Source organism: Streptomyces sp. NPDC020780, assembly GCF_044334475.1.
GTDB lineage: Bacteria > Actinomycetota > Actinomycetes > Streptomycetales > Streptomycetaceae > Streptomyces.
Genome location: NZ_JBIRTB010000011.1, coordinates 1 through 55,736, shown reverse-complemented (window position 1 = coordinate 55,736; position 55,736 = coordinate 1). Strand labels below are relative to the sequence as shown.

The following is a 55,736-nucleotide window of genomic DNA, read 5'->3' as shown; positions in this document are numbered from 1 at the left end:
CGCCGACCGGCGTCTCGTCCGCGCCGCTCGCGGTCACCGCGGAGCCCGGCACCCCGCTCGCCCTGGTCCGCGAGAAGGTGACCCGCACGGCCGAGGACCTGGGTGTCGGGCGGCTGCGCCTGCTGGTCGGCAAGCCGGGCCTGGACGGGCACTCCAACGGCGCCGAGCAGATCGCCGTACGCGCCAGGGACGCCGGCTTCGAGGTGGTCTACCAGGGGATCAGGCTGACGCCCACGGAGATCACCGACGCGGCACTGGCCGAGGACGTGCACTGCGTGGGCCTGTCGGTGCTCTCCGGCTCGCACGCCGAGCTCGTGCCGGACGTCCTGAACCGCCTGCGCGAGGCCGGGGCAGCGGACATCCCGGTGATCGCCGGCGGCATCATCCCCCCGGCTGACGCGGCCGCCCTCATCGCAGCCGGCGTCGCCGCCGTCTTCACCCCGAAGGACTTCGGAATCACCGGAATCATCGGCCGTATCGTCGACGAGATCCGCAAAGCGAACAAGCTCGACCCCCTGGAGGTCTCCGCATGACCAGCCCGTCGCCTGCCGCACCCGTCAACCGGCTGCGCCCGCGCCGCTCCTGCCTGGCGGTGCCCGGCTCCAACCCGAGGTTCCTGGAGAAAGCCCAGGGACTCCCGGCCGACCAGGTCTTCCTCGACCTGGAGGACGCCTGCGCGCCCCTGGCCAAGGAAGGCGCCCGGCACCACATCGTCGACGCGCTCAACAACGGTGACTGGACGGGCAAGACCCGCGTCGTGCGCGTGAACGACTGGACGACGCACTGGACGTACCGTGACGTCATCACGGTCGTCGAGGGCGCGGGCCCGAACCTCGACTGCATCATGCTGCCGAAGGTCCAGGACGCGCAGCAGGTCGTGGCGCTGGACCTGCTGCTGACCCAGATCGAGAAGACGATGGGCTTCGAGGCCGGCCGGATCGGCATCGAGGCGCAGATCGAGAACGCCAGGGGCCTGGTGAACATCGACGACATCGCCGCCGCCTCGCCCCGCCTGGAGACGCTGATCTTCGGCCCGGCCGACTTCATGGCCTCCATCAACATGAAGACGCTGGTCGTGGGCCAGCAGCCGCCCGGCTACCCGGCGGACGCGTACCACTACATCCTGATGCGCATCCTGATGGCCGCCCGCGCGCACGACCTGCAGGCCATTGACGGACCGTTCCTGCAGATCCGCGACGTGGACGCGTACCGCGAGGTCGCGGGCCGTGCCGCCGCGCTGGGCTTCGACGGCAAGTGGGTACTGCACCCCGGTCAGGTGGACGCCGCCAACGAGGTGTTCTCGCCCTCCCAGGACGACTACGACCACGCCGAGATGATCCTCGACGCGTACGACTGGTGCACCTCGGAAGAGGGCGGCAAGAAGGGCTCCGCGATGCTCGGCGACGAGATGATCGACGAGGCCAGCCGCAAGATGGCGCTCGTCATCGCGGGCAAGGGCCGCGCGGCCGGCATGCGGCGCACCTCCACGTTCGAAGCTCCGGAGGCCTGATCATGCAGTTCGGCCGCACCTATGAGGAGTTCGAGGTCGGTGCCGTCTACAAGCACTGGCCGGGAAAAACGGTCACGGAGTACGACGACCACCTCTTCTGCCTGCTGACCATGAATCACCATCCGCTGCACATGGACAGCAACTACGCCGAGCGGACGACCGATTTCGGGAAGAACGTCGTCGTCGGCAACTACGTCTATTCGCTGCTGCTCGGTATGTCCGTGCCGGACGTCTCCGGAAAGGCGATCGCCAACCTGGAGGTGGAGTCGCTGAAGCACGTGGCACCGACCTTCCACGGCGACACGATCTACGGCGAGACGACCGTGCTCGACAAGACGCCGTCGAGGTCCAAGAGCGACCGCGGCATCGTGTACGTCGAGACGAAGGGCTACAAACAGGACGGCACGCTCGTCTGCGTGTTCCGCCGCAAGGTGATGGTCCCCACCGAGACGTACATCCAGGAGCGCGGCGGGGAGCAGCCCGGCCGCCCGGAACCGAAGCAGCCGTCACCGAAGAATTCGGAGAAGCAGCCGTGAGCCGACTCGCCCGGACCGCCGGTCTGACCGATATCCAGCAGGAGATCCTCTCCACCGTCCGGGATTTCGTCGACAAGGAGATCATTCCCGTCGCGACCGGGCTGGAGCACCGCGACGAGTACCCGACACAGATCGTCGAAGGACTCAAGGAACTCGGTCTGTTCGGGCTGATGATTCCCGAGGAGTACGGCGGTCTGGGTGAGTCGCTCCTCACGTACGCGCTGTGCGTGGAGGAGATCGCCCGCGGCTGGATGAGCGTCTCGGGCATCATCAACACGCACTTCATCGTGGCCTACATGCTCAAGCAGCACGGCACGCAGGAGCAGAAGGACACGTTCCTTCCGCGGATGGCACTGGGCGAGGTCCGCGGGGCCTTCTCGATGTCGGAGCCGGGGCTCGGCTCCGACGTCTCCGCGATCACGTCCAAGGGCGTGAAGGACGGCGACGAGTACGTCCTGGACGGCCAGAAGATGTGGCTGACGAACGGGGGCACGTCCACGCTCGTCGCCGTTCTGTGCCGGAGTGACGAAGGACACCCGGAAGGTACGGCCCCGCACAAGTCGATGACGACCTTCCTGGTGGAGAAGGAGGTGGGATTCGGTGAGGTCCGGCCGGGTCTCACCATTCCGGGGAAGATCGACAAGATGGGCTACAAGGGCGTCGACACGACCGAGCTCATCATGGATGGACTGCGCATTCCGGCCAATCGCGTGCTCGGCGGCACCACGGGCCGGGGTTTTTACCAAATGATGGACGGCGTCGAGGTCGGACGCGTGAATGTCGCAGCGCGTGGCTGCGGGGTCGCGCAGCGTGCCTTCGAATTGGGTGTTTCGTACGCCCAGCAGCGCCACACCTTCGGAAAGGCGATCGCCCAGCACCAGGCGATCCAGTTCAAACTGGCCGAAATGGCCACCAAGGTCGAAGCGGCTCATGCGATGATGGTGAATGCGGCACGCAAGAAGGACTCCGGCGAACGGAACGACCTGGAGGCAGGGATGGCGAAGTACCTCGCCTCCGAGTACTGCAAGGAAGTCGTCGAGGACGCCTTCCGTATCCACGGCGGTTACGGCTTCTCCAAGGAGTACGAGATCGAGCGCCTCTACCGCGAGGCCCCGATGCTGCTGATCGGTGAAGGTACCGCCGAGATCCAGAAAATGATCATCGGTCGCCGGCTCCTCGAGGAGTACCGGCTCCCAGGCTGATTGTCCCTTTCGAGGAGGTTTGGTGGCGAAGAAGATCACACCGAGTCACCCTCGTCGGGAGCCCGTCAGCTGTCCGACTCGGCTGCTGGCTTGCCCAGTTGCCGCTCGCACCCGATAGCATCGCCGGAAAGCCGCCGTCCCCCCGTTGCCAGCGCGGCATCATCCGCTACGAAGGTCATCCATGCCCGACAGCCAAACCTCCGCACCCCGCGGCGGGGTCCGCCTTGCGCGCGGAGCATCGCCGTGGCTCCTGCCGACCGTCGCCACCGCGGCCCTCAGCCTCGCCCGGTCCCGCCGGTCCGGGCGCTGGGCCGCCGTGGCCGTGCCCACCACCGCGCTCGCGGCGGGCATGCTGTGGTTCTTCCGCGACCCCGAGCGCGAGATCACTCAGGGCCGGGTCATCTCGCCGGCCGACGGCGTGGTGCAGAGCATCATGCCGTGGAAGGACGGACGCACCCGCGTCGCGATCTTCATGAGCCCCCTCAATGTCCACGTCAACCGGGCACCGCTGGCCGGCACCGTGACATCGGTGGAGCACATCCCGGGTGGGTTCGTCCCCGCGTTCAACAAGGAGAGCGAGAACAACGAGCGCGTTGTCTGGCACTTCGACACCGAGCTCGGCGACATCGAGATGGTGCAGATCGCGGGAGCGGTCGCCCGTCGTATCGTGCCCTACCTCCCGCAGGGCACCAAGGTGGAGCAGGGCGAACGCATCGGTCTGATCCGCTTCGGCTCGCGCGTCGACATCTACCTTCCGGAAGGTGTCGAGGTCGCGGTCGAGGTCGGACAGGCCACCACCGCGGGGGTGACTCGAATTGACCGTGATTGATCCGGATACACAGGCCGGCTGGGTTCCGGAGGCCGCGGAGGACGAGGACGCCGACGGTACGCAGGACATGCCCCTGTCGATGAGGCTGTCGATAGCGGACACCCTCACCCTGGGCAACGCCACCTGCGGCTTCATGGCGGTGTACTTCACCACCACGGGGATCCTCATCCCGCACCTCACCGGCAGCGACGAGTCGGGCATGGCCCGGCACTCCGCCGCCACCGCGGTGATCCTCATGCTCATGGCGGCCGTGTTCGACCTCTTCGACGGGCTCGTGGCGCGCAAGCTGCGGTCCTCGCCGATGGGGGCGGAGCTGGACAACCTCTCCGACCTGATCAGCTTCGGGCTCGCCCCGGCGTACTTCGTCCTTGTCTACGGCATGGTCGCGGACGACGCGCACCAGAGGGTGTCGGCGCTCGCGGCGATCGTGGTGCTGCTGGCGGTGGTGCTCAGGCTCGCCAGATTCTCCTGCGTGACCTTGAAGGACGGCATGTTCCAGGGCATGCCGAGCCCGTTCGGGGCGCTCACCGTCGTCTCCATCGTGCTCCTGGAGCTGCCCTTCGTGCCGACGCTGCTCGCGATCATCGGAGTGGCGTGGCTCATGGTCAGCAGGGTCGAGTACCCGAAACCGCGCGGCGTCCTGGCGGTGGCGATGCTCAGCTGGATCGTGGCCGCGATGGGGCTGCTGGCCGCCTGGGCGTTCGACGCCCCCGGTGGTCAGCTGCTCCTGCAGACCGGCTGCGCGCTGCAGGTCGTGCTGGGTGCGGTCATCCCGCTCTTCGCCACGGCGCGGCGGGTGAACACCTTCCGCGACAACCGGCGTGAGGCTCGGGCAGCCCAGCTTCCCTAGGTCTTCGGTCCGGATCAGGCCCGGTCAGCCGGCCCGGCCTGATCCGGACGACAGGCCCAGGACCCGACGGAACACACCACGCGAGGGCCCGGATGCTCCCCAGCATCCGGGCCCTCGTGCGTCTCCACGGATTGCTGTGTCCTGAGTAGGCTGGGGGCGTATGGTCCGGTATATGCCGTATTCCGTAGCGGATACCCAGCCGCCCGCCGTCGGGAAGGGTTGAGAGCGTGCAGGACCGAGCCGCCTCCGCCGCCGCCCAGGGTTCCGGCACCGAGTTCCTGGACAGCGCCGTCGCCCATGTCCTGCGGGAGACCGGTGCCTCGGTGGCCATGGTGTACCTGCTGCCGGGGAACGACAGCTCGCTGCAGCTGACCGTGCTGTCCGGAGTCCCCGCCCAGCTGGCCACTCCCTGGACGCGGGTCCCGCTCGCCTCCCCGATGCCGGTGGCTGACGCCGTACGCCACCGGACGTTGATCTGGCTCGGCAGCCAGGAGGAACTGGCCCGCCGCTACCCACGTGCCGCACTCGTGCTGCCCTACCAGTTCGCACTGGGCGCCGCCCCGATCCGTACCGGCGCGACCGACCGGGGCGGGCTCGTCCTGCTGTGGCCCGGCTCGCACCCCGACGAGCTGGCGCCCGAGGAGCGGCAGGCCGTGGTCAACGGCTGCCACGGCATCGGCATGCTCCTGCAGCAGGCGGAGAGCAGCGGATACCCGGTACACCCGGGGAGCCGGCCCCGGGTGCTGTCGCCGCCGGCCCCGCCGGCTCCCGGACCTGTGGAGAGCGCTGCGGCCATGGAATTCGTCCAGCGGCTTCCCGGCGGGAGCTGCGCGCTGGCCCTGGACGGCACCCTCACGTTCATCAACGACGCCGCGGCCGCTCTCCTGGGGGCTCCCGCCACCGAGCTGCTGGGCGAGCTGCCGTGGGTGTCGCTGCCCTGGCTGGACGACCCGGCCGTCGAGGACCACTACCGCGCCGCGATCATCAGCCGCCAGCAGACGTCTTTCACCGCCCTGCGGCCCCCGGACCGGTGGCTGGACTTCCACCTCTTCCCGAACGCCACCGGCATCAGCGTCCGCGTCCTGCCCGCCAGAAGACCGGACTCGGCCGGCGAACCGCCACCGTCGCTGCCGACGCCCTCACCCGCGCCGAACCGGGCGACCGCTCTGTACCACCTGATGCACCTGGCGGCCACGCTCACCGAGGCGGTCAGCACCCAGGACGTGATCGAGCTGACCGGCGACCAGCTCCTGCCGGCCTTCCGCATCCAGTCCCTCGTCGTGCTGACCTCGACGCAGGGGCGGCTGCAGATCGAAGGCCGCAGGGGCAGCCAGCCCGGGCTGATGGACCGCTTCGACGGCGCCCCACTGACCATGGACAACCCGGCCGCGCACGTGCTCACGACCGGCGTCCCCGGCTTCTTCTCCGACTTCACGGAACTGGCGCGCGCCTACCCCGCCGCGCACCTCCGCGACGCCGTCGCCGCGTGCGCGTTCCTCCCGCTGATCGTCTCCGGGCGTCCGGTGGGTTCGCTGGTGCTCGCCTACGACCGGCCCCACACCTTCGAGCCCGAGGAACGCGCCCTGCTGTCCTCGATCGCGGGTCTGCTCGCCCAGGCCCTCGACCGTGCCCGCCTGTACGACACCAAGAACCAGCTCGCGCACAGCCTCCAGGCCCACCTGCTGCCGCACACCCTGCCTCGGATCCCCGGCCTCGATGTCGCCGCCCGCTACGTCCCGGCCACCAGGGGGGTGGGTATCGGCGGGGACTTCTACGACCTGATCCGGCTGGACGAGACGACGGCGGCGGCGACCATCGGGGACGTACAGGGCCACAACGTGAACGCCGCGGCGCTGATGGGGCAGGTCCGTACCGCGGTGCACGCCTCGGCCGGTGCGCCGCCCGACGAGGTGCTCGCGCGGACCAACCGGCTGCTCACCGATCTCGATCCGGGTCTGTTCACCAGCTGCCTGTACGTCCACCTGGACCTGTCGGCGCACACCGCCTACCTGGCGACCGCGGGCCACCCCGCACCGCTGCTGCGGCACCCCGACGGGGGCACCGAGTCACTTTCGCTGCCTCCGGGGCTCCTGCTCGGCATCGATCCGGCGTCCCGGTATCCGACGGCCGAGATCCCGCTGCCGCCCGGTGCGGCGCTCGCCCTGTTCACCGACGGACTGGTGGAGGCCCCGGGGATCGATTTCGACGACGCGACCGCCTCACTGGCGGAGCACTTCGCCCTGGCGCTGGACCGGACCATGGACGAGGTCGCCGACACGCTCGTGCGGTACGCCGAGCGCTTCACGCCCGGCAGCGACGACATCGCCCTGCTGCTCATCAACGCGCTGCGGACGGAGGGCTGACGACCGGACCGGGCAGACGTTCGTCCTGTGTGGAGTCCCGGGGCGCCGAGGCGGTGGGATTCATCGGCCCCCCAGGACAGCCCTTGCGGCGGAACCAGCCCTGGGATCAGCCGCCGTACAGGTCGGTGAGGCTGAGGCCCGTGGTGCTCGCCGCGCCGCCGAGCCTGACCTGGTGGTCGAGGCCGACGAACTTGCCGCCCGACTGCCAGAGGGCGGGCTTGAGCATCGCGTACTTCGCCTCGTCCCACGTCGCCCAGTCGTAGCCCAGCAGCCCGCCGGTGTCACCGGAGTTGGGGTTGACGCACCAGAAGGTCTGGTGGATCCCGTTCTCCACGATCAGATCGCGCAGCGCCGTCATCCACTTCTGGTTCGGGCCGTTGTCGAGGTGTCCGCCCCACTCGCCGATGAGCAGCGGTGCGGTGCCGTTCTTGTGCAGGAACAGCCAGTTCGGGTCCCAGACGTCACGCTCCAGCGTGGTGCGGTCCCACGTGCCCTGGAACCAGGGCTGCTGGTAGACGAGGGGGCCGTAGTCGTGGGGGGAGTAGACCAGCTGGTCCTGCTGCGCGCCGAGGTCCACCGGGTGGTCCCTGGCTCCCCGCAGGTTTCCGCCCCACCACATGCCGTGGTAGTCCGCGGCCGCGGTGGAGGACCAGTTCGCGCCGTCCTTGGGGTAGATCTCGATGCCTTCGCACAGGACGAGGACGTCCGGGTTGACGGCGAGGATCCGCCGGCCGGCGGTCTGGCAGGTGTACTTGAAGTTGTCCTGGTCGGTGGAGCCGTCCCACTTGGCCCGCGGGCTCTCGGACTGCGTGCCGTGCGGCTCGTTCTTGATGTCCATCGCGACGAGCGTGTCGTCGGTCCGGTACCGGGCGGTGACCCACTCCCAGGCGGAGTAGAACTGCTCGGTGGTGATCGCACCCTTCCACCACACGGGATACACATGGCCGGAGTTGTCGGCCTCCGCGCTGTGGACGTCGAGCATGACCTTGATGCCGTACTTCTCGGCCACGTCGAGGAAGGCGTCGAACACCCCCAGGGTGGTCAGGTCCTTGAGCTCGGGATTGGCCCAGGTGTTGACCGCACTGGAGACTGCCGCCTGCCCGTTCTTCCACTCCAGCAGGAGCTGGGTGGAGATCGGTACGCGCAGGATGTTGATGCCCCGCTCCGCCATCTGCCGCGTGATCGTGTCCAGGTTGGCGGACCACAGGCCGTGGAAGACCCGCTCGCCCGTGTTGAAGCCGAACCAGTTGGCGCCGGTGAGCCAGACCCGGTTGCCCTGCTTGTCGACGATGCGGTTGCCCTCCGTGTGGAGCCAGTCGTCGCCCGCCGCCGCCGCGGGGGCGGCGCGGGGGCGGCGGCCGGAACGGATGCAGGCACCGCTGCCGCCGCCTGCGCGCCCGTCGGGCCCGACAGCGCCATCAGCACCGCGGTCGCCGTCACGGCGGCGGCGAGGGCCGCGCCCAGCCGCTTTCTCATGGGTGACTTCATCCGTCGTCGCCTCTCGTGGGGTAAGGCAGGCAGAGGGTCTTGGGAGCGCTCCCATTCGTTGTTCACATGAAGCCAGGGGGACGGAGGGACTGTCAATGGGCATGTCAAACTTCACCGGCGAAGCGAGGGTCGGTGCGCAGGCGGGCCGGACGGGCCCTCGCAGAGGCGTACGCACCGCGGTGGTCATTCCCGTGTCCCCCAGTGGGCCTGGACGTCGGCCGGATCGTGCTCGACCCTGGCGGGCGTCCCACCGGCGATGCCTCGCCCGAAGTCGACTACGGTCACCGCGTCCGCGAGCCGGCGGGCGGCCCCGGCGGATGCCGGAACGGACCTCCGGCAGCGCGCCACCACGAGCCGGAGGAAGAATCCGCGCAAGGGCGCGGGAGCGAGGCGACGGGGGCTGCGGGAGGACCTTGGGGCATCGCCGCAGGGGTGCACCGCTGGACGTGGACGGTCCGGCCCCGGGTGCCGGGGCTGGCACCCGGGGCCGGACCGGTGTCAGGACAGGAAGTCGCGGGCGATCGACTCGGCCACGCGTTCCAGCAGAGGACCCGCCTGGGCCATGGAGACCGCCGGGTCGGGTTCCAGCTCCGCCAGGGCGTACGCCCGGCGGATGCCGGCCCTGCCCAGGGCCTCTGCCGGCAGGGCGAGGCGCCCGCACACGGCGACTACCTCGACGCCCGCCGCGCGGGCCGCGGCGGCCACACCGGCCGGGGCCTTGCCGTGCAGGGTCTGCTCGTCGAGCGAGCCCTCACCCGTGACGACGAGGGTGGCCCGGGCGAGCGCCGGGGCGAAGCCCAGGACGTCGAGCATGACCTCGATGCCGGGCCGGAAGCATGCGCCCAGAGCGACCAGGGCGCCGTAGCCGATGCCCCCGGCGGCGCCGGCTCCGGGACGCGCGGCGTGCTCCGGCCCCAGCACGGAGGCGTAGCGGGTGAGTGCCGCGTCCAGGACGGCGATGTCGTCCTCGGTGGCGCCCTTCTGCCGCCCGTAGACCTCGGGCGCGCCCTTCGGCCCGGTCAGCGGGTTGTCCACGTCGCTGGCCAGGATCAGGTCGATGTCCGCCAGCCGGGGGTCCAGGCCCGACAGGTCAGCCTCGGCCAGCTCCGCGAGCCCTCCGCCGCCGGGGCCGACGGGCTTGCCGTCCGCATCCAGGAAGCGGGCCCCGAGCGCGGTGAGCATGCCCGCGCCGCCGTCCGTCGTGGCGCTGCCGCCGACACCGAACACGATCGTGGTGGCGCCCGCGTCGAGCGCGGCCGCCAGCAGTTCGCCCGAGCCGTACGTGGTCGCCGTGAGCGGGGCGAACTCCCCTGCGGGCAGGTGCTGGAGGCCGGAGGCCTCCGCCATCTCCACGACGGCCGTGGTGCCGCGTACCGCGTACGCGGCGGTCACGGGGGTGCCCAGCGGCCCGGTCACCCGCGCCTCCCGGCACTCGAATCCGGCGGCCACCGCCGCCGCGACCGTGCCGTCGCCGCCGTCCGCGACAGGCAGCGTCTCGACCCGTAGGCCGGGCACGACGCGCCGCAGTCCGGCCTTCACCCGCTCCGCGACCTGTACGGCTGTGAGCGAGCCCTTGAACTTGTCCGCCGCGACGAGCACGCGTGCGGTCTTCACTGCTCCGTCCGTCACCTTGCATCCCTTGCTTTCGAACAGGCAGTCGCGCCGCCCCGACCCTATCCGCCCCACCCCCGGTCTGCCCATGGCTGTCCGAAACCGCGCCGCCCCCGCTGAGCTGCCCCTACGCCGCCCCAGGTGCGGAGGGCGACGGGTCACCGCAAAGTCGTCGGACTCCACGGCACGGCAGGCGAGGTGGCCGGTACCCGGTGCCACGCCAGGGCTCCGGCGGGGCACGCCCTGGCCCGGGTGGAGGCCGAATGAGAGCGGTCCGCCGTGCACGGTCTGCGGCGGGGGTCCTGAAGGCGTGCACAATCCGCGGCGGGGTCCTGAAAGCGGCGACGGTCATGTTCGGCGAGCGCCTCGACCCGCGGGACCGGCCGGAGCGAGCGTGATCATCAAGGGGAGCCAGGTGCCCATCGCGGTGGGGACGGCCTCGCAGACGCAGCCCACCGCCTCGCCGGCCACATCGCGGTGGAGCACGGGGCCGGCTCCTCGCCGTGAACGCGGAGCCGACCCCGTACGACGACCTGCCAGGGAGAGACGCGCGCACCCATCGAAACGGCCGCTCCCGGCCCTGCTGGAGCGGCCGGCCGCCGAGGGCTGGGCCGGGCCCGCACGGGTCAGTGATCCAGTTCCGCCTGTACGCGGCGCGAGGGGCGGAAGACGTAGAGGTCGAGGATGTCCGGCGGGTCCGCTGCCCCGGGTCCGCCCTCCCGCGCCCAGGTGACGATGTCGTCGACGGCGTGGGGGTCGTTGACCAGCCCCAGCCACACCGGGCGGCCACCGGCCCGGCGGCCCTCCGCCGACGGCTGTACGACGATGACGTTGCCCCGTTCGCAGGCGTCGAGGCACTCCACGGCGCGCACGGTGGCGCTTCCCTCGAGGGACCGCCGCAGTTGCGCCAGCTGCCCGGAGTGGTCCACCCCCGGGATCTTCGGGGTACCGCAGCAGCAGCCACGGCAGACGCTGACGGTGGGCCGGGGCGGCCCCGGTTCGGCGGCGGTCCGGCGCGGGCGGCGGCTCATGCGGGGGCACTCCCGGTGGTGGCGGCGGTGATCACGGCAAGGGTACCGAGCGCGCCCCGGATGCCCGGTGGGGTAGTGTTGACGGCTGCGAAGGGGAGTAGCCCCGCAAACCGGTCGTCGACATACTGGAGCCTCCGGGTTCCCGGTGGCCGGGCTCGTATGCGTTACGGGCGGGCGAGACCTTCGGTCAGGTATGACACGCCCGCGCCCTGCGGGCGCTGCGGTCATGCCGGGCCGAGTGGTCCTCCGAGAGCCCGAGTGGCGCTTCGCGGAAGGCCCGGGGCCCGGCTCTCACAGAAAGCCACCCGGAATGCATCTCGACCCCCTGGCGGTCCTCACCGCCTTCGGGCTGATCTTCCTCGCGGAGCTCCCCGACAAGACCATGTTCGCCTCGCTGGCCATGGGCACCCGAATGCGCCCGCTCTACGTCTGGTTCGGCACGTCGTCCGCGTTCGTCGTGCACGTCGCCATCGCGGTCGGGGCCGGCGGACTGATCGGCCTGCTCCCCGACTGGACCGTCAAGCTGGTCTCGGCCGCCCTCTTCGCCTTCGGCGCGTTCATGCTGCTGCGCAGCGGTGGCGGTGACGAGGAGGACGAGGACGAGATCCGGACCGTGATCGGCTTCTGGCCCGTCTACTCGACGGCGTTCATGGCGGTCTTCATCAGCGAGTGGGGCGATCTGACGCAGATCACCACCGCCAACCTCGCCGCGAGCAACGGCACCTGGTCGACGGCCGTCGGGGCGGCCGCAGCCCTGATGTCGGTGTCCGCGCTGGCGCTGCTGGCCGGCCGTTTCATCGCCAAGCGGGTGCCGCTGAAGACCGTTCAGCGCATCGGCGGCCTGTGCATGCTCGCCCTCGCGATCTGGTCGGTCGTCGAGATCTTCACCGGCTGACCCGAGGGGCGGGGCGGGGCCCTGAGCGGCGGGCTCCCGCCCGGGCCCGCCCACCCGTCGGCCCCGCAGCGGGGGCGGCGGGGACTCAGAACAAGGCCGGGGTCTCGCCGTCCGTCCCCCGCTCGAAGGCGAGCAGTCGTCGCTTCCGCTCCAGTCCGCCGCCGTATCCTGTGAGGCTTCCCGACGCCCCGATGACGCGGTGGCAGGGGACGATGATCCCGACCGGGTTCTTGCCGTTGGCCAGGCCCACCGCGCGCGAGGCGCCGGGCTTGCCGAGGTCCGCGGCCAGTTCGCCGTACGACCGCGTCCCGCCGTACGGGATGCGCCGCAGCCCGGCCCAGACCTCACGCTGGAAGGCCGTGCCGTGGAGGTGGAGCGGCAGGTCGAACTCCGTCAGCTCACCCGCGAAGTAGGCGTCGAGCTGGCGGACGGTCTCGGTGAAGGGCCGGTCGTCCGGGTCGCCGAAGGTCTCCTCCGGCGGGCGGTGCCGCTGTCCGGTCATGTAGAGCCCGGACAGCACACCGCCGGTGGCGACCAGGGTGAGCGCCCCGTACGGGCTGTCGACGACGGTGTGCTGCCTGGTCGTCGTGGAGGGGGTGGTCATGGTGCGTCCTCACTCCGCCAGGCGGGCAGGTGGTTGATCGGGTGGTCGTCGACGGTCCACAGGTACTGCACGGCGTAGGCGCGCCAGGGGCGCCACCGCGCGGCGCGCGCGGTGAGGGCTGCCGGGGTCGCGGGCAGTCCGAGCCGCTCGGCCCCCCGGCGGATGCCCAGGTCGGTGGGGAGGAATGCGTCCGGGTCCCCGAGGCCGCGCATCGCGATCACCTCCGTCGTCCACGGCCCGAACCCCGGCAGCGCGCTCAGCTCGCGCCTCGCCCGCTCCCAGTCGGTGCCCTCCCCCAGGTGCAGGGACCCGTCGGCGAGGGCGGCCACCAGGGTGGTGAGGGTGGTACGGCGGCTGCGCGGCAGGGCGAGCGCCTCGGGGTCGAGTCCGGCCAGTTCCTCGGGGGCGGGGAAGAGGTGGGTCAGCCCGCCCTCGGGGTCCTCGACCGGTGTGCCGTGCGCGGTGACCAGACGGGCCGCGTGAGTGCGGGCGGCGGCGGTGGAGACCTGCTGGCCGAGCACGGCGCGTACGGCGAACTCCGCCGCGTCGACCGTGCGCGGTACCCGGCGCCCGGGGCCCGCCTCGACCAGCGGGGCGAGCAGGGGGTCGGAGCGGAGCTGGTCGTCGACGGCGACCGGGTCGGCGTCCAGGTCGAGCAGCCGGCGGCACCGGCTGATGGCTCGGGTCAGGTCGCGGGGGTCGCTGAGGGAGAGCCGGCAGGCGATGTGGCCGGGCTGCGGAGACAGCGCCACGATGCCGGGTCCGTGCGGGAGGGAGAGCGTGCGGCGGTACGCACCGGCGCGCCATTCCTCGACGCCGGGGACGGCGGTCGCGGCGAGGTGGCCGAAGAGGTTGCCCGGGTTGAGCGGGGCGCGGTAGGGCAGCCGCAGGGCGATGACCCCGGGGGTGCCGGGAACCTCGGCGCCCCGTGTCGCCCTGGTGCGCAGTTCCCCCGGGGACAGGGCGTAGACCTCGCGGACCGTGTCGTTGAAGGCGCGGATGGAGGCGAACCCGGCCGCGAACGCCACTTCGGCCATCGGCAGGCCGGTGGTCTCGATGAGTACCCGTGCGGTCCGGGCCCGCTGGGAGCGCGCCAGCGCGAGGGGTCCGGCCCCGAGTTCGGCGAGGAGCTGGCGCTCGATCTGCCGTGCGGAGTAGCCGAGCCGCGCGGCGAGCCCGGGTACGCCCTCGCGGTCCACGACGCCGTCCTGGATGAGGCGCATGGCCCGCGCCACGGTGTCGGCGCGGGCGTTCCACTCCGGGGAGCCGGGGCTGGTGTCGGGGCGGCACCGCTTGCAGGCCCGGAACCCGGCCTGCTGGCAGGCGGCGGCGCTCGGGTAGAACGTCATGTTCCGGGCCTTGGGCGGCACGACGGGGCAGCTGGGCCGGCAGTAGATCCGGGTGGTCAGGACGGCGGTGAAGAACCAGCCGTCGAAGCGGGCGTCCTTCGACCGGACGGCACGGACGCAGCGCTCGGTGTCGGTGTGCATGAGTCCAGCATCCGGCAGTCGCTGCGGTCACGGCTGGCGGAAATCCGACATGAGCCTCGCGCTGCCAGGGCTTGCCCGGCCGTCGGCGCGGGGGGAGGAGGCGGGCCTGGCCGGGGCTTCGCGGTCGGCTGTTTCCTTCGCCGCTCTCCCACCCGGGTGTCAGGTACGACCCGGGGCCAGGTCCTCCCGCCCGGCGGGAATCCTTGCCCGCGCACGGGCGAGCAGGGCGGCCGGGTCCGCGTCGGCCTGGAGGGACTTGAGCATCAGCAGCCACCACTGGTCCAGCCGCTCGCTCCAGGCTTGTCCGCCCGGCGCCTCGTCGGTCAAGGTGCAGTGCCCGAAGAAGGCGCAGACCAGTGTCACGGCCGTGGCCGAGGGTTCGACCCCCTCCGCGAGTTCGCCTCTTCTGCGGGCCTGGGCGAGAAGCCGGGTGGCAGCCAGCGCCCAGACACCGAACGGCGTGGGCACCGTGGCCTCGATGCCGCGGCGCTCCGCCCACAGCCGGACGCCGGCCCGGGCCACGACGTCCTCGCTGAGGGACCTGGCGACGCCGAAGCTGAGGGCGATCAGCTTCTCCAGCGGAGGAACGCCCGGCGCGGCGTAGGGAGCGGCGAGCTGCGGCCAGGAGGCGAACCGCTCGCGGACCACGGCCAGTGCCAGCTTCTCCTTGCTGGAGTAATGGAAATAGATCGCTCCACTGGTTTTTCCAGAGTGATCACTTATGTCATTGACACTCGTTCCCGCATATCCCCGTTCGACAAATAGATGTGCTGCCGATTCCAGCAATACTCTGCGGGTTGCACGCGCCCTGTCCTGCACTTCAGTTCCACCTTCGCTCATACGTACTACCACGACGACGGGAAAGTCGGGCCCTCCCGGCGGAGGACGCAGTCGCATCGCGCGAAGATCTTATTATTTCCTCGTCCGGCCGCACGCGTGGCCACCTTTGTGCAATCCGGCTCCCTGCCGTGAAGAATCGTTTCACCGACCGGGGAAACCAGGCCGGAACCGAGGAACCGACGAAGCTGAACCGCCTCTCACCAGGCATGTCACCCGCGCCTCGGGCATCCAGGCTTCCCCTCCCGGACCGCACACCGATGCCGGCCGCCTTCATCCGGGCGCTTTCTTCCCACTCGAATTGGTGATTGCGCACATCGAAGCGCCCTAATTAACGTAACCGCCACGATGTTTCGCATCGACCGGAACTGACGGCCCACGTCAGGACGGCGCACCTACGGCGCGCTCAGCCATGTCCACGGGGTCAGCAGTCGTGGAGCATCGCTCGTTTCCGCTTCTTCCCGCGAGTGGATCACCCCTCCCGGCACCTGCCTGCGCCTGTGCACGAACCGGTCGGCGCAGCCTCCGAGAACGGCAGCAACATGACAGCTCATCGCATCCTTTCCTGGTCCCCGTCCGCCATCGTCTTCGACTGCGACGGGACCCTGATGGACACCGAAAGGCACTGGCAGGAAGCCCGGAACATCACCTTCCGAGTCTTCGGGCTGACTCCACCCGCCGGCTTCGCCGACCGCGCCAAGGGCGTGCACTACACCGAGTGCGGCGCGCTCATGGCCGAGGAGACCGGCAAGCCGGACCTCGTCGACGGCCTCACCGAGACGCTCCTCAGCACCTTCACCTCACTGGTCGACGAGGACCCCGTCACGATGCCGGGCGCCGCCGCGCTGGTCCGGCAGACCGCTCGCCACCGCCCGCTCGCCGTGGCGAGCAACTGCCCCCAGGAGATGGTGGAAGGGTGCCTCGGCAGGGCCGGCCTCCTGAGCCACTTCGCCCACGTGGTGGTCCCGGGCGGGGAGGTACGGCCCAAGCCGGAGCCCGATGTCTACGCACTGGCCGCGCGGCTCTGCGGCGTACCGCCCGAGGAGGCTCTGGCCGTGGAGGACTCCCTCACCGGGATGGAGTCGGCCCGCCGGGCGGGGCTGCGGGTCATCGGCATCGGACCACGCCCGCCGGGGGCGGACGCGGAGCGGGCGGACCTGTGGGTCGCGAGCCTCACGGACCCCGAGCTGCTCTCGTGGGCCCGCAGCCGGATCGGCGAGTAGAGCCGGGCCCGCCCCGGCACGCGGCCGTCCGGCCCGGGAGCCACGCGGCTCCCGGGCCGGGCCCGCTCGTCACCCGGAGGTCAGATGGGGGGCGAGGGCCCGCACTTCTTCGCCTGCGGAGGCGAAGAACAGCGCGATGCCCACCGCTCCGGGGTCCGGGATGCCCGTCGCCCGTTCACCCAGGTAACTCGCCCGCCCCATGCGTGCCGTCAACACCGCAGTGTCCCGCACTCCCCGCCACGCTCCGGCCGCCGCTGTGGCCAGAGCTGCCGCGGGCGGCGCGTCCGCCGCCGCCCGCAGCGCGTCGACGGCCGGGGACAACGCGTCGACCAGGGTCTTGTCCCCCGGCGAGGCATCACCCACACGGCGGATGGCCGCCAGTCCCTCGGCGGCGCCTTCGGCGAGCACGGCCGTCGTCAGGTCGGGCCCGGACCGGGCGGCGGCCCGGCTCAGCGCCTGGAACAGCAGACCGAACAGGGGGCCGCTGGTACCCCCGATCTCGTCGAGGAAGGCGGTGGCCATGGCGCCCATGACCTCCGCCGGGCCGGACCCCGCCCCCGCCCGCTCGAGCAGCGGGCCTGCGGCCCGGACCCCGGCGGCGAGATTGGTCCCGAAGTCACCGTCACCCGCCTGCTGGTCGAGCGCGGTCAGTTCGTCCTCGGTGGCGTACACCGATTCGGCGAAGCGATGTGTCCAGTCACGGGTCTGCGCGGCGTCGAAAGCGGGGATCGTCATCGTGCCCTCCTCGTGCTCCTGCCCACCGGTTGCCGGGAACCCGGCCCGCCGGGTGCTCACCAGCGCAGTGCCGGGGTGTGGACCGGCGCGTCGTAGAACGTCAGCGTGACCGGGTCGGCGACCATGAGGGTGAGCGAGAAGCCCCGCATGTCGAGTGCCGTGACGTGGTCGCCGACGAGGTGCCGGGCGAGCCGCACCCGACGGGCGTCCAGCACCCGGCCCAGTTCGCCGAAGATGCCGTACAGCTCGAGCGAGGTGACCGAGCCCAGGCCGTTGACCAGGGCGACGACGGGCTCGTCGGGCCCGGGCCGCAGGGCGTCCAGCAGTGCGCCCGTCATGTCCTCCACCAGTGGGCCCACCTGACCCTGGCTCCGGGTGCGATCGGCGCGTTCGCCGTGGATCCCGACGCCGTACTCCAGTTCGCCGAGCGGCAGCGCGAAGGCCGGCTCGCCGGTGGCCGGCGCGTGGTGGGCGGCGGACGCGGCGGCGAGCGTACGGCACCGGCCTGCCAGGGCGGTGCCGAGTTCCACCAGTTCCGTATGTCCCATCCCGGTGTCCGCGGCGCCGCCCAGCACCTTCTCCAGCAGCACCGTGGCACCCGTGCCACGGCGCCCGGCGGCGACCCCGTCGGAGTCGGAGGCAAGGTCGTCGTCGACGAGGACGCGCGAGCAGGCGATGCCCGCGTCGGCGAGCCGCTCCGCGGCGATACCGAAGTTGATCCGGTCCCCGGTGTAGTTCTTGACGAGGTGCAGCACACCTTCCGGCCCCGCCACGGCCAGGGAGGCCCGGAAGATCTGCCGGTTGTGCGGGGAGGCGAAGATCCTGCCGGGGCAGGCGGCGTCCAGCATCCCCGCACCGACGTACCCGGTGTGCATGGGCTCGTGCCCCGAACCACCGCCGGACAGGAGGCCCACCCGCCTGGCCGGCGAAGGGTGCCGGGCGGTGACGTATCCGTCGACGGAGTCGTACTCCACGAGGTCCGCATGAGCGCGGGCGAAGCCGGACAGGGCGTCGGGGACCAGTTCACCGGCGCCGTTCTCGAAGTACCTGGCCATACGCGGCACCCCTTCCGTCCCCAGCCGCGAGGCCGGGCGAGTCGGCGTCCGGACGAGAATTCCATGGTGCGGGTGACGATGCGCATACGGCAACTCGCGCAGCGTATCGACCGGCTGCGGTAAGACTACCCGACCAACGGCAGCCAGTCTCTAGCGCCGGAGCACCTTGCGCGAAGGCAGGCAAACGGATGAATTTGCATGGCGTGCATTTTTGCATAGCATGCATCTTTGTGACCCTTCCGGAAGACCCACCCCTCGGTCTGCGCGAACGCAAGAAGCGCGCGACCCGCGACGCCCTCGCCGACACCGCGCTGCGCATGGCGGCCGAACGCGGCCTCGAGGAGGTGACGGTGGAGGCGGTCACCGCGGAGGTCGGCGTCTCGGTGCGGACGTTCTTCAACTACTTCGGCCATCTGGACGACGCGATCCTCGTCGCCGACCCCGACGGCCCCGAACGCATCCGCCGGGCGATCACCGAGGCCCCCGCGGGAGGCACCACCCTCTCGGTGCTGCGCGAGGCGCTCTCCGCCGAATTGACCCACATCGAGGTCAGTCACGAGCGCTGGGAACTCCAGTGCACGGTGCTGGAGCACACCCCGTCGCTCTTCCCCCGGTTCCTCGCGGCGCACGGCGCCGACCAGCAGGTACTCATCGCCGCGGTGGCCGAGCGGCTGGGCGTGGGGGTCGACACGGATCTGCGGCCACGCCTCCTGGTGCACACCACCCTGGCCGCGGTGAGGTCCGCCGTCGAACTGTGGACCGCCACCGGACGCGGACGGCCCCTCAAGGCCTTCTACGACGAGGCGTTCACCGAACTCACCGCCGCGCTGCGCGGCTGACGGCGCCCCGGCTCTGTCGGCCGGCGCCACCACCCGGGACGGCCCCGCCCTCCACTCCCGAAGCAACCGCCCCTCAGAGAACCGAGGTACGCCACCGATGTCCGCTGCCGTGACGCCCGCCCCCGAGGCGCCTCCCCCCATGACGAGACGTCAGATAATCCAGGCCATGTCCGGCCTGATGGCCGGGATGTTCGTCGCCATCCTCGCGTCCACCGTCGTCGCCAACGCCCTGCCCCGCATCATCACCGACCTGCGCGGCAGCCAGTCGTCGTACACCTGGGTGGTCACGGCGGAGCTGCTCGCCATGACCGCCACGGTGCCCATCTGGGGCAAGCTCTCCGACCTCTACGACAAGAAGCTGCTCATCCAGCTGTCGCTGGGGATGTTCGTCGTCGGCTCGCTCGTCGCCGGATTCTCGGACAGCGTCACGGTCCTCATCATCAGCCGTGTCGTCCAGGGTATCGGCGCCGGCGGTCTCACCGCGCTCGCCCAGGTCGTGATGGCCTCGATCATCCCGCCACGTGAACTCGGGCGCTATTCAGGCATATTCGGCGCCGTGTTCGCCGTCGGCACCGTCGCCGGCCCGCTGATCGGCGGCGTGCTGGTCGACACCTCGTGGCTGGGCTGGCGCTGGTGCTTCTTCATCGGCGTGCCGTTCGCGCTGCTCGCGATCGTGCTGCTCCAGCTCACGCTCGACCTGCCCGTCGTCCGCCGCAAGGTGAAGATCGACTATCTCGGCGCGTTCCTCATCATGGCCGGTGTGAGCGCCCTGCTGCTGTGGATCACGCTGGCGGGCAGCCAGTTCGACTGGTGGTCATGGCAGACCGGGGCCCTCGTCACGGCCGGTGTCGTGCTGATCGTCCTGGCCGTCCTGGTGGAGTCCCGGGTCGAGGAGCCGATGATCCCCCTGGACATCTTCCGTAACCGGACCGTCGCTCTGACCACCGTGGCGAGCCTCCTCGTCGGTGTGGCCATGTTCGGCGGAACGGTCTTCCTCTCGCAGTACTTCCAGATCTCGCTCGGCAAGTCGCCGACCGCCGCCGGACTGATGAGCCTGCCGATGATCCTCGGTCTGATGGTCTCCACGACGGTGGCCGGCCAGATCATCACCAGGACGGGGAAGTGGAAGGGCTTCCTGATCGCCGGCGGCGTCATCATGACCGCGGGCATGAGCCTGCTGGCCACGATCGGCACGGACACCCCCTTCTGGCTCCTGGCCCTGTACATGGCGGTGCTCGGCATCGGGGTCGGCATGCTGATGCAGAACCTCGTGCTCGCCGCGCAGAACGACGTGCCGGCGGCCGAACTGGGCGCCGCCACCTCCGTCCTGTCCTTCTTCCGCAGCCTCGGCGGCGCCATCGGCACCAGCGCGCTCGGTGCCGTCCTGGCCCACCAGGTGACGAAGGAGCTGGAGAAGGGTCTCGGCGGTGCGGCGGCCGCGGGGGGCGGCGGCAGCCACGCCATCCCCGACCTCACGACCCTGCCCGCTCAGGCGCGCGAGGTCGTGGAGCAGGCCTACGGCCACGCGACCGCGGATGTCTTCCTGGTCGGCGCACCGTTCGCGTTGCTGGCGCTGGTGGTGGTGGTGTTCATCAAGGAGAAGCCGCTCAAGACGCAGAGCGGTCTGGAGCGGCTGGCCGAGGAGAGCAAGCAGCCCCTGACACCGTCGCACTGACTCCGCGCGGGTGCCGGACCGCCGGAAGGCTGACGCGGCCCGGCACACCGGCCGATGGAAGGCGGGCGCGGAGGCCGTCGACCTGCGCGCACAGGGCTCTGTCCCCCTTACGGGCCCGCTCCGTTCCCCCTCGTTCACGGTCGGCGCGGGTCCCTTCCCCTCTACGGACCTGTCGCCGGCCCCCCTCGTCCACCCGGGCGGCCGCGGGCTCCCACGGCCGATCACCGTCCTTCACCGGCCATGCGCGGATCTCTCCCCCTGCGGACCTGTCGCCGGCCCGGCCACCGGGGAGGCGCGGGTCTCTGTCTCCCCCGCCTGCCTCCCTCACTCGGCCCGCAGCCGCCGCCATACCGCCTTCGCCGCATGATGGCCGGACATGCCGTGCACCCCGGGTCCCGGCGGAGTGGCCGAGGAACACAGGAACACCGCGGGGTGCGCGGTCGCGTACGGTACGCGGGCGAGCTTGGGCCGGATCACCGTCTGGAGCCCTGCGAACGCCCCGGTGGCGATGTCCCCGTCGACGTAGTTGGCGTTGCGCGCCGCGAGCTGGGGCGGGCCCGCGACCGAGCGCGCGAGGACGAGATCACGGAAACCCGGGGCGAACCGCTCCAGTTGACGCTCGACGACCTCGGTCGCGTCCCCCTCCCAGCCCGCCGGGACGTGGCCGTACGCCCAGAAGACGTGGCGGCCCTCGGGCGCGCGGGACGGGTCGACCAGGCTCGGCTGGGCGGTGATCAGGAACGGGACGCTCGGGTCGCGGCCCGTCACCGCGGCACGCAGGGCGGAGTCGATCTCACCGGCCGTGGGGCCCAGGTGCACGGTGCCGGCCCGGCGGGCCTCCGGCGCGGTCCAGGGAACGGGACCCGACAGGGCGTAATCGATCTTGAAGCAGGAGGCGCCGTAGCGGTAGCGGCGGTAGGCGCCGCCGAGCCCGGCGATCCGGGCGAGCGCGGCCGGTGAGGTGTCGAAGACGTACGCGCGGGCGGGCGGGAGCTCGTCGAGGCGCTTGACCTCCGTGCCCGTACGGATGGTGCCTCCCTGTTCGCGGAGGTAGGAGGCGAGGGCGTCCGAGATGGCCTGCGAGCCGCCACGCGGCACGGGCCAGCCCTTCTCGTGCGCGGCGAGCGCGAACAGCAGGGCGATCCCGGTCGTGGCGATCCCGCTGGTCGGCGCGATGGCATGCGCGGCGAGCCCGGCGATCAGCCCGCGCGCCTTCTCGCCCCGGAAGCGCCGGGAGGCGAGCGTGGCGGGCTGGAGGGCGTCCAGCCCGAACCGCACCCAGCGGTACGGGTCCCGGGGCAGCCCGTCCCAGGGGGTGCGCAGGAAGTCCTCGGCGAGGGTGTCCCAGTGGCCGAGGTAGGGCGCGACGAATCTGCGGTACGCCCCCGCGTCGTGCGGGCCGAGCGTCATGGCGCTCTCCCCCACCGACGTGGTGAGGACGGCGGCGGAACCGTCGGGGAAGGGGTGCGCAAGAGCCAGCGGCGGCTGTACCCACTCCAGGCCGTGGCGGGCCAGCGGCATGGCCGCGAAGGCGGGCGAACCGATCGCCAGCGGGTGCACGGCGGAACACGGGTCGTGGCGGAAGCCGGGGAGGGTGAGCTCCTCGGTGCGCGCACCGCCTCCGACCGTCTCCATGGCCTCGAAGACCTCCACGGCGAAGCCGCGGCGGGCCAGTTCGGCAGCGGCCGTCAGACCGTTGGGTCCCGCCCCCACGACGACGGCATCCAGCATCGATGGCACCTTCGGACTCCTTCGTCAGCCGACGGCCAGGACGTCCAGGATATTCGGGCGCACCGACAACGGGGCCGCGGGTACTGTCCTGTCCGATGAGCAGCGACCCGGCACTCCCTCCCGCCATCGCGTCGATGGCCTCCCGACTCGCCCGGCAGCCCGGTGTCAGGGCCGTCGTCCTGGGCGGCAGCCGGGCCCGTTCCACACACCGCCCGGATTCGGACTGGGACCTCGGCGTCTACTACCGCGGCGACCCCGACATGGCGGGGCTGGCCACCCTGGCGTCCGAGGCGCAGGGCTCCCCCGTCGAGGTGGCCGGTCCGGGCGGCTGGGGTCCGTGGGTGAACGGGGGCGCGTGGCTGACGGTGGACGGGCTCGCGGTCGACTGGATCCTGCGCGACCTGGACCGGGTGGAGGCCGTCTGGTCGGACTGCCGTGAGGGGCGCTTCGAGGTGGGCGTCCAGCCGGGCCACCCGCTGGGCTTCTGGTCCCCCTGCTACGCCGGCGAGGTGGCGCTCGGCCGCGTACTCCAGGACCCCCACGGCGAGTTGGCGTTCCTTCAGGAGGAGACCCGCACCTATCCGGAACCCCTGCGCCGGGCGCTCGTGGAGGCCGCGTGGGAGGCGGACTTCTCGGTGGCCGCGGCCCGCAAGTCGGCCGGGTCCGGGGACACGCTCCACGTGGCCCTCTGCCTGTCGAGGGCGTTCGGCGTTCTCGCCCAGTCCCTCCATGCCCACCACCGTGTCTGGTGCCTGAATGAGAAGGGCGCCCTCGCGGCGGCGGCCGCTCTTCCGGACACGCCCGAAGGCTTCACGGGCAGGGTCTCGGGCGCCCTGCGTGCCCTGGATCCGGACGCGGTGGAGACGGCGGCCGGTGTCGTACGGGAGGTGCGGGAGGTGCTCGTCGGGCCGTGAGTCCCGGGCCGGGCGGGACGCCGCGGACCGGCCCGGGGCCCGCGGCTCAGACGCCGGCGCGCAGGGCGTCCAGGACCCGTTGCGCCGTCGCCGCGTCGCGCGCCGCCGTGAACGGCAGGTCGTTGCCGCCGGTGAGGCGGTACGGGGCGCCGGAGAGCGTGGACTGGGCGCCGCCCGCCTCGGTGACCAGGAGCAGGCCCGCCGCGTGGTCCCAGGCGAACTCCCAGTTGAAGGCGACGGCGTCCTGCGCGCCGCTGGCGACGGCGAGGTATTCGAGGCCCGCCGATCCGCACGCCCGGGCGTCGATGCCCTCGGTGTGCAGGCCGAGCAAGGCCCGCTTCTGGGCGTCGGAGGTGTAGTCCGGGTGGGACATCGCCACCCTGAGCACGGCGCCGGGCGTGGGCGAACCGCTCCGCAGGGGGGCGCCGTTGAGCGTGGCGCCCCTGCCCCGTACGGCCACGGCCCACTCGCCCAGCACGGGGGCGTACGTCCACGAGGCGAACACCTCTCCGTGGTGCGCGAGCGCCACCAACGTGCAGAAGCCGGGTTCGCCGTGGACGAACTGGCGGGTGCCGTCGACGGGATCGACGATCCACACGGGGGCGTCGCCGCCCAGTGCCTCGTACACCGCCGGGTCGGCGTGCACCGCTTCCTCGCCCACGACGACCGAGCCGGGCAGCAGCCTGGTCAGCGAGGCGGTGAGGTGTTCCTCGGCGAGCCGGTCGGCGGCTGTCACGAGGTCGTGCGGGCCGCTCTTCTCGACGATCTCGTGCGCGGCGAGCTGCTGGTAGCGCGGCAGGATCTCGTCGGCGACCGCGGCGCGCACCGCCGCCTCGACCTCGGTCAGGTGTCCGGCGCTCTCGGCAAGGAAGTCATCGATCATGCGTCCAGCTAAGCACGCGGGGCCGCGCTGTTCCCCGGAGGGCACTCAGCGGCCGACGGCGGTACCCCTGCATGCCACGCGAGTTGGCGGCGGCCGACAGCACCCCGGTCGTCCCGGGCGACGGTCGGTTCCCCCGCCCCGGCCGCCTTGGGGCCCATGACGCGCAATCCGGAGGCGACGGCCCGGACATGCTCGCCGAGGACGGGCGTGCGGCCTCCGGGGCGGCCGGGGCGCAGCTCGTGGGAGGCGTCGGCCGTGATCAGTGCGCGTCGCGCGGCGTTGTACCGCTCGGAGAGCAGGTAGGCAGGTAGGCAGGTAGGCAGGTAGGCAGGTAGGAGTGAACAGGTCCGGGGCAGGAAGGGGGCGGTTCGGCCGAACCTTGTGTTGGTGGGGGGAGGCACGATCGAAGCGTGTCGGTGTTCCACCGGCGCCCGAGCCTGGACCGGATCACCCACCCAGCCCATCACGCAAAGCTATGGCAGGTCACGTGCGGTAATCCTGAATGCGGAGTGCCGCCTATGAGGCGCGGCCCCGCTGTCCGGAGACCCTGCTACGGCCATGCCGACACGGTCCCGGCGAACCGAAAGGACCAATCAGGAATGAGCACGAACATAGCTCGTCAGCGTCTGGCCCGGGTGGCTGCCGGAATATCATCCCTCGCCCTGGCCACCGCCGGCACCATCGGTCTCGCCGCCGCTGACGGCATGGGCAGCAGCGGAGACGGGTTCGGTCCGGCACCCACCGGAAACCGCGTAATCCAGCCGCTGAAGAACAAGTGCACCACCGGGCAGCCGCAAGACCTCTGCCGCAACATCGGCGTCACCGACGGCTGGTACGAGGGCAAGACCACGCAGTTCCTCTACACCCAGAACTTCTACTGCGACCCCTCCGTCACCTCGGGAGCCCCCAGCAAGTGCGAGGCCGGCGCGAAGTACAACCAGGTGCCGCCGGGGACGACGTCGGACAAGTTCACCGACCCGCTGTACATCCCGGTACCGCTGTTCAGCCCGGCCCCCGCCACACTCCAGTGCCCCGGGGGGAAGCCGTGCGTGGACCACCCCATGAACATCGACCTCTCGCGGCTCGCCGCCACGCTGAAGATGCCGGCTTCCGCGCTCAAGAACACGATGCTGCCCGGTCACGACCACATCATCACCGACCGGAACGACAACAAGCCCGAGTGGTGGCCCGTCTCCGTCATCGGTGTCACCAACCCCGACTCGTTCGCCAAGATCCAGGCGGGCAAGAGCATGGACACGGTCAACAAATTGGCCGCTGACCCCAACTCGGGTGTCACCAAGCCCATCCCCACCAACATCTTCCTGTGGTTCCAGACCCTCCCCGGAACCACCGATGGCCCCTCCGGCAGCGTAGCCGCCGGTGAAGGCGGCACCCAGAGCGCGCAGCACACCGCTCTCCTGGGCGCGGGCGGCACCCTCCTACTGGGCGCCACCGGCATGGTCGTGCTGCGCCGCCGCAAGCACACCCTCAAGCAGAACTGACGGCAGCGGGAGCACACATGAACAAGGGCCCCCACTCGGCCCGCGGGGAAGGCCGCCGCAGCGTATGGACTGCGGCGGCCGCACTGTGCGCACTCGCCGGCGCCGTGGCCATCGGCGTTGCCGTGGTCGACCAGCCCTCCCCGCCGCCGCGCGCCCTCCCTGCCGGAGCCGTACCGACACAAGCCCCCACCACTACCGCCACGCAGCCTGGCATGCACAGGTCCATCCCGACCTCGGTCGCGATTGCCGGTGTGACCCTGCGGGCACCGATACAGCCGGTCCGCACCGCCGAGGACGGAGAAATCCCGCTTCCCGACAACCCGCAGCAGGCAAGCTGGCCCGACTCCTCCGTCACCCCAGGTGAGCGCGGCACTGCCATCCTCGCCGGGCATGTCGACTCGACAGCGGGCCCCGCCGCCTTCTACGCTCTCAGCGCCGTGAAACCCGGTATGCCCGTGACTGTCTCCCGGAAGGATGGCAGCACGGCCCGTTTCACCATCGACGCCGTCGCCGTCTACCCCAAGGACGACTTCCCCAGCAGCACCGTCTACGGCCCCACCCCGGGACCGAGCCTGCGCCTGATCACCTGCACCGGCTGGAACACGGACACCCGCGAGTATCACGACAACGTCGTCGTCTACGCCACCCCCCACACCAGCCAACCACCCCACTGAGCTTGACTCTGTCGGGGATCTTGGAACTGTCAAGGTCAGGCGGACGACGTAGGGGCATCCGTGGGATAGCCATCGTGGAGGACCCCGGTCACGAGGGATTCAGGCGCGGCGGCGGGGGCGCTGCGGAAGTCGGTGGTCACCAGTGCGGGACGATGAGGGTAGAGGGGATCGTCCTGATAGTCGGACTTATAGCAAACCACCGTGCGCCCCTCTCCCCCGGGGCCGCTCTCCAGTCTGATACGGCGGAAACAGGTGTTGTCCGTGAACCGTTCGACGAAACGTACACAGACCCGCCCTGCGTACGTGATGCGGGCTGTGCTCCTGTCGCCATCGTGGACGAGTCCACGGGCTCCGGCATATCCACGCACCCGAAAGCTGCCGGGAAGTCCGGCGTCGCCCGACGACCATCACCTCGCCAGTCCCGTGCGCTGCCAGGGCGGCACAGAGCCGCAGGTCCTGTCTGTAGGTATCGTCGCGGCCGCTCGGCGCGTCGCAGGTCTACCGGCGGCCTGGCCCTGAGGCACGTGTGTCGGCGACCGGTTCAGCCCCGGAGGACGGTCCGGTCAGGGCAGCCGCGGCGAGTAGTCCACGCGCTTGACGTCGTAGTAGCGGGCCACGCACGCCGTCGACCAGCTCCGTTTCCCGTTGCCGAACGGCTCCGTCATCCTGCTGATGGGCGTCGGTGTGTAGGGGACGACCTGGGCCCCATGAGCCACCTGGGTACGGATCCACTGGTCCTGCCGTTCCCAGTCGTGAGCCCGCACCCGCATCTGGTTTCCCAGGTGGACGAGCGGGGGTGCGAGGGCAATACATGCGCCGGCACACAGCACCGCGGTGCCCCAGCGCACGGCGCCGACTCGCGGCCGCGCTTTCTGGAGGGCCAGCCCCACAAGGGAACCGAGGCCGGTCAGGAGCACGACATACAGGAAGAGAAAGTCGTTCCAGAGCCGGGTGGAGGCGACCACACCAGCGTGGAAGACGGGATACGCGACGAGCGTGGCGAGATAGCCGCTGACGAGGAATGTGACGGCTCCGGCCCCTACCACCAGGACCGGGCGGCGGAGCGAGCCGGGCGTGGCGCCCCCGGGGCCCCGCAGCACCAGGCCGAGCAGGACGCCGACCGCGACGGCGCCCAGGTACGGCCACGCCGAAGCCGTGTCGATCACGATGTGCGCGAAGTTGCGGGCGGCCCCGGCCAGGGACTCCGGGCCGATCAGCGAGGTTTCCTTCGCAGCGCCGACACCGCCCCTTCGGTGCCGCGAGCCCGGAGACGTCACCAGGATCAGCGCACCGGCCACCGGCCCGGCAAGGCCGACGGCGAAGCAGACCTGCGGCCCGCGGCGTTGCTGCTCCCTCACCGTCCAGAAGGTCGCCACGAGCGCGGCGGCCAGTACCACCAGCACGACGATCGTGGTCTGCTCCGACAGGGTTCCGATACAGAGGCCGATGATGAGGCTGATGGCCAGCGCGAAGATCCTGCCCCTGCGCGAACGGGCGAGAAGGAACGGGATCACGGCAGCGCAGGCAAGAACCGGGGGCAGAGTGTGCGAGACGGACGCGGCGGGCCAGTAGAACGTCTTGTAGGTATTCGGCGATCCCAGCAGGAAGACCACCGTCACCATGGACGCCACAAGAAGGGGAACCCCGCGCGGCACCGTAAGCGCCGCTCTGCGCAGCGCCAGCACGGTCACGGTCCACAGAATCCCCAGCAGGAACACGGCGGTCACCGGAGCGAACCACTGGTGCCCCGCTACGCCGAACTGCCCGTAGAGCCAGACCAGCACACCGTTCATGACCCGCCCGTTGTCGTGGGCGTAGAACTTGCTGACCATCCCGGAGAATCCGTGATCACGGATGACCGGCAGAAAGCACCACTCATCGCCGCTCGGCCGCACCCAGCGAGCCAACGCCGAGGCCGGCGCGAGAAGGCCCAGGGGAAAGAGACAGAGGACGTACGCCCACGGGACGGTCCGCGACCTCCGGGAGCCGGGACCGCTCGCACACGCCGACTGCTCCTCTTCTCCCACTGCGGAATCCGTCCTCGATCGGCCGCCGGCGATCAGGAGATCCCCCGAGGCTGCCCATGTCCGTCGTGTCCGCAGTACCTCAGGGGGGCGGACGGGAGTTCGCCCGCGCGACATACGTGTCCGACGCCACGCGAACGGCCCACCCCGGTGCACTCTTCCGGCGCACTCGGGTGTCCGCCCGGCCCGGTGGTCGGTGGGAACGTCGAACGTCGGGCGTTGTGGAGCATCTACTGCGTAAACGCGTGCCGCTGCACAAGCGTACGAGCGAGCGAGGTGGTGGAGGGTCAGGATGCGTGCGTACGTACGGATGAGAAGAAGATCGGGATCAGAAGCCGTTCGGTCCTGTTGCGCTGGGCGGTGCCGTGTTTGGCGGCAAGCCTTCTTCTCCTCCTTCCCTCACTCGCCCCGTCGGCCGGCGTGTCCACCAACCAAGTCCCAGCGCTCCTCGACGGACCCGGCGGCCGGAGCAGCTCTCGCGTCTGTGAGCGCACGATGGTGAGGGTGGCGCATGAGGACGACGATCTGCTGTTCATCAACCCGGAGATCCAGCCAGTCCATGGGGCCGCGATGCGCTTTCAGCACGGCATATCTGACCGCTGGAGACCCTGGCCGACCGTACAGCGGGGGTGACTACGTACAGAGCAGGGAAGAAGGCGTGCGAGCCGCCTGCGCCGAGATGGCGGGCGTCCCCGGCGTACTGCTGATGCAGGTTGAAAAGGCTCGATGTCAGTGCCGTGCTGTTCACTTGGCCGCGTGGACGTCTCCGCTCTGCGCGCCCGTCTGAACGACGCCTGGCGCGCGCCCGAATTGCACTGCCCGCAGCCCGTTCATGGGGCAGGGCATGTCTGTGTGCCCAGTGACGCGGAGGATCTGGCCGAGCTGGAGCGCGTCGCTGCGGACGTGATCGACGAGGCGAGTCTGCCCGTACGTGCGTGGGTCGTCGGGGGTACGGCGGCAGGCGTAGCCCGTGAACGACCTCTATGTCGGCAACCTGTTCGACAACGCCCCCGACCAGCCGCAGCACGCCAGCAAGATCGTTGCTCGGCGCCGTACTCCCGGTCGCCCGCCGCGACCTGGCCGCCCTCCACGCCGAAGAGTGTGAAGCAGACCATGAGTTCGACTTCCTCCCTGGACATGCCGAGGACGGACACGGCCGCCTCGACGGAGCCGTCCCGCTTGCGGCGCGAGGGCACGTAGCGCTGCGGCCCCATCGCCAGGCCGATCCGCCGGTGGCCGGGCTCGGCGAGGTGCCCGACGGCCATGCGGACGGCGGCCGTGTCGTCGGGCGAGACGAACGGGGCGCTGGCGCGCTCGTTGTTGCCGTTGATCAGGACGAACGGGACGCCGCGGTCGGTGAGGGCGGCGTCCCGCGCCGGGTCCGCCGAGGTGTCGGCGTGCAGCCCGGAGAGGAAGACGATCCCGCCGACGCCGTGATCACACCAGCCATATCAAGATCGTTTCATGGGCGATCGGCGGCTCAGCCCGCCTCTCAGCTGCCGCTCAGCGAGACGTCCACGTGGGGTCGTGGCGATATCTCAGCCGCATCGATGCAGGTCAGCGCCACCAGGTAGACAACTTCATGACGAAGGTGCCCTGGAGAGTCGGTCGGGTTGTGAACATCGGGCATCACCTTGCTAGTTGTACGTGCGAAGCGGCCCGATCACGGCTCACGATCGGGCCTGGGGAGAATCTGGGGAGTTTCGCCCTGCAACGTCGTTCACCTGATCGTCGAGCAGGCTATCGATCGCCTGTCGCCCCCTGCGACCCGCCTCCGGCATGAAGTGCGCGTAGTGGTCGAGGGTGATGGTGGGTGACGCGTGCCCGAGCCACCTGGCCAATGTCACTACCGACTCCCCCGCCTCTAGGACAACGGAAGCGTATGTGTGCCGCAGCACATGAAAGCCGTCCCGGGGGGCCGCCTGCCATTGCCATGGCTTCGCTCCCTTGGCAAGGGGCGGAATCACACCGGCCTTGGCCAGTGCCGGCTTCCAGATCTCGGTGTTCCACGTGTTCGCCGCCACAGCGTTTCCGTACATCGTAGTGAGAACGAGGTCGTGCCCCTTCCTCTCCCGTTCCGGCTCCGGGCCACCCCAGGGGAGCTCAACCTTTAGTGATGGGTAGGTCTTCAGATGCTCGACCAGTTCACTCGCAACGGATGCGGGCATATCCACTACACGCGTCTTGCCACCCTTCGGGAGCGCGAAGTACTTATGCCCGTTGATGATCTGCACCTGCCGCTTGACGTGTATGAGCCCGCGTCGGTAATCGATGTCGTCCGGCCCGAGCCCGAAGACCTCGCCCTGCCGCAGCCCGCACCCGAGACCTAGCACCACCGCGATGCGATGCCGCTTGCTGATCTCATCACGCACCCTGCGAGATGTAGTTTTCGGCCATGGCTCGCGACGTTCATCTGGTAGCTTCGGCCAGCGAACCGACTTCGCACGCATGGGGTTCCGGGAAAGACGCTTATCGTCGACAGCGGTCTCGAGGACAGTCGATAGAGCCGAGAGGATGCTGCGGGCGTACTGGGGTGAGCACGTAGCCTCCAGTTTTACGACGTACATGCGCAGCTCGGCCGCCGACACCTTACTCAGCGGAAGTTCACCCAGGTACGGAATGACGTGCAGCCTTATCCGCTCATCTATGCTCTTGCGGGTCTTGGCAGCACCACGAACGCCGGGCATCCAGTACTGCTGGATGTAGTCAGCAAGGGTGATAGAGCCGTCACGCGGGTCGGCGAAATCACCCCGTTCCTGATCCGTACTGGAGCGCCGCAGCCATGCCTTGGCGTCCTCCAACGTTACAAACGACCTGTCCCGAACTCCGGAGATTCCGGCGACACGGTACCGCTGCCCCTTGCCATAACGGGCAGTTTTTCCCCTCTGCCCGGTTATCGGGTCTTTCTTCTTCTTGATCCAACGATCTTCGATGTAGCCGGCCAAATGATTCTCCTAATCGAGAGGGCAATGGTGCGCTGAGGCTTGGGAGCGTCAGGCGTTGGGGAGACGGCTCGCCCGCTGTTGAGAATTGGCGCCCAGCGGACTCAGGGAGGCGTTGGCACGGGAGTCGGCTTGCTCCTGTTCGCGGATCCAGGCGTCAACGGCTTCTCGGCGGTACATGACGCGACCGCGAGGGCCCATGCGGAAGCTCGGCGGGCCCTGTCGCCGGTGCCGCCAGACGTAGAGCGTGTGCGGTGAGAGACCGAGATACTCGGCTGCATCCTTAACGTTGAGAAACCCAGCGCGAAGGGCGCTAGCAGGAGCGGATGCGGCAGATGAAAGGAGCGGCGATCGTGCAGACATGGAAGCAATGATCAGCAAGACCACCGGTTTGGCCAACCGGCGATCGTGGTCTATGTTGCGCGCCGCATCACGAATCCGGCGCCTACTTGGGCTCGTCGTCGGCGATGGCAAGCCGATATGAGCGCGGGGATCGGGATCCGCTGCCCAGGGCCATCGCCAACAGACCGTCGCCCGTGAGCCGGTCGAGATTCTGGTAGCGCTGTGTGCGGCATGGGGAGGCACTGCAACGTACGGGAGGGCAGTACGACCGCCATATCTACGTTGCAAGTACCCGCACCGAACAGGCCGGCCGCACAGGCACGGACGCACAGGCACGGACGCACAGGCACGGACGCAGAGCTCAATAGGTACGGCAAGGTAATCACCCGCCGTTTGGCCGACCCAAGCGTTCAGACCGCGGAGAACAGAAGATGTGGGTGAAGCGAAGCGGGGGAGTTCGGATAACGGATTCAGACAGATACGCCTCCCAAGTACGGACCATGCCAGCGCGGGAACCCCCACGGTCGAGCCGCAAAACTGTTCGTCCTGTCGCCTGACCCGCAGTCTGACCTGATGTTTTCCGGACGCTGTACGTTGACATGATCCCGGCAAAGATATCCAGTCTTTTGAGGCTCTTTCCCGTCTGCCGTGAGCGAAGGCCCATAATCAGCCGCCACGGAATCGCTGGTCTCGACTTTGCCGAAGCGAGGGAAGACGTCCACAGGCATCCTTCGTCGACCGACAAAGAGGACAGCCCCTGACTCATCCAAGGGCCGCTCGGAGCAGTCGTCGCGCTGCCGTACGCACAGCGTTCAGGCACCGTCCGCCTGATCAGCCGAGGAGGGTCGAGGCACCTGAGGTGCTGAGGACACCACGGCCACCGAGCTGGAATTGGCGGCAAGCTGATTCCCGGCAGCCGCAGCACGAGGAACGCAGGCGCGCACTGCGCCGGCGGCGCGCTGATGGTCGGTGCCACGGCTCACGACCGCCGACGTCGGATCGACTGGTTCGCCCGGTGACCGAATTACGCGGGCGTGGCGCAGCGGAAGCCGGTGTCGTTGTCCTTCATCGACGCTGCGGCAGTGTTCAGCAGGGACGGCGCTGCCCGTTCGACCGGAGACGTGAACGCGGAGCCATTCAGGTGGTACCGCCCGCTGCCGAGCTCTTCCTCGGTGGAGCACCATTCCCAGACGTTGCCGCACATGTCGAAGATGCCGAATGGGCTGGCGCCGGACTGGTAGCGGGAGACAGGGGTTGTCGCGTCAATGCCCGCTTCGGCCGTGTTCGCCTTCGCGGCTGTCGGCTCATTGCCCCAGGGGTAGACGCGACCACGCGGTCCGCGAGCCGCCTTCTCCCACTGCCGGGCGGTTGGAAGGAGCTTGCCAGCCCAACGGGCGTAAGCGGCCGCATCGTGCCACGTCACCCACACCACGGGGTGGGTGGCCAGGGTGACGGGGCAATGGCCGTCTGGCCAGTGCTGGGGCCTCCGGTGCTTGGTGGCCAACACGAAGCGCGAGTAGTCCTCATTGGTCGTCGGGTAGACGTCGATGAGAAACGGTTCCAGCCACACCGAGCGGTTGTCAGGGCCGGAGAGATAAATGCCCTCCTCGACGAGGGCCATGACCTTCCCGTCGATCGGATGCCGGCGAGTGCTTGGGTCCCGTCGCAGGAGTTCCTCGGCCCGTTCGTCGTGCTCAACGGCCGCACGTTCGGTCATGAGCGCGGCGAACCGTTGCTGAACGTCGGGCGTGGCCTGAGTCAGAAGCGTATCGAGGGCCGTCTGGTTGTCGAGTTCGAGTTCGATGGTCTCGCCCCGGCGTTTCCACCGGGGGACCTGACGAGGGTTCACGCCTACTAGCTCGGCGAACTCCTTCTGCTTCTTCCGCATGGCCGTGCGCAGCAATTCGGCTTCACGGCCGGTCCACCTGGTAACCCGCGCCATAACGCTTGCTTCCCTACAGGGTCTCGCCGGCGATCGACAGGTACGCCTCCTGGAGCTGCCTCAAGACAGGGTGCTCCACGGAGAACTCGGTGTCGTCGATCGCGGCCAAAGGGCGCACGCCGATCGACGTGTTCGTGGCGAACGCCGCGGCCATGCCCTTGGCCTGGTCCAGGGTGACAGTGGAGATGCGGTGTTTCGCATGCTGCTGGAGCAGAGCCATGGTGACGCCGGGCAGCACGGGGGCATCTGGCCACACGACAGTGCCCTCTTGGTCGACGAAGGCCACGTTCCAGGTGCCGCCCTCGGAGACGAACCCGTCACAGCCGACGAATAGGGCATCGTCGAAGTTTGCTCGCTGAGCCGAGCCCCGGGCGTGCAAGGCGCCGAAGAGACCGATGTGCTTCACCTGGGGCAGGTCACGCTCGTACACCAGGCTCTGGGCGCGCAAGGGCGCCGGAGGAAGGGCGCCGGCACCGCGTACGGACACGAGAACGTGCGGCTCGTTGGCGTGGGCCGGGTGGCCCATCTCGACCTTCGGGTCATAGATCGTGACACGCACGACGCACGGGCGGGTCTGCCCCTCCAGAGCCTGACGGACGTACTCGCGCACGCGGTCGGTCTTCAGAGCCGCGTGCCACACGATCTCGCAGTCCCGCGCAAGGCGTTCCAGGTGCAGCGTCAAGCCACGGACGCTGCCGTCGGAATCGACACGCATGGACGTGAAGTGCCCGACGTTCGTGAGCGCCAGGGGAAGCAAGTCATCTACAGATACGGGCTTTCCATCGAGAGTCACCATGCAGCCAAGCATGTCAGGACCATGCCCTCAGGCGGCACCCAAATCTGGTTACTGACGGGTCAACGTCATCTGTAAGTCATTCCCAAGCCTTCACTGCGAGGTGTTCGCTGGTTACTGCGCGAATACGCCTCGCCATCGGCATGGCGCCTCGTGCCGCGTGCTTGGCGCCTCAGCCACACGTTCACCACGCCATTCCATCCGGGAGGAGCCCGATGACGGTCGCAACAGCTCTCGCACCGGTCACGACGCGGTCGGTACCACGCCCCGGGTACGCCGCCTTCGAGTCATGCTTCGCCCCGGAACCGATCAACGTTGGCCACGCGCGTCACACCAGCAGCGTCTTCCTGCGGCTATGGGAGGTCGCCGGCCCCTTGGCTGAGGACGTGGTGCTTTGTGTCTCCGAGCTGGTCACTAACGGTGTGACTCACGGCTCTGGAGACCTGTCACTGCGCGTCCGATGCCGCGACACCGAGATCCTCGTCGAGGTCCAGGACGGCAGCTCAGTGTCGGCGACCATGCGTTCGGCCAATACTGATGCCACTTCGGGGCGGGGCTTGGTCCTCGTTAAGGCCCTCTCCGGGGATTGGGGAGCCAGCGCGGACGGCCGGACGACGTGGTGCACGTTTCCTATCCTCGTGGGCAGGCCCTGATGACTGCCCCTGCGAGCACCACCATCGCGGCGTTACAGGAAGTCGAGCTACGGACGTTCGGAGGCGGCAAGCCAGTACGTGGAGAGCATCTCGCCCGGCCAAGTCGGCTGACGGACTTCACATCGCGGTCCCATCTCCTCGAAGTACGGCGCCAGGTCGATGATCGGTGTCCCGTCGACGGCGTCAAGATCCGTCACCAGGAGATCCCGGCCCTTCACTTTCAGCAACCGCGGGTAGCTGGTCGCCAGCTGGTTGGGCCTCCGATGGTTGCGGTGGACGAACGTACCCGTCGCTGGCCACCTCGGATTTCCCCGCGGGCTACGCGCGTGCAGCTGGACGTCTTCCGGCCGCGCCATGTGGAAGCGCCACGTCACCGTCAGGTGGGAGAACTCCTCGATGCCCTGCAATGTTTCGAGGGGGTACGCGTCGTTGAGCCTGATGACCGATTCGATCCCGCCCTGATAGTCGTCCTGAACGCGGGTGTGGCCCCCGACCACCGTTGCGATCGACTCGACCTCGTACGTCGCCATCAGGGTCGTTCCTCTCATTCAGAACTTACGCATCCTGTAGCCGTTACGCGAAGCAACGGGCCTGATCCGCGGTCAGCCTATGACCCGCAGCATCTCCCTTGCCCGATGGTCCAATTCGGCAACGTGGCGACCTCCGCGTTGCCGAACGGGCGAGAGGTCGCTCTGCATCCGGACGATGACGTCGCGGACGCGGCCCGACAGGACGCCCGCCATGGCATCGAGGGCTTGCCCCCAGGTAGTGCATGCCTCGTCGAGGTGGCCCTGCTGAACCTGGACGGCGCCGAGGTAGCCGAGGGTCACGCTGTGGGTGCGGGCGTATTGCTGGCGGCGGCGAGTGGCAACGCTGCGCTGAAAGTGGATCTCCGCGTCGACTGGCTGACCCAGGTCGCGCAGGGCGCAAGCCGTCTCGTGGGCGAGGGAGGCTTCCTGGAAGAAGTCCACGCGGCCGGGCGCACCATCGTTGTCCGCGCGGGCGAGGTCTCGCTCCGCACGATTGATGGCCGCGAGGGTGCCAGACCGGTTGCCGTCGGCCGCGAGCGCTCGTGCGTGAACGATCGCGAGCAGAGCTTTCTCCCGCTGGCTGGCCTGGCCGTAACGGTCGCGGGACATGGAAGCGTCGGCCAGGGCGAGCGCTTTGCGTGGGTGCCCGAGGTCCACTGCCTGATGGGCGAGGGCTCGCAGAATGTGACCGGCAAGTGGTCCGTCCCCGGCTTCTGCGGCAATGCGGGTGGCAAGGGTGAGGTAGCGCTGGGCTGTTCGATGCTCGGAGGCGTCGAACGCCATCCAGCCGGCGAGGTAGGTCATCTCCGCGACAGCGGAGTACGTGTCCCGGCGGCTCTGTTCCGTGCGGAATCGGCTGCCAAGCAGGGGGACTGCTTCGTCGCGAAGGTGGCCGGCCAGCGCCGAGCGCCCGGAGGCGCCTCCGCGCTGCTGGTCTCGCGCGGAGTAGAAGTTCGTGAGGTCGCGGACGTCGTCGATGTCGGCCTGGGCCACCAGTCGGGGAGAGACTGCCGTGCGTCTGGCTGCTGCGGCAGGGGCGGCTGCCCACCACGAGGCGGTGGGCAGGGCCAAGCCGGCGGCGGAGTACGCGGAGGTCGCCAGCAGCTTGCGTCGGTGCATGTCCAGATCGTCGCTTCCCAGCTCAGCCAGCACAGTCAGAGGGTCGACGCTCCAGTCGGAACCACTGTCGGCCGTGCCTGTCGGCACTTCCTCCAGCCCGAGGTCAGCCAAGGTGAGGCGGCGGCCGAGCTTGCGGGAAAGCGTCTCGCGCAGGATATGCCGCGCTATCCCGCTGGGCTTCGTACCCAGGACCCACATGGAGATATGCGAACGGGAGATGGCCTCAAGCTCCCGTACCCCACTCTCCGCAGCCACGCGGGCAACTGCAGCGGCCGCTTGGGGCTGGGACCAGCCCGCTTCGCGCAGAAGGGCAGAGAAGGCGAGGTTTCGCTCACGGGCCATGGACTGCCCCTCGGTCTCGAAATGATCTTTGGCGCCTTTGGCGGCCTTGGCAGCCTTGCAGGCATACCCCTCGGCGGCGATTCAGGGTTCGCTCAACGTAGCGGCCGGGTCACTCACTATGCACCTCAGCCGTCGGCACTCCAAGGCGAACCCCACTTAACTTTGCTTGATCCACACAGGAGTTGTGTCATGCGCCCCTCGCTGTTCCTGCATCAGACCCGTCACAGCGATGGTCGAGGCAAACTGGCCAACCTCACCCTGGGATCGGCCGATGTCCAGCGGGATCAAGCGGTGGCTGCAGCAGAGACGGTGGCGCTCGTGCTGGACGATGAGTCCCCGCTGCCGCAGAGGGCTGGCGACGTGGAGGAGCTTGCACGGCGCCTTCGCGGTCACATCGGACAGCTCGGGGCCGTCGTGCCGCCGGGAGCCGCAACACTACGCGGCGCGCAGCAGCTCGCTTCGGCAGGCGTCCCCGACGGGTACATGCCGAGCAGGGTTCATCTGGTCAAGCTGGCCGAGGCCACTCAGGCACTCGTTGCGACCGTACAAGCTCACGGAGTTGTCCCCGCGAAGCCCATGCGGAGACGGCGTTGGTGGAGGCCCCAGCTCAATGTGCTGCGCGGCTCGGTCTTCGCTATCGCCTTCGCCCTCTTGGCTCTGGCCGCGTCGGTGCCCCGGGCATGACCGCCACCGGGGCAATTCTGATCGCGGTAGTTCTCGGCCCGATGGCCTGTCTGATTCTCCGCGGTGGCCGAGCAACCGGCCGGGCCGCTCCCCAGGACGAGGACTCCGCGTTGGGGCAGAACCGATCTCCCCCGCACAGGTAACCACCGAGTCCCTCCCCATCTACCCTTCCCGGCCGCTGCCGCGGCCCCTATGCCATCCCCGGGTTCGCGGGGTCTACGGAGATCCACACGATGATTCGCCTTCCCCGTATCGAGCAGTACGGCCTGATCGGCGACATGCAGACCAGTGCCCACGTCTGCGACGACGGTTCGATCGACTGGTTGTGCCTGCCCCGCTTCGACTCGTCGGCACTGCTCGCGGCGCTGCTCGGCACACAGAAACACGGATCCTGGCAGATCGCCCCTGCCCCTTCTGCCGGGCAATCCGACACGGGAGCAGTCGCCGAGCGCCGGTACCGGGATGACTCGCTTGTCCTCGAATCGCTGTGGCGTACGCCTACCGGGTCGGTTCGGGTGCTGGACTTCATGCCGCCGCGCAACGGGGCGCCGCAGGTAATCCGGATCGCCGAGGGTGTGACAGGCGAGGTGGAGATGGTCTCGGCCCTGCGTCCGCGGCCGGGGTACGGCAGCGTCAGTCCGTGGATCCACGAGGTCGGGGGCCGCATGGTCGCCGAGGCCGGCGCGGACGCTCTGTGGCTCGACACCGGCATCCAGCGGGTCGAGAAGGACGGCGTCATTGCCAGTACCTTCGCCATCACTGCCGGGCAGAGCGTGGCATTCGTGCTCAGCTGGTGCCCCTCCCATACAGCGGCACCTGATCTTCCCGATCCGGAGGCCGCGCTCGCCGAAACACTCGCCTTCTGGCAAGACTGGGTACAGGAGTGCACCTACGACGGGCCCTACCGCGAGGCCGTGATCCGTTCCGCGATCGCGCTGAAGGCGATGACGTATGCGCCGAGCGGCGGGATCGTCGCGGCGCCGACCACATCGCTGCCCGAGGAGATCGGCGGCGGACGGAACTGGGACTACCGCTTCACTTGGCTGCGCGACGCCTCCAACACTCTCGCCGCGCTGCTGGGAACCGGCTACAGGCAGGAGGCCCATGCGTGGCGGCGTTGGCTGTTGCGTGCGGTGGCTGGCGATCCGGAAAACCTGCAGATCATGTACGGGATCACCGGCGAACGTGATCTGCGGGAGCGGGAGCTACCCTGGCTCCCAGGGTACGCGGAATCAGGTCCGGTGCGGGTCGGGAACGGGGCGGCGGACCAGCTGCAACTCGACGTGTACGGCGAGTTGATCGAGACCCTCTACCTCGCCCACCAGAGCGGTGTCGCCCACTGCGCCGACACCGCGGTCCTGCACCAGCGGCTCATCGAGCACCTGGCCCAGCGCTGGCAGGAACCCGACGAGGGAATCTGGGAGATCCGCGGGGCACGCCGGCACTTCGTGCACTCCAAGGTGATGGCCTGGGTGGCCATCGACCGCACCATCCGCCTGGCCGAGGCCGGCGCCCTCGCGCTGGATCCAGGCCCCCTGGTCGAGTTGCGCGAGACGATTCACCGCGAGGTCTGCACCGAGGGGTTCGACCCGGTGCGCAACACCTTCACCCAGTCCTACGGCTCGCTGGAGTTGGACGCCGCCACGCTGTTGATCCCCAGGGTCGGCTTCCTTCCTCCCGACGACCCCCGCGTCATCGGCACCGTGGACGCCGTACGCCGGGAGCTGTCCACGCCGGACGGACTCGTGCGCCGGTACCCGACTATCGGCAACCACGCCGGAGTGGACGGCCTGACGGGCAATGAGGGCACCTTCATCCTCTGCTCTTTCTGGCTCGTGGATGCCCTGGCCCTGACCGGCCGCATGGATGAGGCCCACGCCCTGTTCGAACGCCTTCTCACGCTGCGCAACGACCTCGGCCTCCTCGCCGAGGAGTACGACCCCGTCCAGCAGCGCCAACTCGGTAACTTCCCGCAGGCGTTCAGCCACATGGGCCTGATCCAGAGTGCCCTGCTCCTGGAGCAGCTGGCGGCACAGTCCTCTCCTCACCGAGGCGCGGTGTCGGTTCCGGCGCGCCGTTCCCCCTCACTCGGGTCGCTACAGAACCACAAGGCCCTGATGTCGCAGCACGCCTAGCCGCCCCTTTCCACTGACGAGGATTCTCATGTCTGACAGCGCGTTCCCGACACGGTCGGCCGCGACCGGCCACCGCCGACGGCGGTCGCCACGGGCCGATGCCTTCACGGTGCGCCGCGTCCGTCGTGCCGTGGTGCTGCCCCTGCTGCTTCTTTCGGGCCTGCTGGGCGTCGCCTTCGCCGCCTGGTCGACGGCCGCGGTGGCTCTCGGCTGGCTTTTGGTCGGCCTGGTCTGCGGGCTGACCGGGGTCGCACTGGTAGCGGACCGCGGAGCGCGGACGGCCGCCGACGCCGTGCAGACAGCCGCAGAGGAACGACGCACGGCGGTGCTGACCGTTGTAACGGGAGCGGCGGCGGCCGTCGAGAAGTCGGTGGCGTGGTCGGCGGACGAACTGTGCCGAGGGGCACGACCGCCCCTGCCGGACATGCAGATGCCGCAGCCGGCCAGTGCGACTGCAGAGATCGACAACGCGCTGAGTGCACTGCAGGTGCAGGCCGTCGCCTCGCTGATACGCGTGCACCCGGAACTGCTCGCGAAGATCTTCGAGATCGACCACCTCGTGACGCGGATGCGACGTCAGGTGGAGAGCACCGCGGTGCTGGGCGGGCAGTCCCTGCGCAGCGTGCGCCAGCCGGTGCCCGTCACGACCACATTGCGCGGTGCGATCTCCGAGGTGGTGCAGTACCCGCGCGTGGTGGTCGCGGCCGGTTCCGTGGGGAGCGAGCTGGGGCTTCCCGGACACGTGGGTCCTGACCTGACCCACCTGCTGGCCGAGCTGATCGAGAACGCCTGCCAGTGCTCCGACCCGGCGACGAAGGTGATGGTGCGGGCGCAACGGGTGCCGAACGGGCTGGCGGTCGAGGTCGAGGACAGGGCCATCCCCATGCACCCGCAGGCCCGCGCACAGATGAATCATCTGCTCAAGGCCCCCGATGAGGTCGATGTCAGCGGTCAGGTGCGAGACGGGCAGCTCGGCCTGCTAGTTGCCGCGAAGATCGCCCAGTCACACGGCCTGTCCGTTCTCCTGCAGGAGAACGTGACGGGAGGCACCACCGCTCTGGTCGTCATTCCGGCCCGGCTCCTCGTAGCGATTTCTCCCGTGGGTGACGCGGGCGCTCGACGCCGGGAAACACGCCCCTCCACGCTCCCGCAACGGCAGGCTGCCGCAGCGACGGCCGCTCCTGCAGGGCAGGTCCAGCACCCGGCCGCCGTAGGCCGGCCGGGAGCCGACAGGGCGGGGCAAGCTGGTCCAGCGCCCGACCTTCCCCGGCGTTCGCGGCAAGCCGGTTCCTTCCCTCCACCGCGTGAGCGGGAGCAAGCCCCCGCGACCGCGGCGACGCCAGGGCTCGCAGCTGCCTTCCGCACGGGCATCGAGGCCGGCGGGGCCGCCGGTTCTCCTCCCACTCCGGCAGAGCAGCCCAGGCCCTGACCATCGCCCGTCCCCTCCCCGTTCTCGGTGGCCCGGACATGTCCGTCGGCCCTTCCCCCCTTCTGGAGCGATCCTCATGAGCACCCACCCTGAAACGAACCCGACGCCCGGTGTCGCGCCCGCATCCGAGGCGACGGCGAGCCATCAGCGGGATGACATGGCATGGCTGCTGCGGCAGTTCGCCGACGACGTTCCGGGCGTCCTGCTCGCCGTTCTGCTCTCACGGGACGGGCTGCGGCTCCTGGACAGCGAAGTCGACAAGGACTGGGCGGACGAACTGTCCGCCGCGCTCGCCGGTATGGCCTCCCTCGCGTCGAACGCCACCGGTCCCACCCACCAAAAGCGGCCGGCCAGGCAGGTCATCATCGAGCGCGACGACTGCCTGTTCTTCGTCCAGAGCGCCGGCCGCAGCGCGGTCTTCGAAGACCACCCCGGCAACGAACGCGGGGAGGTGGACACGGTCCTCGCCGTCATCGCTGCCCCGGACGCCGACGCAGGCCCCGTCGGGTTCGAGATGGGGCGCCTGGTGAAGAGGTTCGCCCCCTACATGCAGATCCCCGTCCGCGTCGGCACAGGTGATGTGTCCCGGTGAGCAACTACGGCGATGCGGCCGAGGACTCGACGTTCGTGCGGACCTACACGCTGACGCGGGGGCGCACCAGGCCGCGGCATCTGCTGGGCCTGGACACCGTGCTGGACGCCGGCCCCGGACGGCCCGGCCTGGGCCAAGCCGAGGAATGCGAAGAGATCCTCGCCCTGTGCCGGGAGCACCGACGTTCGGTGACCGAGCTGGCGGGGCGCCTCGGCCGCCCCGTCACCGCCGTCAAGATCCTCATCTCGGATCTCCTGGACTCCCAAGCCCTTGTCATCTCCGTCACCGATGCCTACGGCTCCGACGCAGACGCGGATGAACGTCCCACCACCCACCTGTTGGCGGCCCTCTCCGTGGCCCTGAAAAGGAAGTTCCCCGATGCCATCGCCTACCGCCAGGCCGGATGACCCGCCTGTGCGCCTACGGACTTCGGCGCCCGCGCATGCCGGTGCACCGACCGTGCTGAAGATCGTGATTGCCGGGGGCTTCGGCGCCGGCAAGACCACCGCCGTGGGCGCGGTCAGCGAGATCACGCCACTGAGCACCGAGGAGTACCTGACCGAGGCCAGCACGGACGTGGACAGCCTGGACGGCATCGAGGCGAAGCAGACCACCACGGTCGCCTTCGACTTTGGGCGCCTCAGCCTCCCCGACGCGCCCGTACCACTGGAGCTGTTCCTGTTCGGCACGCCCGGCCAGGACCGGTTCGTCGACCTCTGGTACGAACTCTCCCGCGGGGCCGTCGGCGCGGTTGTCCTGGTCGACACCCGCCGCCTGGAGAGCAGCTTCACCCCCGTCAGCTTCTTCGAGGACATCGGCCTGCCCTTCGTCGTCGCCGTGAACCACTTCGACGGAGCCCACCGCTACCACCCCGAACAGGTCCGCGCCGCCCTCGACCTGCCCACCTCCGTACCGGTGGTCACCGACGTTTCGCCCCACCGGACGGAGGGCGCGAGGGCCACCTCGTGGGACGCCCGCAATCCGAGCCACGTCGCCGGCGTCCTGCTGACCCTCGTCGGCCACGCAGTGCAGAACACACCGGCGCGCCCCCCTCACCCCATATCCGCCACCACCCTCCAGGACGCCTGATGTCGTATCAGCCCAACGACCCCCGCCTCGGGCCCCAAGCCGCCCCGTCGGCGCTGTCTCTGCCGCAACGCGGCATGCACGACGGCTCCCACGGACTGTCCATCCCAGCCGGTGCTGCCATCACCCGCCCGCAGGTCCAGCAGGCGACCGAACTGGCGCAGCGCTACGAGCTGCTGGAGCGTCTGGGCGTGTCGACGACTGCCAGCTCGGACTTTGACGAGCTGGCCCGTGACATGGCTGAGAAAGCCGGGTTCCTGTACGGGTTCGTCAATCTGTTCCTGGAGGAGCAGACCTTCGTCGGACTGCATCAGCCGCCCGCGGACAGCGGGTACGTCATCGTCGGCCGCACCATGAGCCACGACCACGGCTGGTGCCGGGAGGTCGTGGCCCGCAAGAAGGCCCTCCCGCTGCACGACGTGCACGCCAGCCCCCGGTTCAGCGGCAACCACGTGGTCGACGCGGTCGGCATCCGCTCCTACTTCGGCGCCCCGCTCATCCACGAGAGCGGCACCGTGCTGGGCACGGTCTGCGTCATCGACCCCGAGAAGCGGCCCCTGAGCGAGGCCCGACGGCTCAGAGACATCGTCATCACCGCCGGCACGCAGGTGATGGACCGCATCGCCCCCGCGCCCGTCCGCTAGACCCGTTCCACCACCCCCACCCGGGAGCCGCAAGCGACACCCGGCCGCTCCACCGCGCGACTTCATCCAGGGAGAGGGAGACGACCATGCATGCCACACCAGCCAAACCGCCTCCGGCGCTGCGTCCTTATCTCACCGCCCGCCACGAACTGCTGTGGAACGAGGCAAACGCCTTCGCGGCCGAGCTCGTCGCGCCGCGCGCCGTACGGATGGAAGCCGCTCCGGGCATGGTGGAGCGCAAGGTCGCCGATCTGATGGCCGCGCGGGGCTGGTTCGCCGTCACCGTCCCGTCCGCCTTCGGCGGGCTGGGCGCCGGCCATGTGGCCAAGACGGTCCTGATCCACCGCATCGCCTGCGTCTCTGCGGCTGCCGCAGCCATCCTGCAGGCCACCCTGATCCCCGTCGGCGCCCTGCTGCACTTCGCCACCTATGAGCAGAAAGGCCGCTGGCTGCCGGGGGTGGCGGACGGTTCGCTGCTCCTGTCGATCGCGGTGACCGAACCGACCGCCGGCGGGCACATCGGCGGCATCGAGACGACCGCCGAGAAGGCCGGCAACCACTGGCTGATCACCGGCAGTAAGATCCATATCGGCAACAGCCATCTCGCGGGAGCCCACCTCGTGCTCGCCCGGACCGCCGAGGCGGGCGTGCGCACCTCACAGGCGCTGACCGCGTTCATGGTCGAATCCGACCGCCACGGGCTCTCCGTCCCTGCCCACCGCCCCGGCCTCGGCCTGCACGGCTTCTCCGCCGGCCGCCTCGACCTCGACCACGTCCGCGTCCCCGTCGACAACATGATCGGAGAGCTCGGCCAAGGACTGAGCGTGGCCCAGAGCAGCAGCATCCTGTACGGCCGCCCCAATTTGGCCGCCGTCAGCCTGGGCATCCACGAGGCGGTCGCGGCTACCACGACCTCCTACCTCAAGGGCCGGCCCCGCTACCGGGGCGCCCTGTCCGATCTGCCGGTCTTGCGGGACCGAGTCGGCGACATGGAGGCCCGCCTGCGCGCTGCACGCATCCTGGCCTACCAGGCCGTGCACCTCCTCGATCAGGGCCTGTCCTGCGACGCCGACCTGATCAACGCGAAGTACCTGGGCCACCAGTGGGCCATGACGTCTGCCCAGGACGCCATGGAACTGCACGGTGCCCACGCCCTCGACCGCGAGTACCTCCTCCAGCGCCTGTGGCGCGACATCCAGCACACCCACCCGCCGGCCGGAACAGGCGAGGTCCAGCGAATACGCCTTTCCGACGCCGCCTTCGACGAAGACCACATCCAGTGGTCCGAACGCCTCGCTGCCGACGCCGCCTGGGCGCAACCCGATCCCACCGCCGCATGAGCCCCCGCGCGCGGCACCCCCGTGAATCCGGACCGCCGCGCGCGGGCCCGTGCCGCCGGCCCCGTCCCCTGCGGGGGTCGGCGGCACCCCTTCCGGAAACCGTCCACCCAGCCGAGAAAGAGACACCCGTGACCCTGTCCACGACGACCAGCGCACCGATCACACCGCTGAAGCCGACCCACCAGCGCGTCGCCCAGCATCTCGTGGACGGTCTCACCACCCAAGAGATCACCACGAGGACGGGACTGTCGCCCCACACGGTCCGCCAGTACGTCCGCGACATCCGGATGAGCGTCCACTGCCCGCCTCGCTGCAAGCCGCACGTGCTCGTGCATCGCCTGTTGGCGACCGAGCAGGTAGCCCAGCCCAAGACGGACCGGTCAACGCCTGAGCTCAACGCGGAGAAGCAGCTGCTGCTGAAGGCGGTCGCTGAACTCAGCTCCCCCCGCGACATCGCCCTCGCCGCCAAGATCGCCCCCGCCGATCTCCGGTCCGCACTCAACGAACTGCTCGACGAGACGGGCGCCGCCGACGTCACCCAGCTCGTCGTCCTGGCCCACGCCTGGCACCTACTGGGCACCAAGCCGACCGGCACGGTGGAGAGCGGAGCAGCGAAGTGAACACGTCTCCCTTCACACCGCCCACCGAGCCGTCTCCCCCATCACCGCACCAGCACGCATCAGAGTTATCAGCCGTGTACGAGATGCGGACTCTGTGCACGGACGCCGAGCGGGACGAGGCCGCCGCGCTCGTCCAGGACCGTCAGAGCTGGCTCACCATGCGCGGCCTGCCGGTACCCGCCCGAGCCGATGTCCCAGCCCTGTTCCGCGATCCTCAGTCGAAGCCGGCCGGACTGTTCGAGGACGGTGTGCTGCTGGCCTGCATGATCCCGCGGCGAGCACCCGACCTCGCATGGGGTCAGGGCCCGTGTCTCTTCCTGAGCTGCATCCACACCCTGCCTGACAACTCCGACGACACCATCCACCTGATCACCCTGTGGGCCTCCGACTTAGCCGCACGACTCGACCTGCCCCTCGTGCGCGCCGAGGCACTGGCCCGCCAGCCCCTCGACGTTGATCCGATCGCCCCCTTTCTTCGCCGACTCACCGACATGGGCTGGGACGTACGAGGATCGGGGACCGGACAGCACGAGGAGCGGGTCGCTCGCCTCGAACTTCTTGCCGAGCAGCGTTCTGGACTGAGCGCGCTCATCGCCTGCAGGGTCCACGAACCGCAGTCCTCCGCAGACAGCCGGAGCATCGCGTGACGGCCGCCGAACCGCTGCGACCGGACCTCGCACGCGAACTCAGCGACCGAGCTATGAAGGCGGCAGCGCGCAGAGCCAAGCGCTTGCGCAACCAGCTCGACGCTGTCCAACTCGGCCAAGACCGTCACGCCGACCACGCCGACACCAAGGTGCTGCGCCGCGTTCTGGCCGAACACGACTGGCCCGGCCACCGCCTCGTCGGCCCCGACGCGGCACGTGCCGCCTGGAGCCTGGCTCTTCACGCCGACGACGACGCTGATTTCCAACGGGCGGCCACCATCCTGCTGGAGCGCGCAGTCCAGGACGGCGACGCGCGCGTCCAGCACTGGGCCCACCTCTACGACCGCACCCTGGTCAACAGCGGTCGCCCCCAGGAGTTCGGGACTCAGCAGGTTGTTGCGACGACAGGTGTTGAGCTGTGCCCGGTGCGCGCGCTCGATTCCTTGGACCAGCGAAGGGCCACCGTCGGACTGTCACCGATCGCCATGGCCCTGGAAACGGTGCGTCGCCGGTTTGCGCAGGATCACCAGGCCGGCGACTCCTCGACCGTCGTGCTCGCGGCGGTCGCATGACCCAGCGAGCCCCGCCCGCTCCGCCGATCCGACGCACCCACCGATCCCTCGTACCTGAAAGGACTGTTGAGGTATGAAGCTCTCCACCGCCGTCCTCGCCACTGGCGCTGCCGCCTCCCTCACCACCGCCACGGTCGGAGCCGCTCGGCTCCAGCAGGACTCACGGCACCAGACCGAGCGGAACGAAGCGGTCGTCGCCCGCAACCAGCTCGACTGGCTGGCACAGATGTCCACAAACCCCGACCTCGCCAAGCTCTGGGCGCCCGAGGGCATGGACGTCCAGGAGTACATGCACCTACTCAAGGCCAACCAGCTGATCTGCATCCTCAGCCTCCGCGACCGCCTCGGCTTTGTCCGCGACGGGCACCTGCCGTTCTTCGCCTCGATGATCATGAGCAGTGACGTCTGCAGGCGGTACTGGGCCCGTTTCGGAGACCTCCGCGCCCAGGAGGCTGACGGCGACGAGCGCGCCAAGCGGTTCACGGCCGCCCTGAACAGGGCCGCGCAAGCCCATAAGCAGGAACACCCCGCAGCCGTCTCGTGAAGGGACTGCTTCGTCCTGCCCGAGGCAGCCTCGCCCTCAACTCGCGAAGGAAACTAATGGACTTCAGTGCCGTCCCGCTCCCGTCCGGCGATTTCACCATCGGAAAGATGTTCAGCTTCGAGGCTGGTCACCGGCTTCCCGGGCTGCCGGGCGAGCACAAGTGCTCGCGCCAGCACGGGCACAGCTACGAGGTCGAGGTCATCCTCACCGCGTCCTCGCTGGAGGAGCCCGGCTTCGTCACGGACTTCGGGGCTCTCGCCCCGTTCAAAGAGTTCCTGAACACCGAACTCGACCATCACAACCTGCACGAGATACTTCCCTTCGAGCCGACCTCGGAGCGACTGGCCCAGTTCCTGGCTGGGTGGTTCGTCCAGAATCTTCAGCCCGCCATCCCCGGCCGCCTGGTCGCCGTTCTGGTCCGCGAGACCCAGAGCAGCTGGGCCCGCTTCGATGTGGAGCGACAGTGACCGCATCCGAGACGATCACCGACGAACCGGCGGCTGCAGAAGGCGAATCCCGCCTGATCGTCGCGGAATGCTTCGGCGTCGAGGTGCCGACCTTCCAGGGCGAGGGGCCGAGCTGCGGACACCCGGCGCTGTTCATCCGCCTGTCCCGGTGCAACCTCACCTGCTCGAAATGCGACACGAAGTACACCTGGGACTGGTCTAGGTTCGATCCGCGCAAAGAGTCGACGAAGCGCTCCGTGGCGGACCTGGTGGCCTGGGCGGAGTCCTCGCCGGTCGAGCTGGTCGTGATCACCGGCGGCGAGCCGTTGATCCAACAGGCGCGGCTGGTGCCTCTCGTGCGGGGGCTGACAGCAGTCGGCAAGCGGGTCGAGTTCGAGACGAACGGCACCATCGCGCCCGCTCCCGAGCTGATGGCCGACGGGATCCGGTTCAACGTCTCGCCCAAGCTCGCCAGCTTCGGCGTGGAGGAGACCAAGAGCATCGTGCCCGCCGCGCTGGAGGCGTTCGTGGCCTCCGGGCGGTCGGCATTCAAGTTCGTCGCTTCCACGGTGGCCGACCTCGACCGGATCGCTGAACTGGCCGACGCCCACCGGCTCGCACCGGTGTGGGTAATGCCGGAGGGCACCACCCCCGAGGCGATCACCGCGACCACTCGGGTCCTCGCGGACGCGGTCGCGGCCCGGCACTGGCACTTCACCACCCGGCTACACGTGTTGGCCTTCGCGGACGCCCGAGGCCGCTGACCGCACGCGCCACCATGCCCATCCGTTCCCCAGTCCCCGGAAACGAGAGACGCCCATGACGACCTCTATCGCCAGCCCGGCTGTGGTGCCGCCCGCCGCCGCCCCCGGGCCCACTGCGGCCATCGACACCGGCCGGGTCGCCGGCCTGATCCACCAGCTCCTGGTCGAGCTGGGCGAGGACCCCGCCCGCGAGGGGCTGACCGGCACTCCGGACCGCGTAGCGGCCTGGTGGAACGCCTTCCTGTCCCCGGACGGCGCCGCAACCGCCACCTGCTTCACCGAGTCCCAGTTGGGCGGTCAGTTGGTCATCGTGGGCGGCATGAGCGTGTGGTCGCTCTGCGAGCACCACATGCTGCCCATGAACTTGCAGGTCACGGCCGGATACGTGCCGGACGGTGAGGTGGTGGGCCTGTCGAAGTTCGGGCGGATCGCCCAGCACTTCGCCGGCCGACTGCAGGTCCAGGAACGCTTCACCCGCCAGGTCGCCGAATACCTGGGCGACGTGATCGGACACGAGGACGTCGCCGTCGCCGTGCGCGGCGTGCACCTGTGCATGAGCATGCGGGGCGTCCGGATGGAGGAGGCCCGCACCACCACTGTGCACTCGGGCGGGCGCTTCGGTACCGACCTCGTCCTTTCCCAACAGTTCCTCACCCTCACCACCGGCCTGTGGGGGGCGCGGTGATCGCCAGCACCGGCATCGACTTTTCCGTCATCGCTCCGCCTGCCTACCTGAAGCACTTCGTCGCCCAGGAGCCCGCCCGCGTCCACCACGTCGCCGCCCAGCGCGTGCTGTCCGACGAGATCTACCGGGGCTTCTTCACTCGCGAGGCCGAGCGTGGCGCCGAGATCATCGTCGACAACGGACTCTTCGACCTCGGCTACGCCCTGCCGGCGGAAAGCCTTGTCGAAGCCGCGCTGGCGGTGTCCGCGAGGGAGATCATCCTGCCGGACGTCATGCGGGACGGGGCCGCGACCTTGAAGGCGAGCGAGAAGGCCGCGCGCGAGATCCGGGAGCTGTCCGGCGATGCATTCCGGCTGTGCGCGGTATTGCACGCCGGGGACGATGACGAGTGGCTGCGCACCTACGACGCCTTCGTGGCCAGCGACTGGGCCGGGGCCATCGCCCTGCCGGCCTCGCGTCGTCCGGATCCCGACGAGCAGCTGTGCCGCACCCGCTGGTTGGCGACCGCCTACCTGCAGGACCACGGCCTTGTCGACGATCTGCTCGTCTACCGGCTGCTCGGTCTGGGCCGGACCGGCCACTTGGAGCTGATCGAGCAGCGCGAGCACGAGTGGATCTCCTCCGTGGACGGCGCGGCCCCGGTCATCCTCGGCGCGATGGGCGTCGCCCTGCTGCCCGAAGGGCCGTACGAGAAGCCCTCCACGCCCCGGATCGAGAAGCTCGGCCCGATCCCCGAGGACCGGTTCGGCCTCATTCGGAAGAACATCTCCGTCGTCCGCGCGGCGGCCGGCAGCACCGTGACGATCGCCGAGGAGCACCGATGAGCCCCTTACTGGCCGACCCCGCCCCCGGGCTCCTGCGCGCCGCCCCGATCGAGCCGGCCGGGCACACCATGACCCACGCGAGGCTGCTGCGCTATCTGGAGATCAAGGTCCACCACCTCATCCAGGACCAGAACTGGGACAGCATCCGCGTCATCGGCGGCTACGACCGCACGGCGGTGGTCTCCCGGTACGAGAAGACCGGGAAGCTGTTCAACATCGAGCGGCCCACCGCGGAGGTCCACGGCCGTGACCTCGTCGTCAAGGCGTTCCCTGGAGCCGACTACATCCAGCACTACGCCCTGATCATCGCCACGTACCTGGCCATGACCGGCCGCTCGGCCGACACCGTCACCTATCAGCCGCCCGCGCAGGAGGAGTGCCGAGCGGCGCTCAACGCGCTTGACCTGGAACTGGACGGCGACCTGGTGGTCGTCGGCTGGGGCCTTCAGTACCTCGCTCCCGAGAACGGAGTCTGGACTCGGGGGCCCGGCTACGCGTGGCAGCGCACCGAGGTCGCCGGCCGTCGTGTGGTCTACCTAGGGTTCCTCCACAGCATCTGGGGAGACGTGGCCGGACGGGTCGTCGCCCGGCTTGCCGAACTCGGCGCAGGCGATGTTGTCTACGTCGGCAAGGTCGGCTCGCTGACCCCGGGCATCGAACCGAACGTCTGGCTGGCGACCGGTAACACCAGCCTGGTACGCGGGGCGATGGTGAGCTGGGACGACTTCTTCGGCGACTACGCCGCCGCCCGCGAAGGGGTGCGCAGCGGCCTGCACGTCTCCTCCCCGTCGATCCTGCTGGAGAACCGCGACTGGCTTCTCCAGCACACCGCCTCGTATGCCTTCGTCGACCCGGAGATCGGCCCCATGGGGGCGGCGGCGCGCCAGGCGGGGGTCAGGTTCGGTTACCTCCACGTCATTTCCAACAACCTCGCCACCCACTTTCCCGCCGACCTGTCCAATGAGCGTCACAGCGACGTCCTGCGCCAGCGCGCCGTCCTGGTGGACCGCATTCGCACCATCATCACCGGCCGCCTGACCTCCGGCCCGACCCACACCCTGGGAGAATCCCGATGACAGCGAACGCGCCGACCACCCCCGCAGCCGGGAAGTTGATCACCTTCGTCGGCGGTGACGGGGCCGGCAAGTCCACCCTCGCTGCCCGCCTGCACCAGGCCCTCAACGACGCTGGCCACACGGCAGTCCTCATCGGCAAGCACAGCACCGACGTCCCCCAGGACCCGGAGCTGTCCGCCTACCTCGACCGCCTCAACGAGCTGGTCTACCGGCGCGACGCCCGCGTTGCCCAGGCATGCGGGGACCACTACTGGCTGCTGGCCCTGGCCTCCTGGTACACCCTGCAAGACCGGCTCGTCATCCAGCCGGCCCTCGCCGCGGGCACTCACGTGGTCCTCGACAACGCGCACCACAAGATCCTCGCCCGGTACGCGGTCAACCCCGAGGTCTCCCCCGGCCTGTGCGAGCACGTCTTCGCGCATCTGACGCAGCCGGACCTGGTGTTCTTCCTGAACATCGGTGCCCGCGAGGCACTCGTCCGCAAGGGCTCGTTCACTTCCCTGGAGGCCGGCCACGCCGGCGGCGGTGACGAGGACTTCATCCGCTACCAGGACACCGTCTTGGACCAGATGCGCGAACAGGCGCAGCGAGGTACCTGGCTGACGCTGGACGTCGCCCAGTTGGACCGCGACCAGGTCTTCAAGGCCGCTGCCGCCGCCCTGGCCGACCGTCTGCACCTGACCGTCTGACCGGCCCTCCCGCCCCGATCGACAAGGAACGCACCATGGACCAGGCCCTGCCCACCAGCGGGACATACGTCTGCCACGGCATCACCTGGGCGAGCGGAGACCCCCGCCTTTTGCTCGCCCCCGTGACCCGCGGGCAACTTGTCTACGCCCCGGTCATGGGCAGGCGCCTGGGTTACCAGGTGAGCGGTAGCGGCCGGTGGTGCACCGCCCGGTACCGGTTCGCCGACCGCGTCCGCGTCGAGGCGGTCGCCTGCCCTGACCGGGCCCCGGCCGAGGTCGGCGGCCAGTGCGCGGCCTGCGCCGGGCGGGACAACTTCCGCTTCGCCCACCGCTTCCATTCCGGCGGGCACGTTCCCGACGCCCTGGCGGCGTACATGGCCCAGCCGCACTGGCTGTACCTGGCGACGTTCGCCGACGGCACCACCAAAATCGGCACCGCGGCCGAACCCCGTAAGCGCTCCCGCCTCGACGAACAGGGTGCCCTGATCGCTACCTACCTCGTCCGGAGTGCTGACGGCGGCGACGTGCGATTCCTGGAGGATGCCCTCACCCGCCGCCTCGGCCTGACGCAGACCGTGCGGGCCGCGGCCAAACTGACGGCCCTGGCCGAGCTGCGCGACCTCGCCCCGGCCCACGCCGCGCACCAGCAGCACCTCGACCGCGCCACCGAGGCCCTGAGCGGCCTGAACGTCCCGGCCACACCGGAGCCGTGGACGCCGCCAGGCGAAGGCGACCTGCTGCGGACGCCGGAGACCGGGCGCGCCTTGTACCCGCACGACCCACGCTCCGGTGAGCACGGGCTGACGGTGCTCTCCTGCCTCGGCTCCCAGGTCCTCGCGACCCTCGACGGCGACGGTGAACAACTGCCCTGCCTGCTCGGCCTTGGCACCCTCAAGGGCCGACGCATCGTCCTCGGCGCACAGTTCTCCTCACCGCCCGCCGCCGTACAGTCCGCGCTCTTTTGACCCTGTCTGAACGCCCGGCCTGCACTGCCGGGCCGCCCTGAGAAGCGAGGCCACAGCAACATGGCACCCCAGGACGCCATCCTCGGCTGGGACGAGGACTCCAACGCCGAGGCGTACAACGCCTTCACCCGCGCCCACCCCATGTACGACGCGACCAGCCGCGACCTCGCCCGCCGAGGACATCTGGCCAACGCCAGCCTGGTGGTCGACCTGTGCGGCGGCGCCGGCGCGACCGCCCGCGCGATCCTCGACCTGATCCCCTCCCGCGCCCGGGTCGTCTCCGTCGACAACGCCGCCGCGATGCAGCGTGTCGGCCGCCGCGCCCTGACCGACGCCCGCCTGACCTGGATCACCGCCCCGGCCGAACGGCTCGCCAGCCACCTCCACGCTGGCAGCGCCGATGCCGTGGTGTGCAACTCCGCAATCTGGAAGACCGATACCGCCGCAGTGTTCGCGGCCGTCGCGCACATCCTGCGCCCGGGCGGGCACTTCGTCTTTAACATCGGCGGCGGCTTCGCCGGCGTCCGGCACTCCGACGAACTGTCCGCCCGCACCGGACCTTCCCTCAACGCCCTCATGCGCCAAGTTGCCGCTGAGGCCCACGGATACACCCCACCGCCTCGCGACGCCGACAGGCCGCCGAAGCTGCCGCTGGAGACAGTCACCGCGCAGCTGACCGCGGCGGGACTGACGGTCGTCGGCACAGAGGTCACCGCCCAGCACAGCACCATGGCCGAGAAGAAGGCGTGGCTGTCCATCCCCGTCTTCGCGCGGCCCGAGGGCGACTTCACCCACGCCCAGCGGATGCAGATCCTCGACACCGCCTACGCCATGACCACCCCCGATGCCGTGGCCGTGACGAGCTGGCTCGTCGTCGCCGCCCAACGGCCGGAGGCCGCCGCATGACCCCGGCAGTCCCGGCTCCCGGCGGCAGGATCCGCCTGTGTGACCACGCAAGCGTCGGGGTACTGATCTCCTCCCCGAGCGGCCTGCTGGTGTTCGAGCGGGTGACCCCTCCGGCCGGAATCGCCCCGGTCGCCGGCCACGTCGACCAGCATGGCGGTCCCGAGCAGGCCGCCCGCGACGAGGTCACCGAAGAGGTCGGTCTCACCGTCACCCACCTGCACTTGCTGCTGGAGCAGTGGCGGCCCAACCGCTGCCGCCGCACGCCCAGCGGTCCGGTCGGCCACCACTGGTGGATCTTCCAGGCCGAGGTCTCCGGGTCGCTGTGCCCCTCGCCCCGGGAGGTCCGCGCCCCTCGGTGGATCCACCCCGACCAGCTGCAGCAGCACGCGATGCGGACCGCTGCGTACGCCAATGGGTGCCTGGACCGTGAGGACTTCGTGCGCGAATCCGGCCTGGAGCCGGTGTGGTGCCGTTTCTTGCACGACCTTGAGCTCGTCACCCTGCCCTCGGCCGACCTCGATCGGATCGAGGCCGTCCTATGAACGGCGACCAAGGGCCTACCTCAGCGGGAGCCGACCGCCCGGCCGGCCGCAAGGCGGCGAGCGTGCGCACGGATCCGCTCACGGTCCTCGGGGAAGACGCTGTCCCAGTCGGCGTCCAGACGGAACCATGCCGCCGGCTGGTTCTGCTCCCCGGCGAGCGGTGCGTCGCGTCCGACGACCGCGGCATAGGACAGGCCCAGCGTCGGAGACCAGTCGGCCCGGTAGGAACGCACCGCCACGGCCGCGGGCTCGGGCAGCAGCTCGCAGCGCAGGCCGGTTTCCTCCAGCAGCTCTCGTGCCGCCGCCGCACGCGGCGCCTCGCCCGGCTCCACCTTGCCGCCGGGCGGCACCCATCCGCGTACCCGGTGCTTGACCAGCAGGACGTGCTCGAAAGCAGGGTCGGTGACCCACACCTCGGCCGCCAACGGCTCCATCGGATGCCGACGGGCTTCCTCCAGCCAGGCCCGTGCACCGTCGAACTCCCATGCGGCGAGGCGGGCATCCGCAACAGCCTCGTCCAAGATCACCTGACCGACTTCACCATGACTCACCCGTCCACCCTAGGCCGACGAACCGGCCGGACGTCGCAGCGACGAGCAGGCATCCATCCGCGGGTGTCCGGCCGACCCGGCGGCCCCTTCGGGCTGCAGGGCGATCACCCGTGGCGCCCGCTTCACACGAAGGAGTCCAGCGTGCACGACGAGCAGCCCTCGGACCGGGGGGCCTGGGTCGTGTCGGTTCGGGTATCGATGACCCCGACTTCGCCGACAAACTCAGCCGTCTGATCGGCGACCACGATGTCGAGACCACCTCGACCTCGCACTCCGAGTCCGGCAAGTCGACCTCGGTGTCGATGCGGCAGGAACGGATCCTGCCCGCCGACGCGATCCGCGCCCTGCCCAAGGGCACCGCGCTCTGCTTCGCCACCGGCATGCGCGCCGCCATGCTCGACCTGCGCCCCTGGTACCGGGAGCCCGGAGCGGAAGAACTGGCCGCAGCCTCCGCCCGCGCGTCAAAGGCGATCACCGACCGCGCCGTCGCGAAACACGCACCCACACAGGCCGGCTTCGGGAAAGCCGCGTGAGCCGCATCCGCCTGCACCCGGTGCCGGTCCGCTCCCATGAGACGGAGGACTGCGCGCGCCAGACAACTAAACGCCAGCCGCCTGCCTCGGGCCAGATAACACACCCCTCCCGGCCACCTCGCCCGCTTCCTGTGAGCCCCTGAGCAAACGTCACGCCCTAAGACCGTGTCCTATGTGGTGAGTCGAGCGAGTCGTTTGTAGCAGCAGAGGGCGGCGGCGATGCCGAGAAAGGCCAGGTAGTTGCGGGGATGACGTTCATATCGGTGGTTGAGTCGGCGGTAGCCGGTCAGCCAGGACA

55 protein-coding genes and 5 pseudogenes (1 of these 60 running past the window's edge) are annotated in these 55,736 nt (G+C 69.8%); 37 read left to right on the top strand and 23 right to left on the bottom strand.

What is annotated here, in order from left to right:
- The 7 genes from ACH4VO_RS22060 to ACH4VO_RS22030 form a co-directional block, all read left to right on the top strand.
- A protein-coding gene (locus ACH4VO_RS22060) for a protein meaA (RefSeq protein ID WP_360992417.1) crosses the window boundary here: on the top strand, window positions 1-533 show its final stretch. It extends 1,480 nt beyond the left edge of the window; 533 of the gene's 2,013 nt are visible here — the last part of the coding sequence; its start codon lies off the left edge, out of view; the stop codon is at window positions 531-533.
- A complete protein-coding gene (locus ACH4VO_RS22055; RefSeq protein WP_360992419.1) occupies window positions 530-1,510 on the top strand; it encodes a CoA ester lyase in 981 nt (326 codons plus the stop codon). Before ACH4VO_RS22060 ends, ACH4VO_RS22055 begins: the two co-directional genes overlap by 4 nt.
- A gap of 2 nt (window positions 1,511-1,512) precedes the next feature.
- Window positions 1,513-2,046, top strand: coding sequence for a MaoC family dehydratase (locus ACH4VO_RS22050; RefSeq protein ID WP_360992422.1), 534 nt, complete (start codon window positions 1,513-1,515; stop codon window positions 2,044-2,046).
- A complete protein-coding gene (locus tag ACH4VO_RS22045) occupies window positions 2,043-3,248 on the top strand; it encodes an acyl-CoA dehydrogenase family protein (RefSeq protein ID WP_360992425.1) in 1,206 nt (401 codons plus the stop codon). The genes ACH4VO_RS22050 and ACH4VO_RS22045 overlap by 4 nt, the downstream gene beginning before the upstream one ends.
- A gap of 181 nt (window positions 3,249-3,429) precedes the next feature.
- Window positions 3,430-4,077, top strand: coding sequence for a phosphatidylserine decarboxylase (locus ACH4VO_RS22040; protein ID WP_069169610.1), 648 nt, complete (start codon window positions 3,430-3,432; stop codon window positions 4,075-4,077).
- Window positions 4,064-4,927: a CDP-diacylglycerol--serine O-phosphatidyltransferase gene (gene pssA / locus ACH4VO_RS22035; protein WP_360992428.1), complete on the top strand. Its 864-nt coding sequence runs from the start codon at window positions 4,064-4,066 to the stop codon at window positions 4,925-4,927. Before ACH4VO_RS22040 ends, pssA begins: the two co-directional genes overlap by 14 nt.
- Window positions 4,928-5,154: 227 nt before the next feature.
- On the top strand, window positions 5,155-7,290 hold the full coding sequence (locus tag ACH4VO_RS22030) for a GAF domain-containing SpoIIE family protein phosphatase (RefSeq protein ID WP_360992431.1): 2,136 nt from the start codon (window positions 5,155-5,157) through the stop codon (window positions 7,288-7,290).
- A 106-nt stretch (window positions 7,291-7,396) separates the two neighbouring features.
- On the opposite strand, the gene ACH4VO_RS22025 is transcribed toward ACH4VO_RS22030, so the two are convergent.
- From ACH4VO_RS22025 to ACH4VO_RS22010, 4 genes and pseudogenes are all read right to left on the bottom strand, one after another.
- Window positions 7,397-8,833 (bottom strand): glycoside hydrolase family 5 protein, encoded by a 1,437-nt coding sequence (locus tag ACH4VO_RS22025; protein WP_360992434.1) that lies wholly within the window; start codon window positions 8,831-8,833, stop codon window positions 7,397-7,399.
- Between the two features lie 128 nt (window positions 8,834-8,961).
- A pseudogene (locus ACH4VO_RS22020) lies at window positions 8,962-9,090 on the bottom strand (ABC transporter ATP-binding protein); the annotation flags it as partial.
- 186 nt (window positions 9,091-9,276) lie between these two features.
- Entirely contained in the window at window positions 9,277-10,392 is a 1,116-nt protein-coding gene (locus tag ACH4VO_RS22015) for a glycerate kinase (protein ID WP_360992554.1), read from the bottom strand.
- Window positions 10,393-11,015: 623 nt separating this feature from the next.
- A complete protein-coding gene (locus tag ACH4VO_RS22010; protein WP_360992437.1) occupies window positions 11,016-11,420 on the bottom strand; it encodes a (2Fe-2S) ferredoxin domain-containing protein in 405 nt (134 codons plus the stop codon).
- A 310-nt stretch (window positions 11,421-11,730) separates the two neighbouring features.
- Between ACH4VO_RS22010 and ACH4VO_RS22005 the strand changes: the two genes are divergently transcribed.
- A complete protein-coding gene (locus tag ACH4VO_RS22005; RefSeq protein WP_360992440.1) occupies window positions 11,731-12,315 on the top strand; it encodes a TMEM165/GDT1 family protein in 585 nt (194 codons plus the stop codon).
- Between the two features lie 85 nt (window positions 12,316-12,400).
- Here ACH4VO_RS22005 and ACH4VO_RS22000 read toward each other — a convergent pair whose 3' ends face one another.
- The 3 genes from ACH4VO_RS22000 to ACH4VO_RS21990 form a co-directional block, all read right to left on the bottom strand.
- Entirely contained in the window at window positions 12,401-12,919 is a 519-nt protein-coding gene (locus ACH4VO_RS22000) for a methylated-DNA--[protein]-cysteine S-methyltransferase (protein ID WP_360992443.1), read from the bottom strand.
- Window positions 12,916-14,409 (bottom strand): AlkA N-terminal domain-containing protein, encoded by a 1,494-nt coding sequence (locus ACH4VO_RS21995; protein ID WP_360992446.1) that lies wholly within the window; start codon window positions 14,407-14,409, stop codon window positions 12,916-12,918. Before ACH4VO_RS21995 ends, ACH4VO_RS22000 begins: the two co-directional genes overlap by 4 nt.
- Window positions 14,410-14,568: 159 nt before the next feature.
- Window positions 14,569-15,249, bottom strand: coding sequence for a ScbR family autoregulator-binding transcription factor (locus ACH4VO_RS21990; protein ID WP_360992449.1), 681 nt, complete (start codon window positions 15,247-15,249; stop codon window positions 14,569-14,571).
- A gap of 539 nt (window positions 15,250-15,788) precedes the next feature.
- Here ACH4VO_RS21990 and ACH4VO_RS21985 point away from each other — a divergent pair.
- Window positions 15,789-16,469 carry an HAD family phosphatase gene (locus ACH4VO_RS21985; protein WP_360992452.1) on the top strand — a complete coding sequence of 227 codons (681 nt, stop codon included), beginning with the start codon at window positions 15,789-15,791 and terminating at the stop codon, window positions 16,467-16,469.
- Between the two features lie 69 nt (window positions 16,470-16,538).
- On the opposite strand, the gene dhaL is transcribed toward ACH4VO_RS21985, so the two are convergent.
- Entirely contained in the window at window positions 16,539-17,204 is a 666-nt protein-coding gene (dhaL, locus tag ACH4VO_RS21980) for a dihydroxyacetone kinase subunit DhaL (protein ID WP_360992455.1), read from the bottom strand.
- 56 nt (window positions 17,205-17,260) lie between these two features.
- Complete coding sequence (locus ACH4VO_RS21975) at window positions 17,261-18,259, bottom strand: dihydroxyacetone kinase subunit DhaK (protein WP_360992459.1); 999 nt, start codon at window positions 18,257-18,259, stop codon at window positions 17,261-17,263.
- A 230-nt stretch (window positions 18,260-18,489) separates the two neighbouring features.
- On the opposite strand from ACH4VO_RS21975, the gene ACH4VO_RS21970 reads away from it, so the two are divergent.
- Complete coding sequence (locus tag ACH4VO_RS21970; RefSeq protein ID WP_360992462.1) at window positions 18,490-19,098, top strand: TetR/AcrR family transcriptional regulator; 609 nt, start codon at window positions 18,490-18,492, stop codon at window positions 19,096-19,098.
- A 97-nt stretch (window positions 19,099-19,195) separates the two neighbouring features.
- Complete coding sequence (locus tag ACH4VO_RS21965; protein WP_360992465.1) at window positions 19,196-20,773, top strand: MDR family MFS transporter; 1,578 nt, start codon at window positions 19,196-19,198, stop codon at window positions 20,771-20,773.
- A gap of 324 nt (window positions 20,774-21,097) precedes the next feature.
- Here the strand turns inward: ACH4VO_RS21965 and ACH4VO_RS21960 are convergent, their stop codons facing one another.
- The gene (locus ACH4VO_RS21960) at window positions 21,098-22,513 is read right to left on the bottom strand and encodes an NAD(P)/FAD-dependent oxidoreductase (RefSeq protein ID WP_360992467.1); all 1,416 of its coding nucleotides are present in this window, start codon (window positions 22,511-22,513) and stop codon (window positions 21,098-21,100) included.
- Between the two features lie 86 nt (window positions 22,514-22,599).
- Between ACH4VO_RS21960 and ACH4VO_RS21955 the strand changes: the two genes are divergently transcribed.
- On the top strand, window positions 22,600-23,418 hold the full coding sequence (locus ACH4VO_RS21955) for a nucleotidyltransferase domain-containing protein (protein WP_360992469.1): 819 nt from the start codon (window positions 22,600-22,602) through the stop codon (window positions 23,416-23,418).
- Between the two features lie 46 nt (window positions 23,419-23,464).
- Here ACH4VO_RS21955 and ACH4VO_RS21950 read toward each other — a convergent pair whose 3' ends face one another.
- Both ACH4VO_RS21950 and ACH4VO_RS21945 read right to left on the bottom strand, forming a co-directional pair.
- Entirely contained in the window at window positions 23,465-24,301 is an 837-nt protein-coding gene (locus ACH4VO_RS21950) for an inositol monophosphatase family protein (protein WP_360992472.1), read from the bottom strand.
- Window positions 24,302-24,411: 110 nt separating this feature from the next.
- Window positions 24,412-24,600: pseudogene (locus tag ACH4VO_RS21945) on the bottom strand (gamma-glutamyltransferase family protein); the annotation flags it as partial.
- Window positions 24,601-24,900: 300 nt separating this feature from the next.
- Here ACH4VO_RS21945 and ACH4VO_RS21940 point away from each other — a divergent pair.
- Both ACH4VO_RS21940 and ACH4VO_RS21935 read left to right on the top strand, forming a co-directional pair.
- Window positions 24,901-25,803, top strand: a complete 903-nt coding sequence (locus ACH4VO_RS21940; RefSeq protein ID WP_360992475.1) for a hypothetical protein — start codon at window positions 24,901-24,903, stop codon at window positions 25,801-25,803.
- Between the two features lie 212 nt (window positions 25,804-26,015).
- Window positions 26,016-26,477 (top strand): sortase domain-bontaining protein, encoded by a 462-nt coding sequence (locus ACH4VO_RS21935; RefSeq protein WP_360992478.1) that lies wholly within the window; start codon window positions 26,016-26,018, stop codon window positions 26,475-26,477.
- A 35-nt stretch (window positions 26,478-26,512) separates the two neighbouring features.
- On the opposite strand, the gene ACH4VO_RS21930 is transcribed toward ACH4VO_RS21935, so the two are convergent.
- The 7 genes and pseudogenes from ACH4VO_RS21930 to ACH4VO_RS21900 all read right to left on the bottom strand — a co-directional run bounded on the left by ACH4VO_RS21930 (window position 26,513) and on the right by ACH4VO_RS21900 (window position 34,523).
- Window positions 26,513-26,845: a N,N-dimethylformamidase beta subunit family domain-containing protein gene (locus ACH4VO_RS21930; RefSeq protein WP_360992481.1), complete on the bottom strand. Its 333-nt coding sequence runs from the start codon at window positions 26,843-26,845 to the stop codon at window positions 26,513-26,515.
- 195 nt (window positions 26,846-27,040) lie between these two features.
- The gene (locus ACH4VO_RS21925) at window positions 27,041-28,309 is read right to left on the bottom strand and encodes a DUF6056 family protein (RefSeq protein WP_360992483.1); all 1,269 of its coding nucleotides are present in this window, start codon (window positions 28,307-28,309) and stop codon (window positions 27,041-27,043) included.
- Window positions 28,310-29,565: 1,256 nt separating this feature from the next.
- A pseudogene (locus tag ACH4VO_RS21920) lies at window positions 29,566-29,940 on the bottom strand (LacI family transcriptional regulator); the annotation flags it as partial.
- Between the two features lie 231 nt (window positions 29,941-30,171).
- Window positions 30,172-31,446, bottom strand: coding sequence for a tyrosine-type recombinase/integrase (locus tag ACH4VO_RS21915; protein ID WP_360992486.1), 1,275 nt, complete (start codon window positions 31,444-31,446; stop codon window positions 30,172-30,174).
- A 48-nt stretch (window positions 31,447-31,494) separates the two neighbouring features.
- The gene (locus ACH4VO_RS21910; protein ID WP_360992557.1) at window positions 31,495-31,806 is read right to left on the bottom strand and encodes a helix-turn-helix domain-containing protein; all 312 of its coding nucleotides are present in this window, start codon (window positions 31,804-31,806) and stop codon (window positions 31,495-31,497) included.
- A gap of 1,003 nt (window positions 31,807-32,809) precedes the next feature.
- Entirely contained in the window at window positions 32,810-33,727 is a 918-nt protein-coding gene (locus ACH4VO_RS21905) for an SUMF1/EgtB/PvdO family nonheme iron enzyme (protein WP_360992489.1), read from the bottom strand.
- A gap of 13 nt (window positions 33,728-33,740) precedes the next feature.
- Complete coding sequence (locus tag ACH4VO_RS21900; RefSeq protein WP_179831254.1) at window positions 33,741-34,523, bottom strand: aminotransferase class IV family protein; 783 nt, start codon at window positions 34,521-34,523, stop codon at window positions 33,741-33,743.
- 140 nt (window positions 34,524-34,663) lie between these two features.
- Between ACH4VO_RS21900 and ACH4VO_RS21895 the strand changes: the two genes are divergently transcribed.
- Window positions 34,664-35,173, top strand: a complete 510-nt coding sequence (locus ACH4VO_RS21895) for an ATP-binding protein (protein ID WP_398441201.1) — start codon at window positions 34,664-34,666, stop codon at window positions 35,171-35,173.
- Between the two features lie 47 nt (window positions 35,174-35,220).
- On the opposite strand, the gene ACH4VO_RS21890 is transcribed toward ACH4VO_RS21895, so the two are convergent.
- Both ACH4VO_RS21890 and ACH4VO_RS21885 read right to left on the bottom strand, forming a co-directional pair.
- Entirely contained in the window at window positions 35,221-35,703 is a 483-nt protein-coding gene (locus ACH4VO_RS21890; protein ID WP_053931063.1) for an SAM-dependent methyltransferase, read from the bottom strand.
- Window positions 35,704-35,775: 72 nt separating this feature from the next.
- The gene (locus tag ACH4VO_RS21885) at window positions 35,776-37,164 is read right to left on the bottom strand and encodes a Tat pathway signal protein (RefSeq protein ID WP_360992496.1); all 1,389 of its coding nucleotides are present in this window, start codon (window positions 37,162-37,164) and stop codon (window positions 35,776-35,778) included.
- 189 nt (window positions 37,165-37,353) lie between these two features.
- Between ACH4VO_RS21885 and ACH4VO_RS21880 the strand changes: the two genes are divergently transcribed.
- The 21 genes from ACH4VO_RS21880 to ACH4VO_RS21780 all read left to right on the top strand — a co-directional run bounded on the left by ACH4VO_RS21880 (window position 37,354) and on the right by ACH4VO_RS21780 (window position 54,354).
- On the top strand, window positions 37,354-37,848 hold the full coding sequence (locus ACH4VO_RS21880) for a DUF6415 family natural product biosynthesis protein (protein WP_360992499.1): 495 nt from the start codon (window positions 37,354-37,356) through the stop codon (window positions 37,846-37,848).
- A 233-nt stretch (window positions 37,849-38,081) separates the two neighbouring features.
- Window positions 38,082-39,983, top strand: a complete 1,902-nt coding sequence (locus ACH4VO_RS21875) for a glycoside hydrolase family 15 protein (RefSeq protein ID WP_360992502.1) — start codon at window positions 38,082-38,084, stop codon at window positions 39,981-39,983.
- Window positions 39,984-40,011: 28 nt separating this feature from the next.
- The gene (locus ACH4VO_RS21870) at window positions 40,012-41,412 is read left to right on the top strand and encodes an ATP-binding protein (protein ID WP_360992504.1); all 1,401 of its coding nucleotides are present in this window, start codon (window positions 40,012-40,014) and stop codon (window positions 41,410-41,412) included.
- Window positions 41,413-41,488: 76 nt separating this feature from the next.
- Complete coding sequence (locus tag ACH4VO_RS21865; protein WP_360992507.1) at window positions 41,489-42,004, top strand: roadblock/LC7 domain-containing protein; 516 nt, start codon at window positions 41,489-41,491, stop codon at window positions 42,002-42,004.
- Window positions 42,001-42,411: a DUF742 domain-containing protein gene (locus ACH4VO_RS21860; protein WP_360992509.1), complete on the top strand. Its 411-nt coding sequence runs from the start codon at window positions 42,001-42,003 to the stop codon at window positions 42,409-42,411. The genes ACH4VO_RS21865 and ACH4VO_RS21860 overlap by 4 nt, the downstream gene beginning before the upstream one ends.
- Before the next feature lie 52 nt (window positions 42,412-42,463).
- Window positions 42,464-43,093: an ATP/GTP-binding protein gene (locus ACH4VO_RS21855; RefSeq protein WP_360992512.1), complete on the top strand. Its 630-nt coding sequence runs from the start codon at window positions 42,464-42,466 to the stop codon at window positions 43,091-43,093.
- A complete protein-coding gene (locus ACH4VO_RS21850) occupies window positions 43,093-43,734 on the top strand; it encodes a GAF domain-containing protein (protein WP_360992515.1) in 642 nt (213 codons plus the stop codon). The genes ACH4VO_RS21855 and ACH4VO_RS21850 overlap by 1 nt, the downstream gene beginning before the upstream one ends.
- 86 nt (window positions 43,735-43,820) lie before the next feature.
- On the top strand, window positions 43,821-45,074 hold the full coding sequence (locus ACH4VO_RS21845) for an acyl-CoA dehydrogenase family protein (RefSeq protein WP_360992518.1): 1,254 nt from the start codon (window positions 43,821-43,823) through the stop codon (window positions 45,072-45,074).
- Between the two features lie 128 nt (window positions 45,075-45,202).
- Window positions 45,203-45,694 carry a DNA-binding protein gene (locus ACH4VO_RS21840; protein ID WP_360992521.1) on the top strand — a complete coding sequence of 164 codons (492 nt, stop codon included), beginning with the start codon at window positions 45,203-45,205 and terminating at the stop codon, window positions 45,692-45,694.
- 74 nt (window positions 45,695-45,768) lie between these two features.
- Complete coding sequence (locus tag ACH4VO_RS21835; protein WP_053931055.1) at window positions 45,769-46,341, top strand: hypothetical protein; 573 nt, start codon at window positions 45,769-45,771, stop codon at window positions 46,339-46,341.
- Window positions 46,338-46,913, top strand: coding sequence for a DUF6624 domain-containing protein (locus ACH4VO_RS21830; protein WP_053931054.1), 576 nt, complete (start codon window positions 46,338-46,340; stop codon window positions 46,911-46,913). The genes ACH4VO_RS21835 and ACH4VO_RS21830 overlap by 4 nt, the downstream gene beginning before the upstream one ends.
- Before the next feature lie 73 nt (window positions 46,914-46,986).
- On the top strand, window positions 46,987-47,457 hold the full coding sequence (locus ACH4VO_RS21825) for a DUF6082 family protein (RefSeq protein WP_360992524.1): 471 nt from the start codon (window positions 46,987-46,989) through the stop codon (window positions 47,455-47,457).
- A 56-nt stretch (window positions 47,458-47,513) separates the two neighbouring features.
- Window positions 47,514-47,924, top strand: a complete 411-nt coding sequence (locus tag ACH4VO_RS21820; RefSeq protein ID WP_360992527.1) for a 6-carboxytetrahydropterin synthase — start codon at window positions 47,514-47,516, stop codon at window positions 47,922-47,924.
- Window positions 47,921-48,667 carry a 7-carboxy-7-deazaguanine synthase QueE gene (locus ACH4VO_RS21815; RefSeq protein WP_053931052.1) on the top strand — a complete coding sequence of 249 codons (747 nt, stop codon included), beginning with the start codon at window positions 47,921-47,923 and terminating at the stop codon, window positions 48,665-48,667. Before ACH4VO_RS21820 ends, ACH4VO_RS21815 begins: the two co-directional genes overlap by 4 nt.
- Before the next feature lie 55 nt (window positions 48,668-48,722).
- Window positions 48,723-49,352 (top strand): GTP cyclohydrolase I, encoded by a 630-nt coding sequence (folE, locus tag ACH4VO_RS21810; protein WP_097242899.1) that lies wholly within the window; start codon window positions 48,723-48,725, stop codon window positions 49,350-49,352.
- The gene (locus ACH4VO_RS21805) at window positions 49,349-50,176 is read left to right on the top strand and encodes a hypothetical protein (protein WP_097242900.1); all 828 of its coding nucleotides are present in this window, start codon (window positions 49,349-49,351) and stop codon (window positions 50,174-50,176) included. Before folE ends, ACH4VO_RS21805 begins: the two co-directional genes overlap by 4 nt.
- Window positions 50,173-51,252 carry a hypothetical protein gene (locus ACH4VO_RS21800; protein ID WP_360992531.1) on the top strand — a complete coding sequence of 360 codons (1,080 nt, stop codon included), beginning with the start codon at window positions 50,173-50,175 and terminating at the stop codon, window positions 51,250-51,252. The genes ACH4VO_RS21805 and ACH4VO_RS21800 overlap by 4 nt, the downstream gene beginning before the upstream one ends.
- Entirely contained in the window at window positions 51,249-51,941 is a 693-nt protein-coding gene (locus ACH4VO_RS21795) for an AAA family ATPase (RefSeq protein ID WP_053931048.1), read from the top strand. Before ACH4VO_RS21800 ends, ACH4VO_RS21795 begins: the two co-directional genes overlap by 4 nt.
- Window positions 51,942-51,976: 35 nt before the next feature.
- Window positions 51,977-52,906 (top strand): DUF2797 domain-containing protein, encoded by a 930-nt coding sequence (locus ACH4VO_RS21790; protein WP_360992534.1) that lies wholly within the window; start codon window positions 51,977-51,979, stop codon window positions 52,904-52,906.
- Between the two features lie 60 nt (window positions 52,907-52,966).
- Window positions 52,967-53,812 carry a class I SAM-dependent methyltransferase gene (locus ACH4VO_RS21785; protein ID WP_360992536.1) on the top strand — a complete coding sequence of 282 codons (846 nt, stop codon included), beginning with the start codon at window positions 52,967-52,969 and terminating at the stop codon, window positions 53,810-53,812.
- Entirely contained in the window at window positions 53,809-54,354 is a 546-nt protein-coding gene (locus tag ACH4VO_RS21780) for an NUDIX hydrolase (protein ID WP_360992539.1), read from the top strand. Before ACH4VO_RS21785 ends, ACH4VO_RS21780 begins: the two co-directional genes overlap by 4 nt.
- A 20-nt stretch (window positions 54,355-54,374) precedes the next feature.
- Here ACH4VO_RS21780 and ACH4VO_RS21775 read toward each other — a convergent pair whose 3' ends face one another.
- Window positions 54,375-54,905, bottom strand: a complete 531-nt coding sequence (locus ACH4VO_RS21775) for an NUDIX domain-containing protein (RefSeq protein WP_360992542.1) — start codon at window positions 54,903-54,905, stop codon at window positions 54,375-54,377.
- A gap of 182 nt (window positions 54,906-55,087) precedes the next feature.
- Here ACH4VO_RS21775 and ACH4VO_RS21770 point away from each other — a divergent pair.
- Window positions 55,088-55,438, top strand: a pseudogene (locus tag ACH4VO_RS21770) (TraM recognition domain-containing protein); the annotation flags it as partial.
- Window positions 55,439-55,608: 170 nt separating this feature from the next.
- On the opposite strand, the pseudogene ACH4VO_RS21765 reads toward ACH4VO_RS21770, so the two are convergent.
- Window positions 55,609-55,736: pseudogene (locus ACH4VO_RS21765) on the bottom strand (IS5/IS1182 family transposase); the annotation flags it as partial.

Bases quoted from the DNA above. Each gene is read 5' to 3' on its own strand.
- ACH4VO_RS22000 (WP_360992443.1), bottom strand. From the start codon at position 12,919: ATGACCACCCCCTCCACGACGACCAGGCAGCACACCGTCGTCGACAGC.
- ACH4VO_RS22040 (WP_069169610.1), top strand. From the start codon at position 3,430: ATGCCCGACAGCCAAACCTCCGCACCCCGCGGCGGGGTCCGCCTTGCG.
- ACH4VO_RS21965 (WP_360992465.1), top strand. From the start codon at position 19,196: ATGTCCGCTGCCGTGACGCCCGCCCCCGAGGCGCCTCCCCCCATGACG.
- ACH4VO_RS21780 (WP_360992539.1), top strand. From the start codon at position 53,809: ATGACCCCGGCAGTCCCGGCTCCCGGCGGCAGGATCCGCCTGTGTGAC.
- ACH4VO_RS21850 (WP_360992515.1), top strand. From the start codon at position 43,093: ATGTCGTATCAGCCCAACGACCCCCGCCTCGGGCCCCAAGCCGCCCCG.
- ACH4VO_RS21785 (WP_360992536.1), top strand. From the start codon at position 52,967: ATGGCACCCCAGGACGCCATCCTCGGCTGGGACGAGGACTCCAACGCC.
- ACH4VO_RS21985 (WP_360992452.1), top strand. From the start codon at position 15,789: ATGACAGCTCATCGCATCCTTTCCTGGTCCCCGTCCGCCATCGTCTTC.
- ACH4VO_RS21910 (WP_360992557.1), bottom strand. From the start codon at position 31,806: ATGTCTGCACGATCGCCGCTCCTTTCATCTGCCGCATCCGCTCCTGCT.
- ACH4VO_RS21935 (WP_360992478.1), top strand. From the start codon at position 26,016: ATGCACAGGTCCATCCCGACCTCGGTCGCGATTGCCGGTGTGACCCTG.
- folE (WP_097242899.1), top strand. From the start codon at position 48,723: ATGACGACCTCTATCGCCAGCCCGGCTGTGGTGCCGCCCGCCGCCGCC.
- dhaL (WP_360992455.1), bottom strand. From the start codon at position 17,204: ATGACGATCCCCGCTTTCGACGCCGCGCAGACCCGTGACTGGACACAT.
- ACH4VO_RS21880 (WP_360992499.1), top strand. From the start codon at position 37,354: ATGCGCCCCTCGCTGTTCCTGCATCAGACCCGTCACAGCGATGGTCGA.
- ACH4VO_RS22010 (WP_360992437.1), bottom strand. From the start codon at position 11,420: ATGAGCCGCCGCCCGCGCCGGACCGCCGCCGAACCGGGGCCGCCCCGG.
- ACH4VO_RS21875 (WP_360992502.1), top strand. From the start codon at position 38,082: ATGATTCGCCTTCCCCGTATCGAGCAGTACGGCCTGATCGGCGACATG.
- ACH4VO_RS21990 (WP_360992449.1), bottom strand. From the start codon at position 15,249: ATGAGCGAAGGTGGAACTGAAGTGCAGGACAGGGCGCGTGCAACCCGC.
- ACH4VO_RS22025 (WP_360992434.1), bottom strand. From the start codon at position 8,833: ATGGGAGCGCTCCCAAGACCCTCTGCCTGCCTTACCCCACGAGAGGCG.
- ACH4VO_RS21800 (WP_360992531.1), top strand. From the start codon at position 50,173: ATGAGCCCCTTACTGGCCGACCCCGCCCCCGGGCTCCTGCGCGCCGCC.
- ACH4VO_RS21895 (WP_398441201.1), top strand. From the start codon at position 34,664: ATGGCGCCTCGTGCCGCGTGCTTGGCGCCTCAGCCACACGTTCACCAC.
- ACH4VO_RS21925 (WP_360992483.1), bottom strand. From the start codon at position 28,309: ATGGTCAGCAAGTTCTACGCCCACGACAACGGGCGGGTCATGAACGGT.
- ACH4VO_RS21940 (WP_360992475.1), top strand. From the start codon at position 24,901: ATGAGCACGAACATAGCTCGTCAGCGTCTGGCCCGGGTGGCTGCCGGA.
- ACH4VO_RS21950 (WP_360992472.1), bottom strand. From the start codon at position 24,301: ATGATCGATGACTTCCTTGCCGAGAGCGCCGGACACCTGACCGAGGTC.
- ACH4VO_RS21955 (WP_360992469.1), top strand. From the start codon at position 22,600: ATGAGCAGCGACCCGGCACTCCCTCCCGCCATCGCGTCGATGGCCTCC.
- ACH4VO_RS21900 (WP_179831254.1), bottom strand. From the start codon at position 34,523: ATGGTGACTCTCGATGGAAAGCCCGTATCTGTAGATGACTTGCTTCCC.
- ACH4VO_RS21795 (WP_053931048.1), top strand. From the start codon at position 51,249: ATGACAGCGAACGCGCCGACCACCCCCGCAGCCGGGAAGTTGATCACC.
- ACH4VO_RS21825 (WP_360992524.1), top strand. From the start codon at position 46,987: ATGAAGCTCTCCACCGCCGTCCTCGCCACTGGCGCTGCCGCCTCCCTC.
- ACH4VO_RS21905 (WP_360992489.1), bottom strand. From the start codon at position 33,727: ATGGCGCGGGTTACCAGGTGGACCGGCCGTGAAGCCGAATTGCTGCGC.
- ACH4VO_RS21790 (WP_360992534.1), top strand. From the start codon at position 51,977: ATGGACCAGGCCCTGCCCACCAGCGGGACATACGTCTGCCACGGCATC.
- ACH4VO_RS21995 (WP_360992446.1), bottom strand. From the start codon at position 14,409: ATGCACACCGACACCGAGCGCTGCGTCCGTGCCGTCCGGTCGAAGGAC.
- ACH4VO_RS22005 (WP_360992440.1), top strand. From the start codon at position 11,731: ATGCATCTCGACCCCCTGGCGGTCCTCACCGCCTTCGGGCTGATCTTC.
- ACH4VO_RS22050 (WP_360992422.1), top strand. From the start codon at position 1,513: ATGCAGTTCGGCCGCACCTATGAGGAGTTCGAGGTCGGTGCCGTCTAC.
- ACH4VO_RS21975 (WP_360992459.1), bottom strand. From the start codon at position 18,259: ATGGCCAGGTACTTCGAGAACGGCGCCGGTGAACTGGTCCCCGACGCC.
- ACH4VO_RS21870 (WP_360992504.1), top strand. From the start codon at position 40,012: ATGTCTGACAGCGCGTTCCCGACACGGTCGGCCGCGACCGGCCACCGC.
- ACH4VO_RS21865 (WP_360992507.1), top strand. From the start codon at position 41,489: ATGAGCACCCACCCTGAAACGAACCCGACGCCCGGTGTCGCGCCCGCA.
- ACH4VO_RS21845 (WP_360992518.1), top strand. From the start codon at position 43,821: ATGCATGCCACACCAGCCAAACCGCCTCCGGCGCTGCGTCCTTATCTC.
- ACH4VO_RS21885 (WP_360992496.1), bottom strand. From the start codon at position 37,164: ATGGCCCGTGAGCGAAACCTCGCCTTCTCTGCCCTTCTGCGCGAAGCG.
- ACH4VO_RS21890 (WP_053931063.1), bottom strand. From the start codon at position 35,703: ATGGCGACGTACGAGGTCGAGTCGATCGCAACGGTGGTCGGGGGCCAC.
- ACH4VO_RS21820 (WP_360992527.1), top strand. From the start codon at position 47,514: ATGGACTTCAGTGCCGTCCCGCTCCCGTCCGGCGATTTCACCATCGGA.
- ACH4VO_RS22055 (WP_360992419.1), top strand. From the start codon at position 530: ATGACCAGCCCGTCGCCTGCCGCACCCGTCAACCGGCTGCGCCCGCGC.